The 45,569-nt window shown below is 52.7% G+C and carries 43 protein-coding genes (1 of these 43 only partly in view); 37 read left to right on the plus strand and 6 right to left on the minus strand.

Translation table 11 applies throughout. The features are described from left to right. The 7 genes from NTX59_00625 to NTX59_00655 form a co-directional block, all read left to right on the plus strand. Positions 1-190, plus strand: partial view of a hypothetical protein gene (locus tag NTX59_00625; GenBank protein MCX5784171.1) — the final stretch only. It extends 290 nt beyond the left edge of the window; the window shows 190 of its 480 coding nt (coding positions 291-480); its start codon lies beyond the left edge, outside the window; the stop codon is at positions 188-190. Positions 191-340: 150 nt separating this feature from the next. Next, positions 341-1,516, plus strand: a complete 1,176-nt coding sequence (locus tag NTX59_00630) for an alpha/beta hydrolase (protein MCX5784172.1) — start codon at positions 341-343, stop codon at positions 1,514-1,516. A 78-nt stretch (positions 1,517-1,594) separates the two neighbouring features. After that, positions 1,595-2,530, plus strand: a complete 936-nt coding sequence (locus NTX59_00635; protein MCX5784173.1) for a serine protease — start codon at positions 1,595-1,597, stop codon at positions 2,528-2,530. A gap of 13 nt (positions 2,531-2,543) precedes the next feature. Further along, complete coding sequence (locus NTX59_00640; protein ID MCX5784174.1) at positions 2,544-3,716, plus strand: S8 family serine peptidase; 1,173 nt, start codon at positions 2,544-2,546, stop codon at positions 3,714-3,716. A gap of 261 nt (positions 3,717-3,977) precedes the next feature. Beyond that, positions 3,978-4,286 carry a hypothetical protein gene (locus tag NTX59_00645; protein ID MCX5784175.1) on the plus strand — a complete coding sequence of 103 codons (309 nt, stop codon included), beginning with the start codon at positions 3,978-3,980 and terminating at the stop codon, positions 4,284-4,286. A gap of 24 nt (positions 4,287-4,310) precedes the next feature. After that, the gene (locus tag NTX59_00650) at positions 4,311-5,303 is read left to right on the plus strand and encodes a serine protease (protein ID MCX5784176.1); all 993 of its coding nucleotides are present in this window, start codon (positions 4,311-4,313) and stop codon (positions 5,301-5,303) included. Positions 5,304-5,374: 71 nt separating this feature from the next. After that, positions 5,375-6,196, plus strand: coding sequence for a DUF882 domain-containing protein (locus NTX59_00655; protein MCX5784177.1), 822 nt, complete (start codon positions 5,375-5,377; stop codon positions 6,194-6,196). Between the two features lie 79 nt (positions 6,197-6,275). On the opposite strand, the gene NTX59_00660 is transcribed toward NTX59_00655, so the two are convergent. Continuing rightward, positions 6,276-6,683 carry a hypothetical protein gene (locus tag NTX59_00660; GenBank protein MCX5784178.1) on the minus strand — a complete coding sequence of 136 codons (408 nt, stop codon included), beginning with the start codon at positions 6,681-6,683 and terminating at the stop codon, positions 6,276-6,278. Between the two features lie 530 nt (positions 6,684-7,213). On the opposite strand from NTX59_00660, the gene NTX59_00665 reads away from it, so the two are divergent. Further along, positions 7,214-8,497, plus strand: coding sequence for a DUF2252 family protein (locus tag NTX59_00665; GenBank protein ID MCX5784179.1), 1,284 nt, complete (start codon positions 7,214-7,216; stop codon positions 8,495-8,497). A gap of 76 nt (positions 8,498-8,573) precedes the next feature. On the opposite strand, the gene NTX59_00670 is transcribed toward NTX59_00665, so the two are convergent. Continuing rightward, positions 8,574-9,326 (minus strand): hypothetical protein, encoded by a 753-nt coding sequence (locus NTX59_00670; GenBank protein MCX5784180.1) that lies wholly within the window; start codon positions 9,324-9,326, stop codon positions 8,574-8,576. A gap of 325 nt (positions 9,327-9,651) precedes the next feature. Here NTX59_00670 and NTX59_00675 point away from each other — a divergent pair, with 325 nt between their 5' ends. From NTX59_00675 to NTX59_00750, 16 genes are all read left to right on the plus strand, one after another. Then, positions 9,652-10,203 carry a hypothetical protein gene (locus tag NTX59_00675; protein ID MCX5784181.1) on the plus strand — a complete coding sequence of 184 codons (552 nt, stop codon included), beginning with the start codon at positions 9,652-9,654 and terminating at the stop codon, positions 10,201-10,203. Positions 10,204-10,237: 34 nt separating this feature from the next. After that, on the plus strand, positions 10,238-10,555 hold the full coding sequence (locus tag NTX59_00680) for a hypothetical protein (GenBank protein ID MCX5784182.1): 318 nt from the start codon (positions 10,238-10,240) through the stop codon (positions 10,553-10,555). Between the two features lie 17 nt (positions 10,556-10,572). After that, positions 10,573-11,787: a hypothetical protein gene (locus NTX59_00685; protein ID MCX5784183.1), complete on the plus strand. Its 1,215-nt coding sequence runs from the start codon at positions 10,573-10,575 to the stop codon at positions 11,785-11,787. Between the two features lie 22 nt (positions 11,788-11,809). Beyond that, positions 11,810-12,763 carry a hypothetical protein gene (locus NTX59_00690; GenBank protein MCX5784184.1) on the plus strand — a complete coding sequence of 318 codons (954 nt, stop codon included), beginning with the start codon at positions 11,810-11,812 and terminating at the stop codon, positions 12,761-12,763. A gap of 188 nt (positions 12,764-12,951) precedes the next feature. After that, entirely contained in the window at positions 12,952-13,362 is a 411-nt protein-coding gene (locus tag NTX59_00695; GenBank protein MCX5784185.1) for a protease inhibitor I42 family protein, read from the plus strand. Between the two features lie 172 nt (positions 13,363-13,534). Then, positions 13,535-14,119: a hypothetical protein gene (locus NTX59_00700; GenBank protein ID MCX5784186.1), complete on the plus strand. Its 585-nt coding sequence runs from the start codon at positions 13,535-13,537 to the stop codon at positions 14,117-14,119. A 166-nt stretch (positions 14,120-14,285) separates the two neighbouring features. Further along, positions 14,286-15,410, plus strand: a complete 1,125-nt coding sequence (locus NTX59_00705; GenBank protein ID MCX5784187.1) for a serine protease — start codon at positions 14,286-14,288, stop codon at positions 15,408-15,410. A gap of 161 nt (positions 15,411-15,571) precedes the next feature. Next, positions 15,572-16,591: a hypothetical protein gene (locus tag NTX59_00710; GenBank protein ID MCX5784188.1), complete on the plus strand. Its 1,020-nt coding sequence runs from the start codon at positions 15,572-15,574 to the stop codon at positions 16,589-16,591. A 3-nt stretch (positions 16,592-16,594) separates the two neighbouring features. After that, positions 16,595-17,932 carry an AMP-binding protein gene (locus NTX59_00715; GenBank protein ID MCX5784189.1) on the plus strand — a complete coding sequence of 446 codons (1,338 nt, stop codon included), beginning with the start codon at positions 16,595-16,597 and terminating at the stop codon, positions 17,930-17,932. An 18-nt stretch (positions 17,933-17,950) separates the two neighbouring features. Beyond that, positions 17,951-19,504 carry a hypothetical protein gene (locus NTX59_00720; protein MCX5784190.1) on the plus strand — a complete coding sequence of 518 codons (1,554 nt, stop codon included), beginning with the start codon at positions 17,951-17,953 and terminating at the stop codon, positions 19,502-19,504. Further along, complete coding sequence (locus NTX59_00725; GenBank protein MCX5784191.1) at positions 19,501-20,628, plus strand: hypothetical protein; 1,128 nt, start codon at positions 19,501-19,503, stop codon at positions 20,626-20,628. Before NTX59_00720 ends, NTX59_00725 begins: the two co-directional genes overlap by 4 nt. Position 20,629: 1 nt before the next feature. Beyond that, positions 20,630-23,293: a hypothetical protein gene (locus NTX59_00730; GenBank protein MCX5784192.1), complete on the plus strand. Its 2,664-nt coding sequence runs from the start codon at positions 20,630-20,632 to the stop codon at positions 23,291-23,293. Further along, positions 23,283-24,515, plus strand: coding sequence for an MFS transporter (locus NTX59_00735; protein MCX5784193.1), 1,233 nt, complete (start codon positions 23,283-23,285; stop codon positions 24,513-24,515). Before NTX59_00730 ends, NTX59_00735 begins: the two co-directional genes overlap by 11 nt. Further along, entirely contained in the window at positions 24,512-25,627 is a 1,116-nt protein-coding gene (locus NTX59_00740; GenBank protein MCX5784194.1) for a hypothetical protein, read from the plus strand. The genes NTX59_00735 and NTX59_00740 overlap by 4 nt, the downstream gene beginning before the upstream one ends. 284 nt (positions 25,628-25,911) lie before the next feature. Beyond that, positions 25,912-26,598: a hypothetical protein gene (locus tag NTX59_00745; protein MCX5784195.1), complete on the plus strand. Its 687-nt coding sequence runs from the start codon at positions 25,912-25,914 to the stop codon at positions 26,596-26,598. Between the two features lie 654 nt (positions 26,599-27,252). Then, positions 27,253-27,861 (plus strand): hypothetical protein, encoded by a 609-nt coding sequence (locus NTX59_00750; protein MCX5784196.1) that lies wholly within the window; start codon positions 27,253-27,255, stop codon positions 27,859-27,861. Between the two features lie 134 nt (positions 27,862-27,995). Here the strand turns inward: NTX59_00750 and NTX59_00755 are convergent, their stop codons facing one another. Next, a complete protein-coding gene (locus NTX59_00755; protein ID MCX5784197.1) occupies positions 27,996-28,865 on the minus strand; it encodes a hypothetical protein in 870 nt (289 codons plus the stop codon). A 188-nt stretch (positions 28,866-29,053) separates the two neighbouring features. Here NTX59_00755 and NTX59_00760 point away from each other — a divergent pair, with 188 nt between their 5' ends. The 8 genes from NTX59_00760 (at position 29,054) to NTX59_00795 (ending at position 36,165) form a co-directional block, all read left to right on the plus strand. Further along, positions 29,054-29,593, plus strand: coding sequence for a hypothetical protein (locus NTX59_00760; GenBank protein MCX5784198.1), 540 nt, complete (start codon positions 29,054-29,056; stop codon positions 29,591-29,593). Positions 29,594-29,678: 85 nt separating this feature from the next. Then, complete coding sequence (locus tag NTX59_00765; GenBank protein MCX5784199.1) at positions 29,679-30,557, plus strand: hypothetical protein; 879 nt, start codon at positions 29,679-29,681, stop codon at positions 30,555-30,557. 54 nt (positions 30,558-30,611) lie between these two features. Beyond that, on the plus strand, positions 30,612-31,433 hold the full coding sequence (locus NTX59_00770) for a DUF882 domain-containing protein (GenBank protein ID MCX5784200.1): 822 nt from the start codon (positions 30,612-30,614) through the stop codon (positions 31,431-31,433). 241 nt (positions 31,434-31,674) lie between these two features. Next, positions 31,675-32,289 carry a hypothetical protein gene (locus NTX59_00775; GenBank protein MCX5784201.1) on the plus strand — a complete coding sequence of 205 codons (615 nt, stop codon included), beginning with the start codon at positions 31,675-31,677 and terminating at the stop codon, positions 32,287-32,289. Positions 32,290-32,397: 108 nt separating this feature from the next. Continuing rightward, positions 32,398-32,604 carry a DUF1311 domain-containing protein gene (locus NTX59_00780; GenBank protein ID MCX5784202.1) on the plus strand — a complete coding sequence of 69 codons (207 nt, stop codon included), beginning with the start codon at positions 32,398-32,400 and terminating at the stop codon, positions 32,602-32,604. Between the two features lie 384 nt (positions 32,605-32,988). Beyond that, on the plus strand, positions 32,989-33,825 hold the full coding sequence (locus NTX59_00785) for a hypothetical protein (GenBank protein MCX5784203.1): 837 nt from the start codon (positions 32,989-32,991) through the stop codon (positions 33,823-33,825). Positions 33,826-34,052: 227 nt separating this feature from the next. Next, positions 34,053-35,000 carry a formylglycine-generating enzyme family protein gene (locus tag NTX59_00790; protein ID MCX5784204.1) on the plus strand — a complete coding sequence of 316 codons (948 nt, stop codon included), beginning with the start codon at positions 34,053-34,055 and terminating at the stop codon, positions 34,998-35,000. A gap of 148 nt (positions 35,001-35,148) precedes the next feature. Next, positions 35,149-36,165, plus strand: a complete 1,017-nt coding sequence (locus NTX59_00795; protein MCX5784205.1) for an alpha/beta fold hydrolase — start codon at positions 35,149-35,151, stop codon at positions 36,163-36,165. Between the two features lie 158 nt (positions 36,166-36,323). Here the strand turns inward: NTX59_00795 and pyrB are convergent, their stop codons facing one another. From pyrB to NTX59_00810, 3 genes are all read right to left on the minus strand, one after another. Then, positions 36,324-37,385, minus strand: a complete 1,062-nt coding sequence (pyrB, locus tag NTX59_00800; GenBank protein ID MCX5784206.1) for an aspartate carbamoyltransferase — start codon at positions 37,383-37,385, stop codon at positions 36,324-36,326. 105 nt (positions 37,386-37,490) lie between these two features. Then, complete coding sequence (locus NTX59_00805; protein MCX5784207.1) at positions 37,491-38,018, minus strand: GDYXXLXY domain-containing protein; 528 nt, start codon at positions 38,016-38,018, stop codon at positions 37,491-37,493. Between the two features lie 136 nt (positions 38,019-38,154). After that, on the minus strand, positions 38,155-39,510 hold the full coding sequence (locus NTX59_00810) for a DUF2157 domain-containing protein (GenBank protein MCX5784208.1): 1,356 nt from the start codon (positions 39,508-39,510) through the stop codon (positions 38,155-38,157). Between the two features lie 128 nt (positions 39,511-39,638). Here NTX59_00810 and NTX59_00815 point away from each other — a divergent pair, with 128 nt between their 5' ends. The 5 genes from NTX59_00815 to NTX59_00835 all read left to right on the plus strand — a co-directional run bounded on the left by NTX59_00815 (position 39,639) and on the right by NTX59_00835 (position 45,253). Beyond that, positions 39,639-40,325: a response regulator transcription factor gene (locus NTX59_00815; GenBank protein ID MCX5784209.1), complete on the plus strand. Its 687-nt coding sequence runs from the start codon at positions 39,639-39,641 to the stop codon at positions 40,323-40,325. Further along, positions 40,322-42,109 carry an ATP-binding protein gene (locus tag NTX59_00820; protein ID MCX5784210.1) on the plus strand — a complete coding sequence of 596 codons (1,788 nt, stop codon included), beginning with the start codon at positions 40,322-40,324 and terminating at the stop codon, positions 42,107-42,109. Before NTX59_00815 ends, NTX59_00820 begins: the two co-directional genes overlap by 4 nt. A 140-nt stretch (positions 42,110-42,249) precedes the next feature. Beyond that, a complete protein-coding gene (locus NTX59_00825) occupies positions 42,250-43,527 on the plus strand; it encodes a putative porin (GenBank protein MCX5784211.1) in 1,278 nt (425 codons plus the stop codon). A gap of 108 nt (positions 43,528-43,635) precedes the next feature. Beyond that, positions 43,636-44,262, plus strand: a complete 627-nt coding sequence (locus tag NTX59_00830) for a DUF47 family protein (GenBank protein ID MCX5784212.1) — start codon at positions 43,636-43,638, stop codon at positions 44,260-44,262. Then, positions 44,255-45,253 carry an inorganic phosphate transporter gene (locus tag NTX59_00835; GenBank protein ID MCX5784213.1) on the plus strand — a complete coding sequence of 333 codons (999 nt, stop codon included), beginning with the start codon at positions 44,255-44,257 and terminating at the stop codon, positions 45,251-45,253. The genes NTX59_00830 and NTX59_00835 overlap by 8 nt, the downstream gene beginning before the upstream one ends. Positions 45,254-45,569 lie beyond the last annotated feature (316 nt).

The raw sequence follows: 45,569 nt of genomic DNA on the forward strand, positions 1-45,569 counted from the left end.
GGCCTGGCTGAACGGGCCAACTTACGGCGTGTACTACGACTGGTACTATACCACCCAGTATTATTTCACGCTCGAGAGCGCCGTTTCGGAGCACAAACCCGGCGACAAGGTAAAGCTGGAGATCAACGGGGACGACGACGACGGCTGTTTCATCTACAACCGCCAGTTCTCGTGTAAGGTCGCCAACTGACTTCTGAAGGGAGAAAGACAAGCCGGACCCTGCCAACGGGTCCGGCCCTTTCAAACGAACTAGCACCTAACCGGGAGTATTTATGCGGTAGATGATAGTGATGGCCAGTGCTGCCTCCACCGCCTCGGGTCCTAATCAAAGGAGTTTTTTATGGAACAGCCATTCGCGGATGCTGTATTTCACAAACTCGCCATGGCCTTGGCCTTTACTCTATTCTGTCCGGATTGTTTTTTGTCGGCTCAGGCTTCTAGCCTTCCCGTTCCTGCAGGCGAGTACGCCGTTTCAATCAGATATTTTTCCCTGCATCGGGGTTTCGCTGTTCCAAAAGCAGACTTGATCTCGCTACGCTCTTTGGAACAGGAAGATTGCAAAAGCGGAGATGCCGATAACTATTACAGACAACTCCCGGTGATAGAAGTGTCCCCTGTGGCAGGGGCCTTAACCGGGAAACAGGCATATTTTTTCCCCGGTGTTCTCGCGGAGCGCACACTGAAGGATTGGCATCTCACGGAACAGGCTTTATCGAGCGTTCAAACCTTAAATATACCCAGAACGTACGATTTGCCGGTGCCGGTGGAATTGCGCGGCACAATCCTGTTTCTCCCCGGCCTTGGGTCATCGCCGCAGTTTTATCTGACCATAGCAACCGCCTTGGCAAGCCATGGCTACAGGGTCCTTATCGGCGGACACCCCGGGATTTCCGGTGATGCTTACACTTCGGATAATTGTCTGCTGCCGGGTATCGATCAGGAGCAACTGATGCGCAAGATCCAGAATTCGAAACTGATCGATCCTGTGATGAACGCATCCATTAAGGTGCTGCTGAAGGATATCGATGTCCTAGTAAAATACATCCATAGTGCCGACACGTCTAAGCAGCCTTTGCCGTTATTTGCAATGGGTCATTCTATAGGGGGGATAGCCGCTAACATGTATTGTTCTCAAAAAAGGGGGCCATGCGCCGCCGCAGTCAATCTTGACGGAGGGGAATATCCGCTCTTCCCACGTCAATCCTGGCCATCCCGCAGGGATCTTCCTTATCTTAAATTCCGTTCCACTGAAAATATCGCTAGGGACAGAATTCCCAAAGATATTGCCGGGCCGCGTCAGTGTGTCTTCGATTTTGACGGCAAGGACGGAAAAGTACTGCATCAATCATTTACCGATATAGGGTTTTTCAAAGGTATACCGTCCGAAGAGATGCCGCTGGCTGACCTTAGGAGCAAAACCGCGCGGGTTATACTTTCATTCCTTAAAAAAGCCGCCGCCCCTGACGACGGAGCGGCTGATGCGTCCGTATCCTGGTGCGGAGGACTTAGTAAATAAAGGCATGTGAGACTTGGATCTTCAGAATTAAAGTTCCAAATTAAAGTTCTAAACAAGCAGGGAAAAAGGCAAAAAATCATGAAAAAATCATTATACGCGGCGGTGGCGGTATTGCTGGGCGTTAATATTTCTTATCCCGGGGAAAGCGCCCTTGATCTATTAAGGGTTTCTGTTCCTCCCTCCGTTTTAACAGGGGTCCCTTCCCGTGCTATTTTCGGAAAAGACGACCGGCAGGAGCTTTTTTCCATTCCGGACCGGTGGAAAGAAGCGGGGCGCTCAATAGCAGGAAAGGTTTCCGCGGACCATATCACGGACCACGGCTCCTACTGGGAACTTCATGGCGAGCCCTTAAGCCATAAAGAATGCCCCGGCAACCGCTTTGCTGACGAGATCACCGTTCCCAGTTGCACGGGCTTCCTTGTAAAGCCGGATCTGCTCGTCACCGCTGCCCATTGCATCAAGTCCCAGGACGACTGCGACGGTTTTTACTGGGTGTTCGAATATGCGCTCTCCGGCCCCGGAGACAAAAATTACACGAAGGCTGCGGCTGACCGGGTCTACCGGTGCAAGAGGATAGTAGCTAAGAATTACCAGAATTTCGGGGACGTGGATTACGCCATTCTGCAGCTGAACCGCACCGTAGAAGGCAGGAAGCCATTACGGCTGGGCCTTGACGCGCAAGTAAGCCCCGGGCTTGACCTGGTCAATATCGGCAATTCCAATGGTCTCCCGCTTAAATTCAAGGATTCGGCGAAGATAATAAATATAAAAACTACCGGTCAGGCATTCGAGTCGGACCTGGACACTTTCGGCGGCGATTCCGGGTCCCCGGTCTTCGACGCCGGCACCGGCGAGGTGATAGGTATAACGTCCAGCGCGAACTCGGACCACTACCATGACGGGGTAAATAATTGCAGGCAGCTGAAGGTCTGCAATCCCGGCGACAAATGCTATTTAGCCGTTGCATCAGGGATATGGAACCTTAAGAGTGAGCCCGTGCTCGGCGCTGATTAAGGATAAAAAGAATATGAAAGCAAAGCTAAAACTGGTAATAGTGGTCCTTTGGGCGCTATCTGCATGCGCGGCGGCGGCGGACGAAGGGGAGGTTTCTGTCTTTTTCAAGCTTTCGGAAGGGAGCTCTATCGGGGATTTTACTGCGGTGTTGCACAGGAATTTCCCCGACATAACGATAGAGCCTGTGGTTGGCGGAGTTTACCTGGCGAAAGAGAAAAGCGCCAAGGGAAACAGTCAGAGGCTTGCCGACAGGATCGGCGCCTTCAACATGGTGCAGGCGGTACAACCGAACACACTTGCTTACCCGCCCAAGCTTGACGCGGCGGCGGCGGAACCGGATAAAACCTGGTTTCTCACAAAGATCCGGGCCCCGCTTTTCTGGGAAAAAAGCAAAGGCAGCCGTTCCGTGCGGGTCCTCGTCTGCGACACCGGTGTTGAGTCGGGGCATCCGGACCTGCGCGGCAATGTCGGGACCGGGCTGAATTTTGTGGACGGCAGCGGCAATACCGAACCCACCGGCAACGGTCACGGCACCCGCATCGCCGGACTGATAGGCGCGCAGGGCGGGCATACCGGCATCGGCGCCTCCGGCGTGAACTGGGAGGTTCAAATTATCCCCGGTAAAATAACCAACAAGGCCGACGGCGCCACCGACCACTCCGACAGCGCGAAATGCATAAAGTGGGGCGCCGACCAGGGGATAAAGGTCGTTAACCTGAGCATCAGCAACGCCGCGGGCAACCTGGCCGTGCAGGAAGCCGCGGAGTATCTTTATAAAAAGGGCGGGATACTGGTAGTCTCAGCCGGCAATAAGGGCGAGTATCTCGACCTCCCCGATGATCCGCATATGATAGCGGTCGGAGGCACTAACGACCTGGATTGGCACCCGCCGGCTTACAATACCGGGGCGTACGTGGACCTCTCCGCTCCGTCTTCCGCGCTTTATACCACCGATATGGGGGGAAAATATATAACAAGCAACGGCACTTCCCTGTCCGCCGCCATTGTTTCCGGCGCCGCGGCTCTTATTCTGTCGGTAAAACCGGAATTGACCGCCCAACAACTTATAGACCTCCTTCTGGCGTCTACGGCAGACTTGGGCGCTCCCGGCCGTGATGAGGTTTTCGGCGCGGGCCGCCTTGACCTGAAGAAGGCGCTGGAACTTTTAAGAGTCTTGCCTAAATAAACGAACAGAGTCCTATCGTTCACGTAATTGCCGGAGGGCCGCAAGGCTCTCCGGTTTTGTTTCATATTTTTTCCGATTAAACCGCCGGCTTAGTTAAGGGTGCTTTTGATAAGCCGCCGCTCCTGGGTCAAATTACAACGCCGCTCTGGTTCTTCGTCCTCAGGTAAGTCATCGGCCGGCGGGGTAACCTTATATCATGAGGTTTTTGAATTGCGCGGTAAGTCTTATCCAGGATTGAATAAATAAGGAGAGTAATAAAATATGAAAAAACCGGCACTCTTAAAAATGAGTTTTGCAGATAGCGCGAATATAGCGCCGAGAGCCATGAAACATAGGCGGAAAACAACCATGCTTCTTTCTTCCTTGCTGATCACCGCACCCGGTTTTGCTTTTGCCGGACGAACGGCTTTAGAGAAGCTCAGGGGTATGGCGCAGACTGCGCCTGCTGTAGCTCCGGCCCTGGAGACTGCGGAAATGGAACTAACAGACGACGGCGAACAGGTTCTTTGGGGGTTATTCGAGGAAAGCGCCCCCGACCTGGGTGTTGGGACATCCGCGCATTATTTATAGATAGTGTTGTGGACCATAAAACTTATGAAAAGAACACTGAAAGCGATACTTGCCATGGCAATAATCTCCCCGCTATTATCCACCCCGGCTTTAGCGGTAGACAAAGGCATTTACGGCAGAGACGACCGCATAGAACTGTTTGACGCTTCACCTGAAACTCGCAGACTCGCTGACTCAGTGGTTTCCTTATGGCAGTCGGTGGATATTCATTACAACTCCGCCGATAAGACATTCTCCCTTGAAACCACTAACTTCGGCGACGATTTAAACCTCTGCCCCGGAGAAAGATTTAGGGAGCAGCCGAGGGGTCCGGGTTTGTGTTCCGGTTCCCTGGTGGGCGGCGATTTGATCATGACCGCAGGCCACTGCGTGAAAGACCAGTCAGCGTGCAACGTCCTGAAGATAGTCTTCGGTTTCGCGTTTAAAAAAATTAGCCTTGCAGGCGACCCAAGTGAGATAGGAGTGAAAGATGTCTACTCGTGCAAAAAGATAATCGCGCACTCTACCGGAGACGAGCCCGATTACGCGCTCATCCAACTTGACCGGAAAGTTGCCGGGCACAAGCCTCTGGTTATAAACAGAAGCCATAACCTTATAGCAGGCGACAAAGTGATGGTCATGGGCCACCCAAAAAGCCTGCCGCTTAAAATAGCCGCCGGCGGCACGGTCAGGGTCGTTTCTCCGTTAGACTATTTTGTCACGGACCTGGACACTTTCGCCGGTAATTCCGGCTCGCCTGTCATCAATGCGGCGACCGGGCTTATAGAAGGTATACTGATCGGCGGCGACAATGACTTCATACAGACCCTTTCCGGCTGCGCGACCGTGGCCACCTACCCCCAAAACGGCGGCGGCGGCGAGTTCGCGACCGCAGTCTCCGCCCTCGAATCTTTCATACCGAAGCCGGCTAAGGGAAATAAATCCATGGAGATCTCTTTCCGGGATGTGAAAACGCCTATCGGGACCCCGTCAGCGCAGCATGATCTCAGCCGCTATTTCGCCGCCGGCTTTCAGTGATCCGTAGCGGCTGGTTTTTAGGACTTAGTAAATTCATCGGCAAAATCTGTAAACATTAAGGAAAGCGATTTATGAAACCCATACAACTGCGGCAGAAAACTTTATCCGCGCTCATAGTCCTGGTTTTCTCGCCGGTTGTCATGTTTGCCCGGACATTGCCGGCGCTGTCGGAGGAATTGCCTATAAACAGCCACGACATCATAAGGTTTCTGAATAATTCCAGTTCCCTGGCGTCTGTTCCTGCTCCAACGCCGGTTCCCGCAGCCGCCGGGGAACAGCCCTCTGATTATGATTTTGACGAAAACGGAGACGATCAGGATGATCCCTCAAATAAGCCTCCTGTCAGACTTGACGGCGACGGTCACTTAACCATTTTTAATAATAAAACCTCTGAAACTCTTTCGGTCCAATACCGGGACAGCGCCGGGAACTATATTCCGGAAGCGGCCGAACGCGTCAGGCATTTCTTCCGCTGCCGCCTTACGGAAGAGGAACACGATATTGCTCCGGGCCTGCTGGAAATCCTGGACTCCTTACAGCACAAATTCGGCAACAGAACTATCACGCTTCTTTCAGGCTACCGCAGTCCGGAACTGAACGCCGCGCTGAGCCGCAAAAATCCGGGCGTTTCAAAACACAGCTTACATATGTCAGGCATGGCCGCCGACATTAATATCCAGGGAGTAAGGCTGACGGATTTAAGAGACGCCGCGCGCGCGCTTCAAGCCCGGAATACCGGAGGAGTCGGTTACTATCCCGGCAATGGGTTTGTGCATGTCGACACCGGAAGAGTGCGGAGCTGGACCGGCAAAGCCCGGGTCGTAAGTCATAAAAGGACAAAACATTTACACCGCCATTCAACAGCCGGCAGAAGGACCCGCCGCGCAAAATAAATTTTATTGCCGGGTAAGCTCTCTGCTTGCTCTCGCCTTCAAAGGCCATGAACTGGGTGGCAATCCTCTCCCCTGAATCCTAACTGAGCAATTTGTTCCCGCTGAAATACCAGAAGAAAGCGGCTATGGCGCCGGCTCCCCCGAGCACGATCTCCCTGGCGTAAGGGATGCCCATAAACGCGACGGACATGGTGAAGGGCCGGTAGAACATATACTGGTAGACTGTAGGCACTAAAAGGCCGGCGCAAATCCCGGCAAACGCTACAACCGCCATCCCGAAAAAAGAGTCGTCAGCCAGCTTCGAGACCAGGCCGACCGCCGCGCCCAGCCATACAGGCACAAAAATATGCGGCCCGCAATTAGTCCAAAAAGCGGCCGGGCCGGTATAAGAGCGCGATACCGCCTCCCAGGCGACCGCGCATCCGACCACCGCTCCGGATGCCGCCCCGGCCGCCGCGCCAGCGAGTATATTAGAAATGTCTCTCATGCCGCACACCTCTCGCGCTTGTGCTGAATTCCCAATGTAATAATACAAAAAAACAATACGCCGAATATTCTCCCTAAATAGGGGAGCGGCGGCCTATTTGTTTAATTTAGTGCGGCCCGCAGCTAACGCCCGCAGCCTGCGCCCGAATTCGCGCTCCGGCTCTTCCGCAGGGTTTACACTGCCCAGGTCCGGGAATATAATATCGGGTTTTTAAATTGAATCCGGTCTTATGTCACTGGTATATGGTTTAAACCATAGGTTTAAATTAAGGTGTTTTTGGTAAGCCGCCGCTCCTGGGTCAAATAACCGGGCCGCGCTGGTTCTTCGGCCTCAGGCAGTTCACCGGCAAACTAGGTAAACTTGGATATAGATGGCTGTTCGTTTCAATTCGAATGGAGGAGTAAATATCTGTGACGCTGCTTCCGTACTTCCTAAGTATCACTCTTAAAGGTAATATCTGCAAGTTGGAAATATAGTAAACAGCGTCCCCTGATACCGGAGAAAGCGCTTTTGATCATTTGGGAGGAAAAATGAAAAGATTATCACCGATATTCGCGGCGACAACATTGGCATGCGTAAGCCTCAGCGGGATCGCGCTGGGCGCGCCGCCCGCTGATCTTGACCGGCACATTCGCGGCCTTCAGCGAACACAGTGGTTTATGGACGAGGCGGGAGCGGAGCCGTTGCCGGAACTTTCTTCCGCGCAGGCTGTTCCTATGGCGGGCCTTGAACGGAGCTATGCAAAGCATGCTGAGGCGCAAAACTTGACGGATGTTCCCTATAGTTTTGATCAGGCCAAGCTTGATGCGGCAAACGACTCTTTTCACTTTCTGCGGTCCTATGTGGATTATTTCTATCTACTGATAAAAGCCAACCGCGGTTCTTTGCGGGCGGTAAGCGCGGTTGATAATGTGCCCGGCTGGTGCGTGGGCGACGCTCATCCGGAAAACTTCGGCGTTTTGATACAAAACGACGGAAGCTCTGTTTTTACGATGAACGACATGGATGATTCCGGCCCCTGCCCCGTAGTCCTGGATCTTTATCGGCTTATGGTGAGTTCGCGGCTCTACAGCGGAAAGACCAAACTGGACAAATTGCTTCAGGCTTATGCGGCTGGTTTACGGGGACAAACCTATACCGTTCCCGCCCCCGTTACGGATATGATAAATAAAAGCCAAAAAAAGGGGATAACTCCCGACCCCAAAAAGATCGACGGCGGCAAGATACTCCGCGATAGCAACATGCGTGATGTCGATGCCGGGGAGCTCGCGCAGATCAAGGCCGCCTTAGCCTCTCTGGGCGGGGGCCTGTCGCCGGTGGCGAAACTGCTCGACGCGGTCGCAACAAGCAAGATAGGCGGAGGCTCCGGCGGGCTTCTTCGATACGAAGTCCTTTTGGACAATGGCGGCGCGCTTCTGCAGCTGGAGTTCAAAGAGGAACCAACGCCGTCGATCTATCCGGTCGCCGCGGCGCAGATCCCCGAAACCACACAGAGAATCCCAACGACTATTTTAATGGAACAGGGCTCCGGAGCTTCCTCTTTATATAGCGTCGCGGCAGTGTCCGGAAAGGCTATGCTTATACGCCCCCGTTTTGATGGTAATGTCGCAATGAGTCTTGACAAACAGACCGAGCAGGACAATAAGGATATCATCCGTTACGAGGCTTATGTTCTGGGCAGAATTCACGCCCGCTCGCTTCAGAAGACGGACGCTTTGGCCCGCCTCCTACAGGTTATTTCCGGTTCCGCCTGGGAGGATGATGTGACTTTGATGACCCGGCATTTTGACTTGAAGTTTTACCAGTTGAAATAATGGCCGGCCGCCCCCCAGGCGCTTTATGGGGGGGTATTGGTCGTTGCTGGTCCTTTGTATCCCAACGGAAGGCCTTTTAGTTGCCGGAGAACCTCGCGACCTCGACCGAGACCATTACCTGGGCCGAAGATATCGTGTCGGGAAATTGCTTTTTCAGTCTTGCCGCCACGGCTTTGGGGTTGTCCATACCGTCGGTGGCCAGATGTGTCCAGACGCTGCCGGCCATCGCCCGGTTTTTTGGGGGCAGGGTAACGGTCAGATCGGGGAACTCCGAGAATATCGCCCGTATGCGCGGCGAATATAAGTCCCTGGAAAAGATCACCCTGTAATAAGAAGTGACCGGGTATATTTCCTTAACTTCCGCCAGCTGTTTTATAGTTCGCAGGTCTTGACTCTTGGCATATGCAAGCTTTACGGCGTCTATCGTTCCCTCGGATTGTCTGAAATTCAGCTGTGCTGAGTTATAGGCGTCATTGTCCTGGTAAAATATTATTTTCAGTCCGAGTTTTCCTAAAAAAGCCTCCACATTGTCCCTGGTTTCCTGCGGCGTCCCGCCCGCCAATCTGGCGCTTATCAGTTCCGCCATGATAAAAGGCTTGCTTTGCCCTTCCTGGCCGCTTTCGGTTTTGGACTTTTCCAGCCTTTGCGGCGCCGCCGGGGCGGGTATCTGAGCGTCGCCTTTGGAAAGAACTGGAATGGCGGTGTTGAAATCCGAGGACACCGCGTCCCTGAGATCATCGGGCCTGTTTTTATTATTGCCTTGGCCGGCGATAAAATAAACAGCCGTCGCCAGAATTGCCGTCAACAATACCGCGATTTTACTTCTCATAAACCCCGCTCCCCTTATCCCCCGCTCCCCCATTTAAGGGACCGGAAAATAAAGTTCATCCGCTCAAATAGTCTAGCAGAACTATTCCGGGTGTCAAGGGACCAAAGAACCAGGGGCGGAAGCTATGCTCATTAGACGGCTAAAACCGGATTTTTGAGCAATACGGCGGCATAATGGTTAAACCATGGGCTTAACTAAAGATATTTTTGATAAGCCGCCGCTCCTGGGTCAAATAACAAGGCCGCGCTGGTTCTTCGGCCTCATGGAATTAATCGGCAGGCGGGGTAAACTATATCATGAGGTTTTAAGTCTGGAGGAAACACTAATGAAAAGATTGATAATGATAGTTTTTGTGTCGGGTTTGGCCGGAGGCGCGTCCGCCAATGATGCGTTCAAGACTCTTGCGGTGCAGGCTTCGGCGGCAACCGCGCCCCTTAGCATCCCAGCTCCGTTGCGCGCGGCTCTTACCGCCAGGGAAGCGGACAAACAGGCCTATGATACCCTGTCCCGGCTTTTTGAAAGCGGTGAATATGTCCAGCTGTATGAGTTGGTGCGGCAGGACTATCCGAACGGTTACGCGGTGGATCTGATAACCTCCGATGAACATGGAGAGTTGAAACGCGTCGGCGGACTCATCAAAATAACCGGCTACTACAATCTCGCGCGGCCCGCGACAAAATTCGCCGCAAGCTGCATGCTGATGGGGCTCAGCTACAAGGGCTCCGACTACAACGACTCCATAGCAGTTATGAAGCTCAGACCTGTTTATTCCGGCAACACTGTAAATGTTGAGATAAAAAGAAACGGGAAGCAGATGATACTTAAAGCCGCCAACTTGCCGGAGGGTACCGGGTACGGTCTAGTGTTGGCCGAATAAAGCTCTCTATAAGTTACTGTGGCGGAGAAAATACATGGAAAAACTTTTTATATCAGTGCTCGTCATGGGAATGGCCGCCGGCGCGTATGCCGCTGAGTCGGGCCCCGGCGCTCTGGAAGTGTATCCGGGCGGACCGGCGGGCAGGATAACCGGCGGCGATTCCCCCGGGTGGAGCGAAGCGACACAAGGCACTGATCAGTTCTCCGATCTGGCGGTGCACGCCTCCGACCTGAAAACCCGGGATGAGGCGCGCGGGGTTCCCGTCAAAACCTTTGAAATGCCTACAACGGCGGTGACGGCAGAGCACAAGATCATTGATGAACCGCCCGGAAGCGCGGAAAACACACAATAATAAAGAAGGGGATACTTATGAAGAGAATATCGGCTGGTTTTGTAATGTGCGCGGCGCTATTGATGGCGACAGGCTATACATCAGCCAATTCCGCGTTGGAGCAGCTGTCCGGGAGCGATTTCGTTAATATGAGCGCTCCGGCGCCGATAGCCGCGGCTGTTGAAACCGCGGTTCAGGATCCGACAGATACCGCCGAAAACGCGAAGACTTACGGGCTCCCCGGCGCGTCAGGCCTGTCGATCATAACGAAACTTATCGAACCCGCCGTTCCTGTTTCCTCCGCGGGAAATACCGGGCAGGGCCCTGTAATAGTCGCCATATCCGGCTTGAACTTCGGGGAAATAGGCTGGGGGCCGCTTGAGGTGAAGCATTTTATCAAACTGGCGGATGTTCTTTTCCCCAAGAAACAACACGATCCAAAGGCGTTCAATGCGTCTTTTGATAAATATAACTCCCAGTTTGACAACCTGAAAACCGTCGCCGCAAGCCCGGAAGTGCAGCAGGAAGAGGCCGCCGGGTTAGAAGAGCCCCTGATCACAAAAGTTTCCGTCACCAACTATGTGGCGGACAAAGTAAAAAGGGCGCTCCCCGCGGGCTCGAACGCCACGATTGTCCGCTTCAACTGGAGCCGGGATCCGGAAGACACCGAGACCGTTGTCGCCAAGTTTATTCCGCAGCTGGCCAAGGTTTATGACGACAATCCCGGCCGCCCGATATACATCCTGGCGCACAGCTGGGGCACTGTTATTATGCACGATGTGCTGCATAAACTGGAAGCCATAAGGCCCGATGTGAAGATAGATAAATTCATCACTATCGGTTCCCCGCTTATGCCGGGTAACGCGATCGTGAATTTATTCAATAAACTGGAAATAAGCAAAGAGGACCTCACCGCCGCGGTTTCAAAACCGGGCAATGTGCGCTATTGGCATAATGTCTGGGCCTCAAGGGATCTGTTTTCCAATATAATCGCGGCAGCCGACAATAACGTTCAGGTAGACAACGGCGCGGGCGTGGAGGATGCGGCGTACGAACTGAAAACATCCCTGTTTACGGCCAATATTCTTCAGCTCAAGCGTGACTTTGTAGTCCTTGAGAGCGTCCGTAAGTGGCACATGTCCTACCTTTTCGGCTTCAAAGCCGATCTGAAATCGATCGGCACGAAATTGAAGGTTACGGTGTACGCTCCCGTAGTCGCCCCCCAGATATACACCGTCCCGCAGCAGCAGTAAAAGAAAAGGAGAGTAATAAAACATGAAAAGATTAATATACGCGGCGGCAGCGGCGTTATTCGGCGTTACGATTTCTTACGCCGGAGAAAGCGCTCTGGATTCATTAAGAGCCTCCGTTTCGCCTTCAGTTTTAGGCGGAATGGTTTTGCCGGATGTTTCCGGCGCTTTAAGCGGGCCAATAAAAGGCAACCCCGGTTTTAATGGACACGGTCAAAAACCGTATACCCAGGGCGCTAATATTCGCTGCGCGCAGGCCCGCACAATGGATTTTTTATCGCGGCTCGAAAACCCCGGCTCGGGAAATGAACCGGCAACGCTGGCGCGAGTGGTCTGCCGTTTCTCAAATGACCCAACGCAGACGGTCAAATATCCTGACGGGGCGATAGCGTATGTGGGGCCGGAATACAGCGATAAGGGTTCATGGAAGTATCCGAACGGAACCTACGCGTTCGTGGGAGAGAGCTGGAGCGACAAAGGCTCATGGAAATATCCAAGCGGGAGCTACGCGCTCGTGGGAGATGGCTGGAGCGACAAAGGCTCATGGAAATATCCAAGCGGGAAATACGCATTCGTCGGAGAAGGGTACAGCGACAAGGGCTCGTGGAAGTATCCGAACGGTAGCTACGCGCTTGTGGGAGAGGGCTGGAGCGATAAAGATTCCTGGAAATACCCTAGCGGAAAATACGCGTTCGTTGGAGAAGGGTACAGCGACAAGGGCTCGTGGAAGTATCCTACCGGAAGATACGCGTTCGCTATCCAGGGCTCCGGGGACAGCGGGACCTGGTATTATCCTAATGGCAATCTTTTCGCGTCCGGAAACCAGGGGGAAGGCATCAGTGTTCTTACTCAATTGGTGGAGGACACATACAATATTGAGTTTCCGTACAACATCGACCTCTACAACTCTTTGGACGGCGTGAACACTATGTACAGGCTGCAATGGATAGAGCAGACAATGCCGACAAGTGCGGATTAGAAAAATTCTTCGGCCTCATCGGATTAATCGGCAAGCGAAGCAAACTTATGTCGGGAGGTTTTGGAGCCGCACGATAAGCCGCATCCGGGACAAAAGAAAGGAGGAAAGTAATAAAACATGAAAAAATCGGTACTTTTAGGTATTAGTAAAAACAAATTATGTTGATAAATTGACAGGAGGAATACTACATGAAAAAGATATTAGCTGCGGCGCTTCTGGTCGTGTCCGCGGGAATGGCAGTGATGGCGCAGGAGCCTGCGGGCAATATGAAAATAATGGCCCCGAATCTCCCGGCATACTTTGACGAGTCATTCAACGGCCAGGTCGTTGATGTGGCGGTTGACAGCATTGTTGAGATACGCCTGTCTGAAAATGCCAGCACCGGATACATGTGGGTCGCGGATAGGTTAGATACCCGGTCTTTCCAGCTCGTTTCCGAAGATTACGACCTGGAGAAAGGGGTCAGGATCATTAAAGTGAGATGTTTAAAGATGAAAACCGGAGACTTGAAATTCAACTATGTCCGCCCCTGGGAAAACGGGAGCAATATAATCCCGGTCAAAACATTCCGTCTGAAGTTAAATGTGGTGCGGTTTTAAGCGGACAACAGCTTCCATAACGGTTCAATCACCGGCTTAACTAAAGGCGTTTGTGATAAGCCGCCGCTCCTGGGTCAAATAACAGGGCCGCTCTGGTTCTTCGGCCTCAAGTAATTAATCGGAGAACGGAGTAAACTTATATCATGAGGCTTTAAGTTAGGAGGGAACAATAATGAAGAAATTAATGATGGCGGCGGTTATGTTAGGTTTGACAGGCGGCGCGTCGGCCGAAGATGCCCTTAAAACGCTTGCCGCGCAGGCCACGGCGGAAACCGCGAGCGCCAGCGTTTCCGCGCCGGCAAAAGCGGCTCTTACCGAAGGGGAAGTGAACAAGCAGGCCTATGACACAATGGCCGGGCTTTTTGCGAGCGGGCATGATATTTCGCTGGACAGTTTGGCTGATAGCCACTATTATCCGGTGGACCTGATAACGGTCTCGAAAACAGGCGAGGTGAAACGAGACGATTCAGGGAACATCCAGGTTGAGAAAGTGGAGCTTGGCTACCACGGCCTCGTGCAGGCTGCGCCCGTATACAATGTGTCATGCAGGTGGATGTTTCGGATCTATTATAAAGACAGCACGGGTCCCACAGCGTTGTTGACACTCAGCCGCCCTACTGCAAATGTGACCATTGAAATCAAGCAAAACGGGAAATATAAAATACTTAAAGTCACAGGCATGCCGGACGGTACCGGATACGGTTTAGTGTTACGCGAAAGAAATCATTTTTTGCGGCAGTTTTTTCAGATATGGTAATTCTCAGCCCTGCTATGGCCCGGCGCGGGCGTACGGAAAAATAGTTCAGTTGAAACTTTTAGGCTAATAGAGCTCTTCCGAAGTCGTTGTGCGGAGAAAATATTCGGGTTGGCGCGAAGTTGTATGCCGCAAGCACAGAAGATTCGGACCATGTGGAGGGAACTATATGAAGAACATTCTTATGACTATGGCGATAATGCTGGCGTCGGGTACTGGGTTTGCGGGAGACTTCGACCTGCAAACCGTGACCGCCCGGGATGTGAAAGTATCGGGGGACGCCAATTTACTCCGCGTCGCCATGGCCGGCGCGGACGATCGCCTGGAACCCGGCGATGCTACCGCGGTACAAAGGAAATTAGCCGAGTCCACTGTGGCGATGTTCAAGCCGGGTGAGTTGACAATACGGGATGACGGCAGCGCTTACATAACGCGCCCGACCATGCTTAAAAACAGGATGTTCCTGTACTCCGACCGCCCGGAACGCTTTTCGGATCAAGTGGCGAACGCCGCGGGCTCAGGCGCGCTGGTGGGGGACGATCTTATTCTGACCGCCGGACATATGTTCCCCCCGGTTACCGGAACATCCTGTGAGAGCTGGATGTATGTTTTTGGTTACGCGCTGAAAGGCGATGGAAAAGTCGTTACGGATTTTCCCGCGGATAACGTTTACAGATGCGCGGAAGTGATCGCGCAAAGACTGCAATACGGCAGAGCTAATTTTTTCCGTTTTTACGAACATGTCACAGAATACGATCTCGTTTTTAACGACGAAGGCCTTGTGGACGGACCGGATTATGCCCTTATCCGGCTGACCAGAAAAGTTAAAGGCCGCGTACCGCTGGCAATAAGCCGGACTCCGGCAAAGACGGGGGATAGGGTGTTTATGATCGGCTACCCGAGCTGCCTGCCCGTCAAAGTGATAGGCAACGGCTCGGTGGTAAGTATTTCCACCCTCGGTTTTATGACCAGCGATCTGGACAGTTTTTCCGGCTCATCGGGCTCCCCGGTATTTGATACGGCAACCTTGAAAATCGCCGGGGTGCATGTCAGGGGCAACCCGGACTATAAAGACGGCCATTTCGTGAGAGACAGCCAGGCGGCGGCATGGAGCCAGGAGACGCTTACCCCGGAATTCCAGAAATTGATCCCCGTCACTGAAATGGAAAAAGCGATAGACGCTAAGCTTAACGGAACTTATTATACGCCGCGACCCGGGACCGGAGGTATGGCGGTCCCCGCCGTTTATTATCCGCCTCCGGCTTCAATAGAAGGTCCTTCGCGGGAAATTTAAAACAGGGGGTCGTAATATCTGTTTTTAAATTAAATTCGGTATTGCGCCTCCGGAACCCCTTTGGGGCTTCCCTATCGGCCCAGAGGATTTTGGGCCTTTAGCCTCTAGGCCGCTCTGAAGCGCAATTGTTACGATATGGATAATACCGGGGGACAAAATATATGAAAAAGACCTTTCTGGCGTCGGCAATGTTCCTGTATATGGTTTCCGGCGGATCCGCCGGCGGCTTTGATCTCGATTCGGTTTCCCTTTCAGACTTGCAGGGCTCGGATAACGGCGCTGTATCCATCGTTCCATTTAAGGCAATTCCGCCGCCTTCTAAAAACACGGCAAGCGCGGAAGTGTTAAAAAAGTACGAACAGATCGCTGATGCTTCCCCCGGAACAAAGCCGCGCCTTGAAGAAAATGAGCTTTTGTCGCTTTTCAGGGCCGCCGTGACCAATAAGGTCGCGCGCCTTTCCGCGCTGGGAAAATATGACCCTTCAGGCGTAATAGGTTTTTGCTTCGGGCGTGCGATGACGGTGCATCTTCTTGCCAGGAAAATGGGAGTGCCGAACGATTCCATAAAAAAACTTTTCCTGGTCGGGGATATGCGCTCGGGCGCCGAGCCCGAGTGGCGGTTCCATGTTACTACCCTTGTGAAAGGCCCCCGGAACGGCTGGGTCGCGGTCGATCCCATATTCGAGAAACCGCTTCCCATGCTTGATTGGATCAAAAGGGTCAGGGGCACCTGGGACAAGAACGGAAAAGCGAAACTTTACTTCGCCGATCCTTCGGCCATACTGTCTGACTTGAGAATAGTCCCTTCGCCCGGCGAAGAAAAACAGGAACACCTCATAGAGGTTTCGTTCGACCCGGCGGGCAAGGCGGGGTTTGTGGCGAAACCGGAACTTGGCCCGCTGGCCTGGTCGCTTTCAGAGGATGCCGAAGTCGCTTATTTTGCGCAGGTTTTAAGGGATACGCCCACAGTATTCGATTTTCTGGGCATCACGATCAACGGAAAGACTATTCCTTACAATAACTATTTTGTGGACCTATTGGCCGATCTGTCGGCGCCGGGCGTGAAATTAGCCGGAACTGAAAGCCTTGCCCTAGAAGCTTTATCGGCCCCGGATACGCCGGGCGATAAGGAAAATCTTTACAGCATGAAATTAGAAACCCTTTTAGGGAAAGGCAGATAGCCTATGAACCTTCTTAAACAAAAAGAACGGGTCGGGTTCTATGATGAATGGGAGAGCCGCGGCGTTGAAGAGAGGGCCGCGCGTATCTCCGGGCTTCTTGATGATCATATTTCATTTTCAAAGAGGAGTCTTCCCTACTACAGGGAGAGGCTTGCTTCTTACAAGAGGGGGGCTGAACATCCGCTTTCAGATATCCCGGTGCTTACCTCCGCCCAGCTCAGGGAGCTCCTGCCGCCGAAAAGCCTGGAACTGTTGACCGTCAGCGGCAATGATTTCACGGTTTTTCAGAGCGGCGGGACCACGGGCCTTCCTAAGACCACTCTTTTCACCCATAAAGAACTGGACATGCTCGATCTTCCGAACGCGAGAGGGTTTTATGCCCTTGGCCTCAACGCCGATGACCGGGTGGCGAATTTATTCGCCGTCGGCGGGCTGTATATGACGTTCGTGCACACGAACAGGATGCTGCAGCAGTTCGGATGCATGAACTTCCCGTTTTCGAACCAGACCCCCTCCGATTTCGTGCACACGGTTGCAAAGCAATTCAGAATAAACTGTTTCACCGGCATAGCGAGCGTCATCATGAATTGCTTAAGGGAGATGTCCGCCGCCGGGTGCGACGATATCGGGATCGACAAGATCTTTTACGGCGGCGAGCATTTATATGAAACCGATAAAAAGGAGCTCAGGGAGAAGTTCGGCGTGAAACTTATCGCGGCTCCGGGCTACGGCACGGTGGATTCCTGGTATCTCGGCTATCAATGCCTGGATTGTCCCACGGGATATTTTCACGCGCATGACGACCAGGTATACCTTGAGATCATAGACAAGGAAACGGGAAAGTATTGCGCCGCCGGCGAGACCGGTATGCTGTACGCGACCCCTTATACGAGGCGTCTTACGCCCATAATAAAATATGAGGTCGGCGACCTCGCTTTTTGGACGGGGACCGGCTGTAAATGCGGAAGGACGACGCCGGTCTTCAAATTGCTGGGCCGCGGGGACGATGTGCTCAGGATCGGCTATGATTCCATCGATTACAACTTTATACAGGAAATCGTGGCGGCGACCGGCAAACTTCTCGGCACCGTACAAATGAGAAAAAACAGGGTCCGGGGCCGGGATCAGCTGGTCGTGCTGGTTGAAACGGAAGTTCCGCCGTCCGAATACGGCGGCCTGGCACATAAGCTTTCACAGGCTATTCTTGAAAAACGGCCGTCCCTGAGGGAATTCGTGAAAAAGGGGGCCGTCCTGCCTTTGGAAATAACACTTCTCAAACCGGGGAGCATAGAAAGAAATCCAAAAACAGGCAAACTGGTAAGGGTTAAGGATGTTATCTGACCGGCCCGGACATTTTTTATGAATATTATCGAATGCTCTCCAATAAAACCAGGCGGTTCCGCCTCCGGCGGGAAAAAAGATTTTAACCGCGCTTCCCGTAACAGCGGGCTTCGTCTTGAATTGGCTCCCGATATCGTTTTTATCAGGCCTGTCCTGAATCTGATGCTTTCTTTTTTGAAGGAGCCGATCCCCGGCGAAAAAATTGAACAGCTCAGGAAAACCCTTACGAACGCGCTCTTGCTCCTGTTCAAATGCTGCGACAGGAGCAAAACAGAAGAGCGCCTGGAGGTTAAGCTTGAGCTTTGCGGACCGGAAGGCGGGATCCGGGTTAAACTTGTTAATCATGGCATTCCGCTGATCCTCAAAGAACATGAGAACAAGGGGCTGCGTTATGATCCTCAATTCGACCTTGTTAAGAACATCACGCTTGAAAACCTGGGCCGGAAAGGCCAGCAATTAACGCTGGAAATAAAGACGGACCGCGAACTTCAGGAAAACCATTTAAACCCTGAAACACGGGCGGCTGACGCAAACACCCTTGAAACCGGGACTGAAGCTGAAATAACTATCAGGCCCATAGAACTTGAAGAAGCGGCGGAACTGAGCCAGCTGTTTTACAATATCTACGGCTACAGGTATATAAACGAGTTCGTCTATTATCCCGAAAAAGTCAGGGAAATGCTCCTGGCGGGCAGACTTTATTCAATAGTCGCCTCATTGCCGGGCAAAGGCCTTATCGGCAATCTTTCCCTTTTGAGGTGGAACGAAACGCCGTTGGTCCTTGAACCCTGCCTTGGCCTGGTCGATCCGGCCGTCAACTCAAGGGGCGTGTTCGGGAAAATAGTCGAAAAAGTGCTGGAAGAGGCGAAAAAGAAGAACTATCAATATCTGTTCTTTGATTTCGTCACCAATCATGATTACAGCCAGAGGCTGCTCTCCAAATATAAAGCTTGCGACCTCGCGATCTATATAGGCTGCCAGTCAAGTGAAGCACAGGCTAAACTTTCCACGCTGGGGATAGGAACCGACCCCGACGAGATGGACAGATATTCTATCCTGTATTCCGTAATACCCGGAGTAAAACATCCTTTCGGCAAAAAAGTCACGCTTCCGCAAAAACTCGGCGAGATGCTCAGCTTCCTGCTTGAGCCTTTGAACATGGAATGGATACCCGAATCGCGCTTTCAGCAGCTTCCCGAAGGAGGGGAATTCAAGCTGGAATTAAAAGGCGCGCAGAAGTCCGTGTCTTACGACCTTTTAAAACCGGGGGAAGAGGCCGCGAAGGCCGTTGCGGCGGACTTCGCGAAGCGGCTTAAGGACGGTTATATGTACGCCTCCGTTGACGTGCCTTTGAATGAACAGGGCCTTGGTCGTCTGTGTGAACTTTTTTCAAGGAACGGATTTTTCGTTTCGGGTTTTGTGCCGTATAAGAATTCGCGGGAGCTTGCCTTCCGTTTTCAGGCGATAGCTCCGGCGAAGGTCGCTTTCGGACAGATAAAACTTTATAACGAAAATGCCAAAAAACTGCTTGAAATAATCAAAGCGGATTACGAAAGGAACTGCCTGATATGAAACAATTCGAAGCCGCGGAAAGGATCTGCAGGGTAAAGGACCCTCTTTGTTCAACCCCTGAAAAGAGGGAATCGTTCATAGGCGCCTGCCGTGAGATGGCCGTTTTTCACTCTTCAAAATGCCGGGAAATGGGGCAAATCTACCGGAAATACGGATTCGATCCGGAAACCATCCGGACCGAAGAAGACATAGAAAGAATTCCGGTGGTCGGGGTTTCCGCGATGAAATACCATCTTCTTTTGTCGATGCCGGAAGAGGCCGCAGCGCTCAAGCTGACTTCCTCCGGCACAAAGGGGCAGAAAACCCGGGTATGGTTCGACAAAGAAAGCCTTGACCGGGTTCAGGCCATGCTTGAAACGCTCTGGGTACAGGAAGGGCTTGTTTCCAAAATCCCCGCCAATTATCTTATGTTCGTCTATGACCCCGGTGACGCGAAGGACCTGGGGATAGCCTTTACGGTAAAGAATCAGCAAAGGTTTGCTCCTCCAAAGGATACTTTTTACGCGATCAAGCTGGACGCAAAGGGGGAATGGGAATTCCGCAAAGAACTGCTGAAGGAAAAGATAAAGGAATATATAAAAGAAGGCGCTCCCGTGAGGCTGAGCGGCATTCCGAGTTTTATGTTCGATTTTATAGAGGAAATTGGGAAAACCGGCCGCGTAAAACTGCCCAAAGACAGTTATCTTCTGACCGGCGGCGGCTGGAAGGCGGCCGAAGATAAAAAAGTTTCAAAGGAATATTTCAGGAGCATGGTCACCGACGCTCTTGGTATTCCGGATGAAAACATCAGGGATGGTTTCGGGATGGCGGAGCACAGCGCCCCCTACCTTGAATGCAAAAAACATAAATTCCATGTGCCGGTATATAACCGTGTGATCACGAGGGATCCGGAAACCATGAAGGTGCTGCCGCCGGGGCATACGGGCCTGCTTGAACTTGTCACCCCGTTCAACGCAATGATGCCGAATCTTGCCCTTCTTTCCACGGACCTCGGCTTCCTGGACCCTGAAAGCTGCCTTTGCGGGAACAACACCCCCACCTTCACTCTTGTCGGCCGTGGAGGGCTTCAAAAGCACAAAGGCTGCGCGATCCATGCGGGTGAGATCGTAAAGCGAGGTAATTAAAATGGCTGAGTTCAGACAATATATTTTTGGCGAATGGAAAAACAGCGATACGCCGTTGACGGCGCAGGAGGCCGGCCGGATCTGCGACAAAGCGGAAGAACTGCGCCATGAAGTTTTGAACTATCCTCCGGACAAGGTTCTGGCGCTGCTCGGCAGGCTTAAGGAAAAGTGGCGCGATCCTGATTACAAGCCAAGGCTTGAAATGCTTGAGGCCTTGCCCGCCGCCACTGGATTTTCAACGGAAATGATCGCTCTGGCCCTTAATTATCTTGAGGTGGTCTTTGATCCCGATCTATTGCAGAGAAAACTCGACCATGAGCTGCGGGGCATTTCCCGTTCTTACGCGTCGAGATACGACCACTCGACCCGTACTTCCCTGCAATGGCGGCCTATCGGCATAGTTCTTCATGTGCTCGCGGGTAATGTGTTTTTAGGAGCGGTATCTTCCCTGGTGGAGGGGCTTATAACGGGGAATATCAATATTATAAAAATGTCCTCCGCCGAAAAGATCTTCCTCCCGAAATTGATCGAGTCGCTGATCGGATGTGACGAGGACGGCGTTATATCGGGATCCATCGCGGTCGTTGATTATTCTTCCAGCCAAAAGGATGTGATGGGGGAATTTAAAAAACGCGTAGACGGCATTGTCGTATGGGGGGGGGAAGAGGCCGTGAAAGGCTACAGGAACGATCTTCCCGCCAGGACCCGCCTTATCGTTTTCGGGCCTAAACTGAGCCTCGCGGTAATTACGGCGGGCGGCGCCGCGGCTTGTTCCATGGCGGAGATCGCGAAAAAACTCGCCGATGAGATCTCCATCTGGGACCAGAATGCCTGTACCGCGCCGCAGATGTGTTTTGTCGAAAGCGCCCAGAACGCGAAACGACTGGCGGAGGCGCTCGCGAACTCACTGGGAAAAATCGAAAAAATGCTCCCATCGGGCGCGATCGACCTCCAGCGCGCCTGCGAGATAAGAAAGCTCCGGACCATCTTCGAAATAGCCGAGGCCCGTGACCCCGGCAGTTTTTGTCTGAAGGGATCCTCTTCAGGGCTTAAATTCACCGTGATCCTTGATAACGACATGAGCATAGAGCCTTCTCCCCTGCACCGGACCATACGGGTGGTCCCGTATGAAAATTTTGAAGCGCTCCTCCCCCGCCTTGAACAATTAAGAGGGTATATTCAGACGGTCGGTGTCGCGATCTCCCCGGACGAACAATATGAAGTATCGGAAAAGCTCTCGGCCGCCGGCGCGCTCCGGATAGTGGAGATAGGTAAAATGGCCGGCGGTGAAATAGAGGACCCGCACGACGCCGGCTATGATCTGCCCCAGTATCTGAACCTTATCATGACAAGGGTCTCGCAGGCTATGGCGGGCGGAGCCCCGGAGGAATTCGACCCCGTGGACCTTATGCCCGTCCACGCGCGCGCCGAACTCATCAATGAACGGCTGAGAAGGCTGATCGCAAAGGCAGGAAGATCGGAATTTTACTCAAAAAGACTTTCAGGCCTGAAAATAGATTCCACGGAAGACCTTGAAAAAATACCCGTTCTCACCCGGCAGGAGATGGACTCGAACCTCCCGCCGGCGGGCAACGGCCTTTCAACGGGCCCCTGGTACGGCGGATACGTCTCAAGAAGCGGCGGCTCAACGGGAAAGCCGAAGTTCTCCATTTATGACGGCCACGACTGGGAAGAGATGATAAACAATGCCGGAAGGCTTTTCCGGTCGGTCGGAATAAAAAAAGGCGACAGGCTGGCGAACTGTCTGCTGGCCGGCGACCTTTACGGGAGCTTCGTTTCATTTGATCATATCAATGTAAGGGCGGGCGTTACCTCTTTCGCTTTCGCCGGAAGCCTTGATCCGGAAGTCTTTTTGGAGGTCTGGCGTAAGTTCAATATCAACGCGCTCCAGGGGGTCCCTTCCCTGTTTACGCCGGCGCTGAGGAAAATAAAAGAACTGGAGCCGTGTTTTACTCTGGAAAAGATAATTTATGCCGGACAGACTTTGAGCTCGGCCGATCATAATTGGCTCAAATCAACGCTCGGGGTAAAAAGGATCTCCTCTGTCATAGGCGCCAATGACGGCGGGCAGATCGCTTTTCAATGCGCCGCGCAGTCGGGCGCCCTGCATCATGTTATAGATGACTTCAATTTTATTGAGGTGGTGGATGAAAACGGGAAAAGGGTGGAAGACGGCGTCCAGGGAAAACTGATCATAACGAGCCTTTTGAAATATGCCTTTCCTCTCATCCGCTATGAACTGGGGGACAAAGGGCGGATAGTTCCTGGCCTGTGCGGCTGCGGAAGGACCATCCGCACGCTGGAACACCTTGGAAGAACCGACGACATCGTGTGCGTAGGGGCCATGAATTTTAAATACGGCGATATCCGCGGCCTTTTAAGCGGCCTTCCAGTAACCGAGCTCCAGATCGCCGCCCGAACCTGTGAAAAAGGCGACTATCTAGTTCTCCGCGTGGAATCCGGCCTTCAAACCGAAGACTTCAGAGAAAAAATAAGGACGCTGCTCCTTGAAAAAACCGAGAAACTCGGTGAGCGCCTGAAAACCGGCGCGCTTTACAAACTGGAGATAGAACTGTTCAAACCGGGTTTGTTGCCGCGCAATGAAAGGACCGGGAAATTAAAGAGTCTGATAGATGAAAGATAAAACTCCGCTCTTATTCAGGAACAGGAACCTTTTCCTTGTCTGGACCGGCCAGGTGTTGAGCCAGGCGGGGACCAGGATGTATCAGATCGCTCTCATGTGGTGGATACTTTCCTCGGCCGGCGGCGGAGGCCGGGAAGTGGGGTTGTTCCTGGTAACCGGCGCCCTGCCCTCCATACTTTTTGTGAAACGCATCGGCAGGCTGATCGACAGAGCGGACAGCAGGAAGGTCCTGATAAAATGCTACCTCGCCGCTTTTTTGACGATCGGGATTGTGGCGGCCGCCCTGTTCGGTTCTTTCCTTCGCCTGTACATGGTTTATGTCGCCGGCTTTTTTGTAGCCCTCATACAGGCCTTTATAGATCCGACCCTCAACAAAATGCTGCCTGAGATAGTGGCAAAAGAGGACCTTGAGTCGGCGATAACCTTCCAGGCTTCCACGCAGTCCCTTTCAAATTTCGGCGGGGCGGTTCTGGGCGCAGTACTGATAGGCTTCCTGGGCTTTCCGGGTCTGGCGCTGTTAAACTCCGTCTGCTATCTTGTCTCTGCCGGGTTTATCAGCCTCATCCTCCGGGAGCTGAAAGAAAAAACTTCAGAGCCGCAGATTACCGGAGCTGTGGCCGCGGGGAGATCCGGCTGGAGAGTCCTGGACGACAAACCGGTGTTGCGAAAGATACTCGTTTCTTTCGGTTTGATCAATTTTTTTGTCACCCCGACCCTGGTAGTGCTGCCGCTTTATACAAAGAACACTCTATTCGCCGGCGCCAACACCCTGGGCCTGCTGGAAGCTAGTTTATGGATGGGCTTGCTTTCCGGCACGCTTTCATCCAAATGGATAAACTCGTCAAAAGGGCCGGTAAAGATGGGCGCGCTTTGCATCTTCACTCTCGGGGCGTGTTTCTTTATGCCCGGGTTGGTCATTAACCGGTATTTTTACATGCTTATGCTTTTTATCGGCTGTTTCGCGCTGGGCGTAAACAATGTGAAGTTCATCGCCCTTTTCCACGAGACCGTGCTGCCGGAGAAGAAGGGGAGATTTTTCGCCCTTTTGCAGGCGCTGATCAGCTTTACTTTTCCCATCGCATATTTCCTCTTTGGCCTGCTCGCCGATCTCTTTTCCCCGCCCGCGGTATGCCTGATCCAGGGTTTGGGGGCGGCCTGTCTGGCCCTATTCCTGTTCCGGCTCGCGGGGCCTCTTAAAAAAGAAATGGAGGTCCTGACATGACCGGGTTCCGTTTCGCCGGTGCAAGTGACGCGAACGCGATCATGGACCTTTATCGGGAAATACCCCGGGATATCCCGGGGAAAGACCCCGTGATGCTCGACCGCGGGCTGCTTTCTTTGAAATTGGAGGCCGACGACCACATATGGTTTTTGGCTGAAAACGACAATAAAACCGTGGCGGTGCTTTCCGCCGTGGTAGATAATGAGCACGGGCTCGCAAAACTTAACAGGTTCTATATGAGATCCCCGGGCAGCGGAAAAGCGGGGGGGCGCAGGATCCTGGGTGAACTTTTAAAGGCGATCGAGTCGTTGTTCCCGGCTTTGGATGTGTTGTATGCCACAACACGGACCTTGTCAATGGAACAATTGAACCTGACCACAGAGATCGGATTCAGGATACTCGGGATCTTTCCGAACGCGGCGGGAGCGGACCCGACCGAGCTTAACGGCATGGCCGCGTATTTCTTCAGGGATACGCTAGGAAAAAACAGGTATTCCGATTTCCATATTCATCCCGCCGTTCAGTCATTTTATGAGATAGCGGCCCGGGCCTGCTCCCTTGAAAAGCTTCCGGCCGCCGCTTCGGAGTTTCACGAAGAGATCTCCCGCTGCCCGCTTCCGGCGCTGGAAACCATCGACGCGAAGAATTTTATCCTGAAAAGGTTCAATGATCTTAAAACGCGCGGGTTAGGGACCGTGAATTTCTATCCCTTCCAGGAGCCTAATCTCCTGATCACGGATCCGGGACAGGAAATAGAAATATTCATAAAAATGATGCCTGAAATAAAATTCGCCGCGATAATCAGCGAGCACCTGAATTTACGGGTCGATCCCGCCGGCCTTTACCGGCATATCTCGGGAATTTTACTGTCAAAAGGCGCGGCATATATTGAAGTGATAAACGATGCGGCCGACGCTTTGGGAATAGATTGCGTATTAAAGGCGGGTTTCGCTCCCTGCGCCTATTTTCCGGCGTTAAAAAGGCACGGCAGCAGAAGAAGGGACTTCTTGATTTTCGGAAAGGGGTTTGAAAAAAAATGTTACTCGCGTGCGAACATCAATACCGTTTTTCTTGAATATCTGGATGAATATCAAAAAATAGCTGAAAAATAATTTCGGTAAAAGGCGCCAGGCGGCTTTTTTAAATAAAAAGCAGGCTGGCGCCTTTTTTTGGGTACAACATAATTTTTAAACCATAGGTTTAAACAAAGGTTTTTTTGGTAAACCGCCGCTCCTGGGTCAAATAACCGGGCCGCTTTGGTTCTTCGGCCTCAGGCAATTCATCTGCAAGCGGAGTAAACTTATATCATGAGGTTCTGGGCTGGATGATAAATCGCATCCAAGACGCAACAAATTAACGGGAATCTCAAATAACTTAGAGAGGTGTAAAAAATAGTATGAACATAAACAAAATTGTGGTTGCTCTGGTGCTTGGGGTTTCGCTTATGCCTTGTGAAGCATTCGCCGGTGAGGATCTTGCGGTTAAACTTGGGCCGGCAGTTGGAAAAGAGATAGTTATACAGGGAAAGCTGTCTGCAGGAAGACCTGTTGAGATAAACGCCTTGTATAAAGCGAAGGGTGTGGATGTGGAAGAATGCATAAAGATATACAAAAAGACCATCGAAATTATGACGCCATTTGGAGTTGCAGATATGCCATGGTTTACCTCTGATCATCCCGTGCCGTCACCGTCCCCAAAGGGAACTATGATTACAAGGACGTTGTCAGAAAACGGTAGTTATTCAGTGGCATTCCCCCTTATGGCTACGGCATCACCTTGCTATATGGCGTTAGATACCGTCGTGGTAAAGGTGGATTCGCTGTCAGGATCGGTATATGATGAAAAGTGGTTGGGAATCGCCTTTGGACCGACGCAGACCTCAGACCCGCTCACATATATCAATGACACATTCGATGTCACTTACAAGTGTGGTTCCGGAAGATGTGAGTATGCTTCAGGTGAGCCGCAAGTCCAGGAAAAGGATCAGACCAGGGCCAGTTCCGGAACGGATGAGTATGAACAGCGCTACTCTAGTTTTGCTGACTTGGGTTCAAGAATATACACTCTTAACATAATTAAGTAGAAGTATTGTTCTGATAGAACCCGTTCCGGCCGATGACTAACCTGACAAGTGGGCCTCGTTCTATCAGGGCCAGCAGGTGGCCTTCAACGTGAAGATGATGCGTCTGCCGACCAACGTGCAGAACCTGTCAGCGCAGGAACTGATGTGTAAAAAGGTTGCTGCCTTTTCCCCTCGCTCTCGCTACCAACAGCGTGCGCAGCGGAGACCAGCTACCAGTTTCATTTCGAGCTTGCATTTTCGGCAGATAAGTGGGAAGACCTCAAAAACACGAGCCAGGCAAGCCCCACCCTTTTGGCTCATAAACTATGGTCAATTGGCGGTAGCTTTCCAAGGGTAATTGCCACGAAGCCAAAGGAGCGGGGCAGACTGCCCAAGAGCTGGCTTTCTTTTTCCCGCCATTCAACATCCGGCAGAAGGACCCGTCACGCCAAATAAATTTTATTGCCGGGTAGGTTTCCCGCTTACCTATGGTTAAGCCATAGGCTTAACTAAAGGTGTTTTTGATAAACCGCCGTTCCTGGGTCATATAACAAGGCCGCTCTGGTTCTTTGGCCTCATGAAATCCGTCTACGAACGGAGTAAACTTATATCATGAGGTCTAGTAGCCGCACGATAAACCGCATACAAGACTAAAATAAGGGGAATAATAAAAAAATGAAAAAAGTAATGATGATGATAGTTGTGTTAGGTTTAAATGGCGGCGCCTATGCCGCTGAAGACGCCGTAAAGGCGCTTGCCGCTCAGGCCCCGGAAGCCGCGAAGGTGAGCGTTCCCGCGGTTTCGCCTGCGGAAACGGTTCTTGCCGAAGCCTCGCCGCTTCAACAGGACTACGCACAGAGGGAGGCGCTTTTCATGAAGGGCTCACCCGTTACCGTAGGCAGCCTGAACAGAGGCGGCAACATGTTCGGCGTTCGCCACGCGGACCTGGTCTCCCTGGGTAAAGACGGGGAGCTAAAGCATGCGGACGCGTACCTGTCGGTGTTAGAGCAGAGTTTCGGCGATGAAGCCCCCGTATATGGCATATCGGTCAAGCTGAATAGCGAGTTCTACTATGAAGCCGACTATGTCCCCGGAGATTATGTCGCGTTAAAGACCCTGAGGATGAATGTTTCTCCCCATAACAGGGGCGTGGCGGGTCTGGCCGTGGTGGAAGTCAATTACAACGGGCCCAGGCTGCTGATCGTCAAGTTCACCGAGAAATACATCTCACACCATGGCGAAAAAGAGTATACCAGCTATGGTCTTCTGGATCCCAGAAATTAAGTCCTGGAGGAACTAATTCATATACTGCGGCGGACGATAACTCGTCCGCCGCAGGTTTTTTTGGGGGGAAAATCGGGGGGCACAATACCTGCTCTTTGATTGATTGGATATTGTGTCCCCTGAATCCCACTAAATTAGTTTTTGGGAAGGATCTGGAATATGCCGGCATCAACAAGATAGATGGCCGAGTCTTGTCTGTCCGCCTCGGCGCTTTCATAGGCGGCTACCAGGTTTACGGCTTTTTCAAGGTGCTGGCGGTACAGGTCCAAATTGGCCTTCGTCATACGGAAGGTCAGTCTTTTCAGAACAACGCGTTTGGAATCAGCCAGCCAAGCATCCCAGTTGTCGCGCAGTGCGGCCTGTATCGCCGCCGTCGCCGGCGTTGTGGGCGGCGACTGGATCATTTTTGCCGTCAGCGGGCCGCGCGCTTTGTCGTTGGAAAAATCAATTAATCCTCCGGAAGCCAGCGCTTTAAGCGCTTTCCTTACCGCTTCCGGTTTAAACCTGGTCGCATCCGACAATTCCCGGACCGTGACCCAGCCCGCCGTGTTGGCCAGGAAGTTCTGACAGATGTGCGTCACCATATCCCCGGTGCGCAATTTCCATTGCTTCAGCGTCAGATTGACATTGCGCAGCGATATCGCCTTATGGGTCGCCGTTTCTTCCAGGTCGCGGCTGGAGAGAGCTGTGCCGGTGGAAGCCGGAACTGACAGGTTCTGGAGCAGTTCATCGAAGCCGGAGAGCGCGCTGAAATAGGCCCGGGTTAATTCCTGGGCCTTGGGGGAACGTTGTTCGATGCCCAGTGCGGCCATGATCATTTTGAGGTGGTAACTCTTAGGCAATTTCCTGCCATGTTCCGCGTTCCAATAGCTCATGAACGAAAGCCCCAGGCTTTTGCTCCCGCCGACACTCTTGAAGAATTGATGGGCGCTGGCAAAGCCCCGCTCTTTCCGTATATTGGACAGAATACCGCCGAATGCTTTGGTGTTGGTGGTCATGCTCATAGTATAACATAATCTGTTAAACCATAGGTTTAGACAAAAGTTTTTTCGGTAAACCGCCGCTCCTGGGTCAAATAACAGGGCCGCTGTGGTTCTTCGGCCTCAGGGAATTCATCGCTGGACGAAGTAAACTTTATCATCCGGGACAAATGGTTGACCGGAAAATTAAAAAACGAGTGAGGAAAAATAAAATGAATACCAGATCAAAAGTGGCGGCGGCGATACTTATGATTAGTGCGGCGGTCCCGGTGTTTTCAGCTCAAACGATAGCGAACTCGCAGATATACCCGGACTCACCTTCGAACACCTGCGTGGAAGACGTGACCGGCGGCTTCAGGCAATCTCCGGGCTATGATTACGGAAACTCAAGGATGCTTGCGCTGCTCATTTGTTCAGGCGAAATGGACGAAGCGACGTTCCGTTCTCTTTACAATGGCAGTATGACTTATGACGGCTTAGATCTTCAGGGTGAGATCGAGGTAGCCAAGGCGGTAAAGGCCGGCACTATATCTTTTACTTTCTTTAACATAATACACCAGGCGTCGGCTAATGGTGATATCGCGTTTCAGGCCGCAAGAAAATGCGGGCTTAATAACGCTAAGCAAAATAAATATGAAGCCGTCTTTCGCGAGGAGCTTAGCGGGGACGCGGTGGAGAACCCCACTATGAACCAGAACGATGTGCGGAAGGCGCACAATAAGGCTATGCAGGCAGTAGCCGAGATGAATTAGGTGAGTGCCGGGGACAGTATACTTAATTATGAATTCCGTATACTGTCCCCGGAATTACGGGATAAAACAAGGAGAGCAATAAAATATGAAAAAAAGTCTGCTAATAATAGCGCTGGCGGTATTTTCCGGAACGGCTTACGCCGGACCGGCGCTGGAGCAGTTGAACATGGGCGACATGAGACTTGAACTGCCGGCGCCGACGGCCGTAAAAATGGTCCAGGAGGATCCATCCGGCGATATCGGGATCGCTCATTCTTTAATGTATGAGGACCTAGCAAGCTGCGGCGGTTTTACAGCCCGGCACCCGCAAAACGACCACCTCCTGTTCATTACGGCCGGACACTGCATAAGGCCGGACAAATCATTCTTTATCGGTTTTGGGAAATCCACCTTTGTGAACGGAGCCCTCGGCGGAATGGTGCGAGAAGTGTCCAACAACCGGATAATCGCCTATTATCCGCCGCCGCAGGGGGATGTGGCCGTATTCGATTTGAACGGTCTTAAGATCGAGGGACGAAATGATAGTTATATTAAGATCCTGAAAGTGAGGGAACAGGCGAATAATCATGGTGCATTGCTGCTTAATTATGGTTCAGCCGGTGGTTTTTCCGATCTCGCTATTCGTCAGTGCACATATAACACGATCAAAAAAGATTATGGTAACGGCATACAACTGGCTGAAACCACCTGTTCCATTCCCGACGAACTACGAAACTTGCTAAATGATAATGATTCGAGAGATGCTCATGGGACTTCGGGCAGTCCGGTTGTGGAAGAATATGATAAGACTACCTTGGTTGGAATAGTGCGGGGAAGCTTAGGCGGAGAATTGAGCGATACCGGAATCGCCGTTTTTGACCTTAGGCGGATACTGGAGCAGCAAAAACTTTACTCTGCCAAAAAGATCAGAACGAATATTTTAGCGGAAGCGGCCAGACACGCCTCTTCCACTGAGCGGTATTAATTCCTGTAAGAGGGAATTTCGGACATTGCGTCTTTAAATAAAGGAAGGAGCTTTATGAAAACCATCGAACTGCGGCAAAAAACTTTGTCCGCGCTCATCGTCCTGATTTGCACGCCGGCTATCATGTTCGGCCGGACTTTGCCGGCGCTGCCGGAGGAATTGGCTATAAACAGTCCCGACGCTATAGGGTTTATGAATAAGTCCGGTTTCCTGACGCCTATTCCTGATCCAAAACCGGTGCCTGCCGCCGCCGGGGAACAACCGACTGATTATGATTTCGACGAAAACGTAGACGATCAGGATGATCCCGCAAACAAACCTCCTGTCAGGCTTGACGGCGACGGTCACTTAACCCTTTTGAACAACAAAACTTCCGAAACTCTTTCTATCCAATACCGGGATAGCGCCGGAAACTACATTCCGGAAGCGGCGGAACGCGTCAGGCATTTCTTCCGCTGCCGCCTTACGGGAGACGAACACGACATCGCTCCGGGCCTGCTGGAAATTCTGGATTCCTTGCAGCACAAGTTCGGCAACAGAACTATCACGCTTCTTTCAGGCTACCGCAGCCCGGAACTGAACGCCGCGCTGAGCCGCAAAAATCCGGGCGTTTCAAAACACAGCTTGCATATGTCAGGCATGGCCGCCGACATTAATATTCCGGGGGTACGGCTGACGGATTTAAGAGACGCCGCGCGCGCGCTTCAGGCCCGCAATACCGGCGGAGTCGGTTACTACCCCGGCAATGGGTTTGTGCATGTCGACACCGGAAGAGTGCGGAGCTGGACCGGCAAAGCCCGAGTCGTAAGTCATAAAAGAACAAAACACTCGCACGGTCATTCAACCTCCGGCAGACGGACCCGCCGCGCAAAATGAATTTTATCGCCGGTTTCCGGATTCCGGAGGGCCTTGGCATTATAGTATTCCGCATTCCTTGAACTATAGGTTTAAATGAAGGTGTTTTTTGTAAACCGCCGCTCCTGGGTCAAATAACAGGGCCGTTCTGGTTCTTCGGCCTCATGGAACGACTCGGCAAACTGAGTAAACTTATATCATGAGGTTTAGTAGCCGCACGATAAACCGCATACAAGACTAAAATAAGAGGAGTAATAAAACAATGAAAAAAGCAATGATGATGATAGTTGTGTTAGGTTTAAGCGGCGGTGCCTATGCCGCTGAAGACGCCATAAAAGCCGGTAATCTGGAGAATGTAAGAAATCAGTTCGCCCCGATAATTTCCGGACAGGTGGTTATGGTTCCGGAACCTGTGGCCAAGCAGTTGGGAATGGACGGCGTTGAAATGAGGACGACTGCTCCGGAACCTGAACCTGGGCAGATTCACTTTCTTATTCCCACACAGGAACTGTGCGGCGAGCTTAATGTTACTGGTGCCAGTGGCCTGCTGGGTGTCGTGGGACGTGCCAAGCAGATATTGGCTGGCCAGGGTGTGGATGTCAGCCATGTGGCTGTTGACGGATGGGGGATAATTTACATGACGACATCCGCTGAGGTCAAAGAAAATGTTTTCGATGAAAAGAACGCCCCGATTACTCTTGGCGAGAGAGCCACCCAGGAAAGGATGGTCAAGAAAATCAAGGAACTGCTTAAATCGGGCGCCGTTATAACCAGCTGTGGCGTATATCTGGAACCGCGGTATGGTAATGCTCCTGATTTCCTCCCTGTCTCGATAATTCCTCAAAGACATTCTTTTAGGGTTGAATACATTCAGTAACTCTGATCATCGCGCCGGTCTGGGGTTGCCCGGATCGGAAGAGGAGAGTGGTCTGACGAACCCGGTTGCCAAGCAACCGGGTTCGTCGGATTATAAGGGAAAAGGCAGCTGTCTTGTCCTCCGAAAGCGAAAGTCGCGCTGAAAACCGCGCAGAGGGCCTGGCTTGATTTCCGTGACGCGGAAATAAAGGCGGACGATGTGAAATTAGAGTCGCTGGCTGAAGCTTATGGCGGGATGCACAAAATCAGCATGGCATATTCAAAGATGAATATTGTGCGCCAGCGGACGCTGATTCCGGTGAACCCGGAAGAATAAGAAAAATTAAAGATACCAAAGCCTCCGCCGGGCAGTTCTGCCCGACGGAGGCTTCATTTTAATAGGGGGCGGCGACCTGGAAAAAGGTGTCAGGCTGATTTTTTAAATACAAAGCCGCCCGACACTTTTTTCAACATAAGTTGTTAAACCATTGATTGAATTAAAGGCATTTTTGGTAAACCGCCGCTCCTGGGTCAAATAACAGGGCCGCTTTGGTTCTTAGGCCTCAGGCAGTTCAGCCACCGGCAGAGTAAACTTATGTCATGAGGTTTTGGGGGCTGCACGACAAACCTCATCCAGGACGAAACAAACAGGGTGCGGCATATTATCTCCGGCGAAGCGGCGTAAACACACCGGAGCAAAAAAAACAAAAGGAGAGTTGTTATGAATAGCAAAAAGTTGTTAGCGGTACTCGGTATAATTTGTTTTGCCGGGGTCTCCGCTTCTTTCGCGGAGCAGGCCCGGCCTCTGGAGGGGATCAGCGCCGGTATGATAAAAGCCGAAGAACAGGCCGATATCACGCCGGTCGCGCCGCCAAGCGCCGGTCTTTTCACCCTTCCCGCAAAGGTCACGCTTGTTACGGTTGGCGATGTGGCGGGGGGGATAATAGGCGCCGATGGCACGCAGCTCAACCTCAAGGACGAGAATAATATAAGCCTGGGCAAGATAAGCAGGGAGCTCGGCGGTTTCCGGCACCTGGTGACCAAGTTCTCGGATCGCCCGCGCATGTCGATATACTTAAGGGATCCGGACAATAATTCCGTGGCTTACGCTTATGTGAACCTGACAGCCTGGGCCAACCACGCTATCACTGTTGACGAGTCGGTCGCGCCTTTCAGTAAACGAATAGGCTCGTTCAACTCGGATGTGATGCTGGACATCGCCAAATCCTTATCCATAAATCTTGAGGGGATGGATGCCTTTTTCTCCGTCTTCTCGATCTATGACTCCGAAGGCGATTATATCGCGCGGTCCGTTAAAAGCGGCGATTCCACGGGCTTCGACTTCACGATACAGCGGCCCGGCCCGGAGAACGACAAAGGCAGGAAAACCTGGGTGGATGTGGCGCACCTCATCGTTAACCCGAACTGGCAGATAGAGATAGTCGACCCGGACTTCGTGGTTCCCGGCCAGCCCGGAAAACTGGATCCCAGGCTTCTGGTCATGATCCCGGCGTTCAAGCACTTCGTCACCAATGAACTGATGGGCAACGCCAGGTAAACGGCTGCCGGGCAACATCGGTATTCAGCGTTCCACAGCGGTTAAGCCATAGGTTTAACTAAAGGCGGTTTTGGTAAACCGCCGCTCCTGGGTCAAATAACAAGGCTGCTCTGGTTCTTCGGCCTCAGGAAACTAATCGGCAAGCGGAGTAAACTTATAACATGAGGTTTTGGGGTCCGCATGACAAGCCTCATTAAAGACGAAACAAACAAGGAGAGTAATAAAACATGAAAAGATCAGTATACGCGGCGGTGGTGGTGTTATTCGGCGTTAATATTTCTTACGCCGGAGAAAGCGCTCTTGATTCATTAAGAGCTTCTGTTTCGCCTTCAGTTTTAAGCGGAACAGCTTTGCCGGATGTCCCCAAAGGTTCTGACATTGCGAGCGTTCCGGCTTCGGTTCCGGAGTCAACGAGTATTTTTCACCCGGACATCGCGGCCTATGCCGCCGGAGCCAGGCCGATAAAGTGGGTTTCTATTCCCGGCGGGCAGTTCATGATGGGAGCCGAGAAGAGCGCCCCCGGCTCAAATAACACAAGGCCGGTCCATGAAGTCGCAATTAAAACCTTCGAGATGGCGAAAACAGCGGTGACAGTGGAGCAATATGCGAAATGCGTGAATGAAGGCCAGTGCACGGAGCCCGTCATTACTTACTATAGCTTCAACTGCAATTGGTACACGCAGGGCCGTCAGAAATACCCTATGAACTGCCTGAACGGGGCACAGATGAACGACTATGCCAGGTTCGCGGGTGCAAGGCTGCCCACCGAGGCCGAATGGGAATACGCCGCCAGGAGCGGAGGCAAGAACAATAAATATCCCTGGGGCAATGAGCCCGTGACCCACGACAGGGTAGTGTTCGACGGCCCCGAGAACGGCGTCGGCGGCGGAACCAACGGCACCATGCCGGTATGTTCCAAACCCGGAGGCAACACCGAACAGGGGTTATGCGACATGGCCGGGAATGTCTGGCAGGTGACGCAGGATATATACAAAGAATCTTATGCCGGCGCGCCTACGGACGGAAGCGCGGTCAAAGGCGCCGCGGACGGAGACAATGTTATACGCGGCAATTCTTTCTACAGCAGCGACAATGAGTACCTGCGGACCGACTTCCGCAGCTATATCTATATGCTGCAGGGCAGTTACTATGTCGGATTCCGTCTTGCGAAGTAAATCAAATCACTGAACCAGGGTGCCCGGTCGCACGCGTAAGCTGCGGCCGGCTCCCTGGTTTTTGCGCGAGGCGGTTGCAGGCAGGGTTTGACGCAGGGTGACAAAAAAATGTCGTGTCAGGCTATTAGCTTATTGAAACGGAGGAATCATGATTAAAAAGACTATATATCTGGCGGTTATTTTCGCGGCGGGGCCTTGTTTTGCCGCTTCCAACTCGCTTGAGCAGCTTGAAAACAGTTCCGGCGCCTTAATGCCGGCGGCGCAGGTGGACATTCCATCCATCGATTTGGAACCGGCTGACACTGCCGGATACGCGCAAGCGCTGGACGAGTTCGCGGCTTATAGAGAGTCGAAGCTCAACGGGATCAAGAACGAGGACAATCTGCCGTTCTTACTGGCCCATGGCGCCAAAACGCGCAACACGGTAGTCATGATCCACGGCCTGACGGACTCGCCCTGGTTCATGCGTAAGCTGGGCGAGATATTGTATGAGCAGGGCTACAATGTCGTTTCTCTTCTGCTGCCGGGCCATGGCACTAAGCCGGAAGACCTTCTCACGGCGACCAAGCAGCAATGGCAGCAGGAAGTTGACCGGGGCTTGGGTATTGCGGCCGGCCTGGGTGAACGAATTTCTCTGGCGGGGTTCTCTACCGGCGGCGCTCTTTCTTTGGACGCTTTGCGGAGACACCCGGAGCTAAAGGCGGATAAACTCTTCCTCTTTTCCCCCGCCCTCGCTATCAACGAGCGCAATCAACAGTCGGTATCGCTCGGCTGCCCGGCTTCCACGACCCGGATCATAGGGCCATACACCGTGCCGGCGGATACCGTGGAGGACAACCCATACTACTACAACAAGATGGCGGTCAACGGCGTCTGCCAACTCTATAACCTGACCCTCGACAATCAGAACGGGCGCGCGAAGATATTGGAAAGCCTTCGCTTCTCCGGGACCGCGGTTTTTACGGTGGAGTCCGAGGCGGATATAGTAGTCAGCTCTGCCGCTGTCACTGATTTTATGGCCTCGCTCCCGGATCCCTCCAGGAGCGTGTATATACGGTATCCCTTGTCGGAGGGCATAGCGCACGGCGCCGTAACCAGGCCGGAGACCAATCCGCGCTTCCCCGAGCTGAGCCGCAAGCTGCTGGAGTTCGTATCAAAAAATTAAAATCAGCGGCATAATCCCCCGCTTAACCGGCCTCAGCAAATAATATAAGGTTTTTAAAATAAAAACAGCCGGCTTCAAAGCCGGCTGTTTTTTATCGTGAGGTCGGGTTGAAGGCGAAATTCAGGGGATAGTATGGCCTGTCTATTGCCTGCCGCCCGCTATCTGATCTTTTCATCCACTCCGAAGATGTGCGAGATAAGGGCCGCGCGCGCCCACATGCCGTTTCGTTCCTGGCGCCAGTACATGGCCCGCGGGTCCTCGTCCACCGCCGGTTCAATTTCGTGGCGGCGCGGCAGCGGGTGCATTACTACGCAGCTCTTTTTGATCGTTTTCAGGTGCTCTTTTTTGAAGTAGAAAGGCGAATAATCCACTTTTTTTGATTCGCCCGCCTTGTCGTGCTCGTCCTGTATGCGCGTCATGTAAATAGCGTCGGCTTCACCCATTACCGAACTGAAATCTTCGGTTTCAATAAAGGGGATGGAGTGTTTTTTAAGGAAGTCCAGAATATCGGGTTCCATCCGGAATTCCGCCGGTGAAACAAAAGTCAGGCTGACATTTTTGTAGTTCTTCATCAAATAGCTGAGGCTGCGCACCGTGCGCCCCCGCTTCAAATCTCCCACCATGACTATTTTTTTGCCGTCCAGCTCGCCGTTGAAGCTGCGGTAAAGCGTGTACATGTCAAGCAGGGCCTGGGTGGGGTGCTGGTCTTTACCGGAGCCGCCGTTGATTATCGGCACCGGCCTTCCGGTGCGGTTCATCAGCCAGGCTGTTTTTTCAACGAATCCCGGCGCCGGGTGACGCATAATGATCAGGTCCACATAGCTTGAGAAAGTGCGCACCGTGTCCTCGGGCGTTTCGCCCTTCACCTCGGACGAAGTAGAGGTGTCGCGTATTTCCGAAGTCTTTATTCCAAGTATGTGGCAGGCGTTAAGGAACGACAGAAAAGTACGCGTGGAGGGCTGGACAAAGTAAAGCATTCCGCGTTTATGCGATAACAGGCCGGAAACAAAATCCGCGCCTTCTTTTTTCTGCGTTATCTCGCGCAGGGCGTCGGCAGTTTTAAAAATGCGTTCCAGCAGTTCGCGGTTCAGCTGCTGGGCGAAAAGGCAGTCGTAAAGGCGGCCATCGCTTGAAAAAAAGGGGATTTTGGAGGAAATCTCCGCGGCGTAAAACTTATCCCAATCCGCGCCTATACTGGTCATTTCCCTGGTTCTTTCCATCGGCATAGAGCTCCTTTTAATACGGCAGAGAATAGAAATTAGCGAATAGCGATTAGGGGAGGAGTTTTTAATTTTTCAGCTGTTTGCTTAGACCAGGTCTGGGTACTATTGGCCATTCGCTATTATCTTGCTTATCAACTTCTCCAGGCGCAGGTTGTTGAACCGGTCCAGCTTGACTTTTGCCACCAGCTGGCCGCTGTGCGAACTTTTAAGCGGGTCGTTTTCATTTACAAAAAATCTCTCTATACCGTAGCTGACCCGGGGGCCGCCCCGGAAGTTCTCAGCCGTGCCCCGCGCCCAAAGCGCCCCGCTATGGTCCGGGTCCTCCGCGCAGTCGGACGCCTCGTAAAGCGGCACCTGCCCGCTTACGGTATTCGCGGTTTTGCCTTTTAGCTCAAGCTTTACGTAAACCGGCCGGCCGGTCCTGCCGTTTATAAGACCGCTGCACTGCTCCGGCGTTGAAATCGCGTAGGTAAGGGACACATAAACGCCGCTTAAAAAATCCCTGGGGTCCACGGGCTCGGTTTCAAGATAGATGTCCGGCACGGCGGTTTTACCCACAGTAAGCAGGTATCCGCCCCAGAGGCCGAAGAAAGCGACTTGTGCTATAATTAACAGCTTTAATTTATTCATCTTTATGGCCTGACCTGCGCCCCGCCCTTTTGGTCTGAGCGTTAATCCAAAAGAGCGGGACTGCGGCGGCGCCGTATTAAACCAGCACTGAAGCTCTGAAGCGCTGAAGTTTTTTGCCCTTTTCAGCTTCAGAACTTCAGGTCTTCAGTTCTTCAGTTCTAGTCGTCAGACGGTCTATGATGGCTTTCCTGCCTTTATTAAGCCCCCAGGCCAGAGCCGCGAAAAACAGGCCGACCGCTATAAAAGCCAGGCCGCTCCTGACCAAACTGCCGAAAAAGTCCACGAAACGGGTCGCTATTATAAGGAAAATAAGCGCCGCTCCGCGGTTTATCTCTTTTTCATTCGAATTTTGTGAGCCGTCCATTATGCAAGCGAGCCCGGTCAGCATCAAAAGCGCGTTGGCCATAACAGCTATAGCTTTAGCGCCGATATCGGAAGCGTCAAAAAGCAGGAAGGCCGAGGTTATTGAAACCGCAAGAGCGATCCTCGCGCCTGCCTGAAGGCGTTTGTCGGAACTGAAAAACTTTATCGGCCGCGCGGCAATAAGCAGCAGGGCGGCCGCAAAAACCACCCATGCCGCCGCCATACCGGTCATGGTGTCATCCTTGTAATTGATGGCGCCGGGGTTGTAATGCCAGAAAAAAGTCATGCCGTAAACCACGGCGGTCCAGGCATACAGCGGCAGCTGCGTTGTTTCCGCTCCTTCGTCCTGGCTTAGCAGCAGCCAGATCACGGCAAGCGAAACCGCCGTCAGCGTTATAAAAACAGGGCTTCTGACCTGCAGCGCGGTCGGCGAGAGAAAAACCATCATCAGCCAGCCAAGCGAGAGCCCGGTCAGCCGGTAGCGCCCGGCCGCGGCCTTAAGCTTGAAGAAATAAAGCAAAAAAGCCGCTCCGGCGAGCACAGCGGGCCAGGCCCAATGCCAAAGCCGCGGAGAGGCGGCGCCCTCATAGCGGCTTATCAGCGTGATCATATTGCCCGGTGAAAAATTTCCGCAGTACATTATTGCGAAGGCAAGCATTATGGCTATTATTGCGGGAGTCTTGCGCGGAGAGAGCGCGGCCAGCGGCAGTGAAAGGGCGAGCCAGGCCAGATATGGTCTGACCGGATCTCCGCTCAGGTTAAATACCTGGGCGTACAGGCCTATGCCTATTATAGGCATAAAAAACCAAAGCACTTCCGACGGCACGGCTACGGCCGGCTTTTCCTCAAAGCTTATTGCCGCCAGCGCCACGCCCGCCATTACAAGCAAAAAAGAAAAAACCTTCGCCGCCGCGTCTATTTTATCCCAGTTATGCGCGATAATGAGCGAAACTCCCGCCGTGATCATCACCCCGGAGATAACAGCTATCCAGGTGGAGGCTTTAAATGAGCCTGAAAAACTGCCGGAGTGGATATGAGTGTAGAGTTTATCGGACTGTTCAGGCGTTATTATGCCCGCCGCGGCCGCCGAGTCCAGGTCGCTTTTCAGCCGCTTGTAATATGAAGCCATTAATATCCCTTAAATCCTGCTTGAAATTATATAAATTCCGTTCCGCGGCTTCAACCGCTTTAGTGTTTCCTTAAAATAGGAAAAAAGCGATCTGTTTCCTTTTTATCTTTTGCTATCATATTCCCGGTATGCACGAAAAAATCTTTGTGGTTGAGGATGAAAAGGACATAGCCAGGATGCTGGACTATAACCTTAAAAAAGAGGGCTACCACACCCTGCTTGCGCACGAGGGGTCTTCCGCTCCGCTGCTAGCCGCAAAAGAACGCCCGCGGCTGATAATTCTTGACCTGATGCTTCCGGGCCTCAACGGCCTTGAAGTCTGCCGGCGCCTGAAGATGGACCAAAAAACCTCCGCCATTCCGGTAATAATGCTTACGGCCAAAGGCGAAGAGTCGGATAAGTTAGTCGGCCTTGAAATGGGCGCCGATGATTATGTGACCAAGCCTTTCAGTGTGAAGGAATTGCTGGCGCGCGTTAAAGCGGTGCTGCGCCGCTCCGAAACTCCGGCCGCGGCCGTTGATAAATTTAAAGCCGGCGCTCTGGAAATGGATTTTTTAAAAGTTGAGGCCAGGGTTAAAGGGGCGGCTGTGGAGCTGACCTCCAAAGAATTTGAATTGCTCAAAGCGCTTGCGCTTTCGGCCGGCAGAGTCCTTTCGCGCGAAGCCCTGCTTGATAAAGCCTGGGGCCTGGACGCCGCCCTTGAGGTCGAGACCCGCACCGTGGATGTGCATATAGGCACGCTGCGCAAAAAACTCGGAACGGAGGGATGTCGCATAGTGACGGTAAAAAACTACGGCTACAGGTTTGGGAAATGAAATTTTTTTCAACGCTCAAATTTCGGGTGTTGCTTTCCTATATAATTGTGGTGTTTTTTGCGCTGTCAGTCACCGCCTTTTTCCTTGACCAATCCCTTGAAAAGCATGCCCTCAGTGACCTGCGCAGTTCCCTGGGCATCCAAACCCGGCTTATTGCGGCCCAGTTAGACGTCGCCCGGCTTATCAAAGAAGATTCCGTCTACACCGACGCCCTTGTTAAAAAGCTGGCCTATAAGACCAGTTCAAGGATAACGATTGTTTCTGCATCCGGAAAAGTGCTGGGAGATTCGAGCCTGTCCTATCCTGAAATGCTTAAGATGGAAAACCACTCGGGCCGGCTTGAAATAATAGAAGCGGCCAGTCATGATTCCGCCAGCGTTACCAGGCGGTCCGGCACTCTTAAAGAGGACATGCTTTACCTGGCCGTTCCGGTTAGGGACGGGGCGCGTCTGGCCGGCTTTGTGCGGTTGGCCATGCCGTATTACAGCATACAGCGCATGCTTTCGGAGTTGCGCCGCACTGTGGCGCTCAGCTTCGCCCTTTCAGTCCTTTTCGCCCTGGCCGTGGGCTGGTTGGTTGTTTTGCTTATTGGCAGACAGTTTGGGGAAATAATAGCTGGTTCAAAGCGTTTCACCTCGGGGGATTTTGGCTACCGCATCCCGGTCGGCTCCTCGGGCGAGCTGAAAAAACTTTCCGAAACCCTTAACTACATGGCGGGCGCAATCAGCATGAAAATGCGCGAGGCCGAATTGCGCCGGTTGGAACTGGAGGCGGCCTTCCGCGATATGTCTGAAGCCATATTGATCACCGACGGCGCCGGCGTTATAACGCGCATAAACCCGCGCGCGCGCCAGCTTATGGGCGTGAGCGGCTTCGACGCCGAGGGGGTGCGCCTGTCCGGTATGCCGGGCGGCCCGGAATTATCTTCGGCAGCCATCAAGGCTCTTTCCAGCGGTCGGCCCATTTCTTTTGAGATAGAACCTGCGGCCGCCCCCGGCACTGTTTTGAGCGTAAGCGCTTCGCCCATATTAGAGCACGGCGCCATAGGAGGCTGTGTGTTGGTGGCCAGGGATATTACCGGGCCGCGCAAGCTTGAAGCCATGCGGCGGGATTTTGTGGCCAATGTCTCACATGAGCTGAAAACCCCACTTACGGTTATAAGGGGCTGTGCCGAAACTCTGCTTAACGGGGCGCTTGAAGACAGGGAACACGGCCCGGGCTTCGCCCGCAGTATAAATGAGCAGGCGGTGCGTCTTGATAATTTAGTCAACGACCTGCTGAAGATTTCGTACGCCGAATCCGGCCGCGCCCAGCTTGAAAAGACACCGGTGGAACTTAAAGAGCTCTCCGATGATACCGTCCGCGGCCTGGCCGCCATACTGGCTAAGAAGAAGATTGCCCTCTTAAATCTCGTCCCGGCAGGGCTGAGGGTGAATGCCGACCGCGACAAGCTTTCGCAGGTGCTTATAAACCTGCTGGATAACGCCGCAAAATACAATAAAAACGGCGGTAAAATAAAGATTTCCGCGGTTCCGGAAGGCGAAGTCGTGAAGGTTTCGGTGGAAGATACCGGCCACGGAATACCGGCGGCGCATTTACCCAGGATTTTTGAGCGTTTCTACCGCGTTGACAAGGCCCGTTCCCGCGAGCTGGGCGGTACCGGCCTGGGGCTTTCCATAGTTAAACACCTGGTCGAACTGCATGGCGGTACGGTCGGCGTAGAAAGCAATGAAGGCCACGGCTCCACATTCTGGTTTACCCTTCCAAAGCAGCGTACAGCGTAAAGCGTATAGGGGTTAGGGAAGAAAGTTGAGGATTTGAGAAACTCTTTCCCTAACCGCTATCCGCCATTTCCTGCCGTTGTTTTACCCACCTTTTACATCTCCTTTATACAGGCTTTAAACGGTTTTCTTAAACTTTAGTCATGAAGATTAAGAAAGCCCTGTTTCTGCTGTTCCTTTTTGCGGCGGCCGCGCCGGTCCGCGCCGGTGAGCTGGATATGCTTCTTGACCGGCTTGTGGAGAAAAACGTGCTTGACCCCGGCGAAGCGCAGAAAATAAGGATAGGCACGCAGGAGGAGGTGAAAAAAGAAATATCCCAGCAGAGCCGCGCAACCCTGCCGATGTGGGCGCAGACGCTTAAATTCCACGGCGACGTGCGCCTGCGATACCAGTACAACGACAATGAGAATAAGCAATATACCCGGTACCGCGGCCGTTACCGCCTGCGTTTCTTTGTGGACGCCAAAGTGAACGAGAAGGTTTACACAGGTTTCGGCTTCGCCAGTGGCTCCAGCTCTGATCCACGTTCCACCAATCAGACCTTCACCGACAATTTCGGAAAGAAAAATCTTTATATAGATTATGTTTTTGCCGAATATAACGCCTCGGAGAATCTCGCCTTCACCGCCGGTCGCATCAAAAATCCGCTGTGGCTCACGAACGACATGCTCTGGGACACCGACATCAACACGGAGGGTTTAAGCGCGCGGATTACCTGTCCGCTTAGTCATAACTGGCAGTTTTTCGGCAATGCCGGCTACATAGTACTCAATGAACTAGCCAACGACCCGCAGGACCCCGGCATGCTGTTCGCCCAGCCGGGAGTGAGTTGGCATGATCCCGACGGCGTATATGACTTTAAGGCCGGCGCGGCTGTTTACGGCTTTGAGCACGTAAAAAACCATGCCGCGCTCAATTACAGGCCTTCCACAGCGGACGGCTATCAGCAGGCAAATACTCTTATAGGCGGCAAATACATATACAGCTACAACTCCATCAGCCCCGAGTTCGAGGTGAATGCCAATATCCTGAAACCCGTGCCGGTGCCGCTGTTGGGCGGCCTTGGCTACAACATAACGTACGTCGGAGTTTTCGGGAATTACGTGCAGGCTTTTGACCACGCTATGGACAACAAAGGCGGTATAGTCGGTGTGAAAATAGGTCAGCGAAAGGTTGAGGACGCCGGGCAGTGGCAGGCCGGCTATTCCATGCGCAGGCTTGCGGGTAACGCATGGCTGGACACTTACCCGGACTCGGACTTCTACGGCGGCGCTACCGGTGTGGGAGGGCAAAAGTTCCAGCTTTCGCTAGGTCTGTTGCGCGACTTCGCGATGAATATGGCCTATTTCGATGCGAAACCTATAAGCGGCGCGCTTAAGCTCGAGCGGCTGTTCCAGGCTGACATCAGTCTGAAATTCTAAAAGGTAAATTTCCTTTACACACATTTTACTCCGGTTTCATTCCTTCTTCACACTCTTTTCTTAAACTATTCATGAAGAGCAAAAAGAACGCAGCATAAAGGAGAAAACATGACAATTAATTTCATACCTAGGGAAGTGAAGTTTTTCGATTACCTCAACGTGCAGGCCGAGAACCTCGTGAAGGCTTCGGGGTATTTCAAGTCCGTACTGAAGAACGGCGTCATGAACGAAGCCTCTGCCAGAAAGATGCACGACCTGGAGAACGAGGGGGACACGCTCTCACACGAGATCACGGACATGCTCAACCGCACCTTCATCACACCCATAGACCGCGAGGATATCTTCGCGCTGGCCAACCAGATAGACGACGTGCTGGACCTCTTGAACGCCATGGCCGGCCGCATGAAGCTGTACAAACTGGATCCGGGCGACGAGTATTTCTCGCAGTTCATAGACATTATAGACCAGTCCGCGGCCGCCCTTTCAAACGCCGTTAAGCACATGCACGACACCAAGCGCGCCCGCCGCGTGCTGGACCACTGCATAGAGGTCAACCGGCTGGAGAACCTGGGCGACGCCCTGCGCGAGAAAGCCATAAGCCATCTCTTTGAAACCGAGAAAGACCCCATCATGGTCATAAAATGGAAGGAGATGTACGAGGTGGCGGAAAGCACGCTGGACAACTGCGAACACGTGGCAAAAGTTATCGAGTCCATACTGGTGAAACATGGATAGCACGCTTATAGCCATAATCTTTTTGGTGGCGTTGGCGCTGTTCTTCGATTTTCTGAACGGCTTCCATGACGCCGCCAACTCCATAGCCACCATCGTGGCCACACGCGTGCTCTCCCCGAAGTACGCGGTGGTCTGGGCGGCGTTCTTCAACTTTATAGCCTTCGCCTTCTTCGGCCTGCACGTGGCAGGCACCATAGGCAAGGGCATAGTTGACATAGCCCAGGTGGACAGCTATATCATTTTCGGCACGCTTATAGGCGCCTGCTCCTGGAATATCATAACCTGGTATTTCGGTATCCCGTCCAGCTCCTCGCACGCGCTGGTAGGCGGGCTTATCGGAGCCGCGCTGGTAAAGGCCGGCCCGTCAGCGCTGGTGATGAAAGGCATAATAAAGACGCTGGTCTTTATAGTTGTTTCGCCCGTGGTGGGTATGCTGCTGGGGCTGCTTTTTGGCGTGATAGTGTATAACCTCTTCGCTCGCTCCACTCCGGCGAAGGTGGACCATCTGTTCCGAAAGGGGCAGTTGCTTTCTGCCGCTGCCTACAGCCTGGGACACGGCGGCAACGACGCGCAGAAGACGATGGGCATAATCGCGGGGCTCCTTTTCAGCGCGGGATATCTGGGCAAGGAATTCCACGTGCCGCTCTGGGTCGTGCTTTCCTGCCATGCGGCTATCGCCCTGGGTACGATGTCCGGCGGCTGGCGCATCATCAAGACCATGGGCAACAAGCTCTCCAAACTCCGCCCCGTGGATGGCTTCTGCGCGGAATTCGGCGCTTCAATGGTGCTGTTCAGCGCCTCCGCGATAGGCGTGCCCATAAGCACCACCCACACGATAACCGGCGCGATAGTCGGAGTCGGCAGTCTCAGGAACGTGCGCGCCGTCAAATGGGGGATAGCTGGCCGGATAGTATGGGCCTGGATACTTACCATTCCCGCAGCGGCCCTTATCTCCGCCGCCTGCTACAAGTTCGCCGTCATGGCTTTCTAAAATGGGGCAGACACATTTTTAACCGCTGGACGTCCAATGATTGTGCGGGTGTCGCATACGAGCTCAAATCGTTAGTGCAACAAGCGGTGGAATTTATATGTGTCGTGGCTGCAAGTTCGGGGGGCCTGCCGGCGGATTGCCCTTCGCCCCAGACCCGTGGGGGACCCAATGCCTGCGCAGGTGCCGTATCAGGGCCTATGGCCATCAGACGGCCTCCCGTGGTCCCCCTCCACCCCGTATTGAGGGGTGGAGCCTCCTCTCCGCTACTGGGGCGCAGCGGGCAAACCCGCCGTCACCCCCTCCAATTATTCCCACG

Source organism: Elusimicrobiota bacterium, assembly GCA_026388155.1.
Taxonomy (GTDB): Bacteria; Elusimicrobiota; Elusimicrobia; order Elusimicrobiales; family UBA9959; genus UBA9634.

What these genes read in the sequence shown, in the direction of transcription:
- NTX59_00820 (MCX5784210.1), top strand. Translation starts at nt 40,322, where the DNA reads ATGAAATTTTTTTCAACGCTCAAATTTCGGGTGTTGCTTTCCTATATA.
- NTX59_00755 (MCX5784197.1), bottom strand. Translation starts at nt 28,865, where the DNA reads ATGAGCATGACCACCAACACCAAAGCATTCGGCGGTATTCTGTCCAAT.
- NTX59_00715 (MCX5784189.1), top strand. Translation starts at nt 16,595, where the DNA reads ATGAACCTTCTTAAACAAAAAGAACGGGTCGGGTTCTATGATGAATGG.
- NTX59_00720 (MCX5784190.1), top strand. Translation starts at nt 17,951, where the DNA reads ATGAATATTATCGAATGCTCTCCAATAAAACCAGGCGGTTCCGCCTCC.
- NTX59_00705 (MCX5784187.1), top strand. Translation starts at nt 14,286, where the DNA reads ATGAAGAACATTCTTATGACTATGGCGATAATGCTGGCGTCGGGTACT.
- pyrB (MCX5784206.1), bottom strand. Translation starts at nt 37,385, where the DNA reads ATGGAAAGAACCAGGGAAATGACCAGTATAGGCGCGGATTGGGATAAG.
- NTX59_00735 (MCX5784193.1), top strand. Translation starts at nt 23,283, where the DNA reads ATGAAAGATAAAACTCCGCTCTTATTCAGGAACAGGAACCTTTTCCTT.
- NTX59_00690 (MCX5784184.1), top strand. Translation starts at nt 11,810, where the DNA reads ATGAAAAGATTAATATACGCGGCGGCAGCGGCGTTATTCGGCGTTACG.
- NTX59_00650 (MCX5784176.1), top strand. Translation starts at nt 4,311, where the DNA reads ATGAAAAGAACACTGAAAGCGATACTTGCCATGGCAATAATCTCCCCG.
- NTX59_00630 (MCX5784172.1), top strand. Translation starts at nt 341, where the DNA reads ATGGAACAGCCATTCGCGGATGCTGTATTTCACAAACTCGCCATGGCC.
- NTX59_00680 (MCX5784182.1), top strand. Translation starts at nt 10,238, where the DNA reads ATGGAAAAACTTTTTATATCAGTGCTCGTCATGGGAATGGCCGCCGGC.
- NTX59_00775 (MCX5784201.1), top strand. Translation starts at nt 31,675, where the DNA reads ATGAAAAAAGCAATGATGATGATAGTTGTGTTAGGTTTAAGCGGCGGT.
- NTX59_00670 (MCX5784180.1), bottom strand. Translation starts at nt 9,326, where the DNA reads ATGAGAAGTAAAATCGCGGTATTGTTGACGGCAATTCTGGCGACGGCT.
- NTX59_00810 (MCX5784208.1), bottom strand. Translation starts at nt 39,510, where the DNA reads ATGGCTTCATATTACAAGCGGCTGAAAAGCGACCTGGACTCGGCGGCC.
- NTX59_00655 (MCX5784177.1), top strand. Translation starts at nt 5,375, where the DNA reads ATGAAACCCATACAACTGCGGCAGAAAACTTTATCCGCGCTCATAGTC.
- NTX59_00825 (MCX5784211.1), top strand. Translation starts at nt 42,250, where the DNA reads ATGAAGATTAAGAAAGCCCTGTTTCTGCTGTTCCTTTTTGCGGCGGCC.
- NTX59_00660 (MCX5784178.1), bottom strand. Translation starts at nt 6,683, where the DNA reads ATGAGAGACATTTCTAATATACTCGCTGGCGCGGCGGCCGGGGCGGCA.
- NTX59_00835 (MCX5784213.1), top strand. Translation starts at nt 44,255, where the DNA reads ATGGATAGCACGCTTATAGCCATAATCTTTTTGGTGGCGTTGGCGCTG.
- NTX59_00640 (MCX5784174.1), top strand. Translation starts at nt 2,544, where the DNA reads ATGAAAGCAAAGCTAAAACTGGTAATAGTGGTCCTTTGGGCGCTATCT.
- NTX59_00785 (MCX5784203.1), top strand. Translation starts at nt 32,989, where the DNA reads ATGAATAGCAAAAAGTTGTTAGCGGTACTCGGTATAATTTGTTTTGCC.
- NTX59_00770 (MCX5784200.1), top strand. Translation starts at nt 30,612, where the DNA reads ATGAAAACCATCGAACTGCGGCAAAAAACTTTGTCCGCGCTCATCGTC.
- NTX59_00830 (MCX5784212.1), top strand. Translation starts at nt 43,636, where the DNA reads ATGACAATTAATTTCATACCTAGGGAAGTGAAGTTTTTCGATTACCTC.
- NTX59_00675 (MCX5784181.1), top strand. Translation starts at nt 9,652, where the DNA reads ATGAAAAGATTGATAATGATAGTTTTTGTGTCGGGTTTGGCCGGAGGC.
- NTX59_00790 (MCX5784204.1), top strand. Translation starts at nt 34,053, where the DNA reads ATGAAAAGATCAGTATACGCGGCGGTGGTGGTGTTATTCGGCGTTAAT.
- NTX59_00745 (MCX5784195.1), top strand. Translation starts at nt 25,912, where the DNA reads ATGAACATAAACAAAATTGTGGTTGCTCTGGTGCTTGGGGTTTCGCTT.
- NTX59_00710 (MCX5784188.1), top strand. Translation starts at nt 15,572, where the DNA reads ATGAAAAAGACCTTTCTGGCGTCGGCAATGTTCCTGTATATGGTTTCC.
- NTX59_00760 (MCX5784198.1), top strand. Translation starts at nt 29,054, where the DNA reads ATGAATACCAGATCAAAAGTGGCGGCGGCGATACTTATGATTAGTGCG.
- NTX59_00815 (MCX5784209.1), top strand. Translation starts at nt 39,639, where the DNA reads ATGCACGAAAAAATCTTTGTGGTTGAGGATGAAAAGGACATAGCCAGG.
- NTX59_00765 (MCX5784199.1), top strand. Translation starts at nt 29,679, where the DNA reads ATGAAAAAAAGTCTGCTAATAATAGCGCTGGCGGTATTTTCCGGAACG.
- NTX59_00685 (MCX5784183.1), top strand. Translation starts at nt 10,573, where the DNA reads ATGAAGAGAATATCGGCTGGTTTTGTAATGTGCGCGGCGCTATTGATG.
- NTX59_00700 (MCX5784186.1), top strand. Translation starts at nt 13,535, where the DNA reads ATGAAGAAATTAATGATGGCGGCGGTTATGTTAGGTTTGACAGGCGGC.
- NTX59_00635 (MCX5784173.1), top strand. Translation starts at nt 1,595, where the DNA reads ATGAAAAAATCATTATACGCGGCGGTGGCGGTATTGCTGGGCGTTAAT.
- NTX59_00665 (MCX5784179.1), top strand. Translation starts at nt 7,214, where the DNA reads ATGAAAAGATTATCACCGATATTCGCGGCGACAACATTGGCATGCGTA.
- NTX59_00805 (MCX5784207.1), bottom strand. Translation starts at nt 38,018, where the DNA reads ATGAATAAATTAAAGCTGTTAATTATAGCACAAGTCGCTTTCTTCGGC.
- NTX59_00730 (MCX5784192.1), top strand. Translation starts at nt 20,630, where the DNA reads ATGGCTGAGTTCAGACAATATATTTTTGGCGAATGGAAAAACAGCGAT.
- NTX59_00740 (MCX5784194.1), top strand. Translation starts at nt 24,512, where the DNA reads ATGACCGGGTTCCGTTTCGCCGGTGCAAGTGACGCGAACGCGATCATG.
- NTX59_00645 (MCX5784175.1), top strand. Translation starts at nt 3,978, where the DNA reads ATGAAAAAACCGGCACTCTTAAAAATGAGTTTTGCAGATAGCGCGAAT.
- NTX59_00795 (MCX5784205.1), top strand. Translation starts at nt 35,149, where the DNA reads ATGATTAAAAAGACTATATATCTGGCGGTTATTTTCGCGGCGGGGCCT.
- NTX59_00725 (MCX5784191.1), top strand. Translation starts at nt 19,501, where the DNA reads ATGAAACAATTCGAAGCCGCGGAAAGGATCTGCAGGGTAAAGGACCCT.
- NTX59_00750 (MCX5784196.1), top strand. Translation starts at nt 27,253, where the DNA reads ATGAAAAAAGTAATGATGATGATAGTTGTGTTAGGTTTAAATGGCGGC.
- NTX59_00695 (MCX5784185.1), top strand. Translation starts at nt 12,952, where the DNA reads ATGAAAAAGATATTAGCTGCGGCGCTTCTGGTCGTGTCCGCGGGAATG.